Here is a 57671-nt window from a genome sequence, read left to right as displayed (position 1 = left end):
AATGGAGACGATGGTCATCGGCGATGTCTCCAAAACAAAGATAGCTATTTTATACGATGACACTCGTGTTGACCATAACGTTTTAAAAGAATTAAGGGAGAAAATGGGGACGTTAAAGGTTGATATTTTGCAAGCTACCGGAGAACTTGAGAAGTTTATTAGCAGTGATAAATTAAGAATACTCCCCAAGTCCATTATCACCGAAAGACCGGACAGGGTTGTGTTTAATTTGTCTGAAGGAAAAGTAGCGATAATGCTGGATACTACGGGTTATGCGATAGTGTTGCCGTCTATTTTTAATGATTTTTTCACATCCATGGATGATAAAATACAATTTCCTATCGTGGGACGTTTTCTGAAGCTGTTGCGGATTATCGGTGTAGGCATGACACTTTGGCTGCCTGCATTCTATGTAACCCTCACCTCGTATAATCCAGAAATTATTCGGGTGCAGATTGCACTGCTTATTTCGGGTAGTCGTGCAACAGTACCTTATCCATCTTTTGTGGAAGTACTTTTAATGCTCATGATGATGGAGTTTCTGACTGAGGCGAGTTTACGGCTCCCCAAGGCGATTGGTCCAACGGCTACAACTGTAGGAGGTCTGATCTTGGGGCAAGCGGCGACGGCAGCAGGGCTAGTAGGGAATATCATGATTATATTGGTCTCTGCGGTTGCGATATCCAATTTTTTAATTCCGCTGAATATGATGAGCTTGTCGATACGCGTGCTGAAATATATTTTCCTTTTTGCCGCAGCTTTTTTAGGGTTGATTGGTGTAGTGGTCTGTGTAGTGGGCTTTGCCATGTATTTATGCAATCAGCGCAGCTTTGGACAACCCTATTTCCGATTGTTTTTTCTAGATAACCTGGGCAAGAAGAAGGGCGGGGGGCATTGATGGCCAAAAGCCGTTATTTCTACTGTCTTTTTCTGATGAACAGCTTGATCAACATCATTAATTTTGTTCCAAGGGAACTAATAGACAGACGTTTTGGTGGTGCTTTGATGTCCATACTAATCGGAACGATCTTGGGCACTTTGTTTGTCTATATATTTACTGTTCTGATTGCTAAATTCCCCGGCAAGGGGTTTCCGGAAATATTTCACTCTTTGCTTCCTAAGAAGTTAGCCAGAACCTTACTGGTCCTTTTTGCTGGCTTATGGTGTGTGGCCGGGGGAGTTACATTGCTTTCTTTTGTAGATATCACTCTGCGGTTTATCAGCCCGGATTCGAATCCTTATACGGTTGTGATCAGTTTTTTAGTCTTGGTCTGCATCTGCTGTCGCTTCGATTCTCTATCACTCTTGTATGGGCTTGAAATCATTCTCAGCGTAACTTTACCGTTAATTATTTATGGCCTCGTAAAAGCGTTGCTCAATCCGGACTTCAATTGGGATTCTGTTCTGCAGATTACTACATATTTCTGGCATAAGCCGGACCTAATGAGCCTTGCGGCGGCTACCTTTTCGTTCAGTGGTTACTTAAATCTGGCCATATTTAATCGGGTATTTCATGGGCTGAAGCTGAAACATGTCTGGATTTTAGGGGTGGAGGGTCTTTTCGTATTGCTCTTGACTTTTTTAGTTCCCATCGGCTATTTCGGAACCGTTGCTATTGATAGGCATGTATATACATGGTTCTCGACGGCTGACAGTATTCGGATGGAATCCTTTATTATTGAACGGATGCTGTTTATTTTTTATTTTGCCTATTTGAGTTTATCTCTGGTGAGTGTAATCGTTCATTGGCATGGAGGTTTAGAGCTTTTTAAAGGTGCCCTTTCATCTGCAAAAAAACAGTCCCAAAAAACAGAAAGCTGGAAAGAGTGGGGCATCCTAGGCTTGTTTAGCGTGATGGTTCTGTCCTTAATGGGGCTGGATCAATATCAACTTAATATGTTTGGTGCCTGGTTTCTGCAAATTCGCTGGTTTGGTGAGATGTTCATCATCGCTCTACTGTTTTATTGTTATCGCAAAGTTAGGAGGGGGAAGCTATGAGAAGAGTACTTGCTGGAATTGGGATTACCTTACTCCTGCTTCTCCCCGGTTGTGACTTCAAGGAAATTGATTTGCGGATTTTTGTGCTAGCGATCGGCGTTGATGAAGGTACAGAAGAAGGGAATTTTAAGATTAGCTTGAAGCTTGCTATCCCTCAGGGGGATGTCACCAAGATTGATGAGAAGATGCAGATCTTGACGGAGGAGTCTCCAAGCATTTCGGAAGCCCTCCGTAGAATGAAATCCAGAGTGGAAAAGGAGCTTGATTACTCCCATTGTAAATCAATTATTTTGGGGGAAGGGGTTGCCCATAAAGATATTCTCCATGTTATGGACTGGGCTGTGCGACGTAGAGATATCCAGCTTATTGTCAATTTTGCAATAGGGCGTCCGGAAGCACTTCAAGTGCTGAAGGTAAGACCCGAATCGGAGCGGATTCCATCGAATTCTCTTATTCTGGCTATGAGTGGACAAGGCACGGAGTCTCCATTTATTTCTAGTGTGTATTCCTTTCAGCTGATGAGAAATATCTTTGAGGAGGGGATTGATCCAATCCTGCCGATTATCGAGGCTAAAGGGGATAAGGAGTTTTTAATTGATAAAATTGCTCTGCTGAATAACGAGAAAATCAAAATGGTTCTTACGCCCAACGAAACCCGGCTATATAATCTGTTATCACGCCCGAATCTGCGAACCAACTTACCCGCCCATTCCGAAGGCATTATGTATCAATACTACACAGAGAGATCATCTTCAGACTACAAAATCCTGACTCCAGAGCATGGGAAAGCTACTATTCGTTATCGTATTAAGATAAAAGGTATTCTCGAAGAGAGCAGTAGCCCCGATTTGGTGACACATCACATGTTGAAGAAGATCCAGGAAGCCGGGGAAAAGGAATTGGAAGCGGATATCTTAGCATTGCTGACCAAAATTCAAGCCAGTGGCCTAGATCCCTTTGGTTGGGGGCTGCATTATGGAGCAAGGCATTTTAATAACGATACGGAAATGAAAGTGTGGAAGGGGCTCTATTCAGATCTTAAATTTGAGATTAAAGCAGACGTGAATATTAAATATTCAGGGATGATCAAGTAGCTGGGAAAGTAAGGTGTGGATAAAAATGGGATTGACGTTCCCATTCACAAGATTTATACTTGATCTAAAAATAAGTTAGAGGATGATAGTAATGAAAAGTCTAAATTTGACCTCCCAACGTCAAGCCGTTTACGATATCGTCCTTAATTCACATGACCATCCTACTGCTGCGGAAGTAATGAATCGGCTAGTAGAGCAGGGACATAGCTTAGCATACGGTACGGTATATAACTCTCTGCGTTATCTTTCAGATAAACAAATGATTCGTGAGCTTAAGCTTGGTGAAGCTGCTAGCAGATATGACGCACGTATGGATGATCACCAGCATATCATTTGTGAGGTTTGTGGAGCAGTGGATGAGGTTATGAATCAAGTTCCGCGTGAATGGATGAATACAGTGGCCAAGGATACCGGTTATACCATTGGTCATGCTCATGTAGTATTCGGGGGCGTCTGCCCAAACTGTAAGAACAAAAAGAATAATTAGGATAGAGGTGCCGGAGCCTGTGCTGCGGTAATAATATGTATATCCGGAGAGACCGCTTTCATTGAGGCGGCCTTTTTTGTTGCATTTATATGACAATTCTCAAAAAAAATGAGAAAAACAAAGAAAGATAGGAGGAAAATCGGTTCCTAAAACAGATTTTAAATTATATATTAAGTCTGGTAAATGTATCCTTGCCTAAGACTCAGATGAGAGAGAGATGATGACGTCTATGAAAAAAAATGCGGGTATGACTATCCGTACCAAGTTAATTCTTACATACCTAATAATACTGCTGCTGCCCAGTATTATAATAGGCTGGCGAACCTATCAAGCTGCCAGCCAGGAAGTGGAAGATCAACTGGTGAACAATGCTACCGAAAGTGTGTTGGCCGTAAATGAAATCATTAACTCTAATATTCAATCCAAAATAGATGCGATTTCTTATTTTGCCGCGGAGTTTTCATCTGAGGGGATCAACAGTGAGGGATCTGGGGGGACTTCCTCTGCTGTAAAAGCCAGACTGAAGGAATATGTGGCGCTGCATCCGGATGTACTGGACATTTATGTGGGTACAAGCAATGGCAAGGCTATTCATGCTTTAGATGCTAAGCTGCCAGAGGGTTATGATCCAAGGCAGGAAAGCGCCTATATTAATTCTCTGAAGCAAGGAAAAGGGGCAGTGATTTCTCCGGCTTTTCAAACCGTAAATAAAGAAACCGCGATTGCGATATCAACGGTTCTTAAGGGCGGTGATGGGGTGATCACAATGAATCTCAACCTGTCTACTTTAGGGGAGCTGACCTCAATTAAGGTAGGCAAGGAAGGTTATATCCTCATCGTTGATAACAGCAAGAAGTTTCTAGTTCATCCTACAGAGGCTATCGGGCAGGAATCGTCAGATGATTTTGTAAAGAAAATGTTCGAGAAAGAACAAGGGGTCTTCGATTATGTCTTCAAGGATACGTCCAAAAAGATGACCTTTATGGTCAATGAACTGACGGGTTGGAGAATCGGAGGTACGATCAGCATTGATGAGGTTAACTCAGCAACTAGTGGAATTCGCGATACAGCTCTGCTTGTTATTGTAGTTTCCGTTCTGCTTGCGCTGGTTGTGATCTATTTTAATATTCAATCGATTTTGAGACCGCTTTTCCGGCTGCGGAAAGCAACTGCGGTGATAGCCAAAGGTGATCTGTCGGAAGACATGGGTGTTTTCCGTAAAGATGAAATAGGGCTGCTGGCAGAGAATTTTCAATTAATGGTGATCAGCTTGCGCGAGATGATCATTGGCGTGCAGGAGATGACAAGCAATGTATCCTCCTCAGCGGAAGAACTGACGGCTAGTGCGGATCAGACTGCCCAAACGATTGAGCAGGTGACCATAGCGATTCAGGACGTAGCGGCAGGGACGGAGCGACAGGTGGTTAGTGTACGAAAAGGAATGGAGAGCACTGCCGCTACAGCTAGTGAGGTCGAGCAGATTTCCACATATATGGAGCAAGTATCCACAATGATGGACAAGACTTCACTCTCAGCATCAGAAGGTAATGATTCGGTTATCAGCGTGGTGGACAAAATCAATGGTATCCATGAAACGGTCGGAGAGCTGGGCAGTGTAATTGACAAGCTGAATGAAAGAACCAGTCAAATTGAGGGCATTGTTGGTGTCATCACCGGGATTGCCCGCCAGACCAACCTGCTGGCCCTCAATGCTTCCATTGAGGCAGCCAGAGCCGGGGAACAAGGGCGTGGATTTGCGGTGGTTGCTGCCGAGGTGCGTAAGCTGGCAGAGGAATCAGAGAGATCCGCACATTTGATTGCCGAACAGATTACCGCTATTAATAGTGAAATGCTGCTGGTAACTCATACGATGGAAGACACCAGACAGCGCGTATCCGAAGGTATTGAGGCTGTGGATACTTCCGGACGTTCTTTCTCTCGTATCCGAAGAGCAGTAAAGAGTGCCGCGGAGAAGATTGAAGCCATGGGTGGGGTTGTGCAGACTTTATTGGTGGAATCTAATGATATGGAGAAGGCTATTGGGGAAATTCGCGGCATATCGGAAGAGGCGGCTGTGAATACGGAAACTATCGCAACTGCCGCACAAGAGCAGCTTGCTTCTGTAGAGGAGATGGCATCCTCGTCTACCGACCTTAGCCGTCTTGCAGAAGAACTGCAGAAGCTGGCGAGCCGCTTTAAGATAAACGCTTCTGGTAATTAGATTGATTTCTGATAGGAGAACCGTGCTTTTTATCTTCCCTTTTGAACTCCTTTGCAAGTATACTGATAAACAATAATGTTGGGTTAGGCAATGGAGAGAGGAGAGATAATAGGAAATGGCAGAGCAATTAAAAGGGTTCACTGTCGCCTTGGCGGGTCCACGCAAATCGGAAGAAATGGCCAAGCTGGTTCAGAATATGGGGGGAACGGCAGTATGCCGACCTGCTCAAGGGACTGTATTTCTAGATGATGAGGCATTGCAGGAAGGTTTGAATGCATGGATCAATCAGCCTCCTTACTTGGCGATCCTGACTACAGGGATGGGACTTGATGCTCTCTTCGATATGGCTGAGCGAATGGGGATCGAAGAACGTTTCTTAGAAGTACTTTCTGGTTCTATTATTGCCGCACGGGGTTATAAGACAGTGAATGCTTTGAAAAAAAGAGGACTTACGCCGGAGGTTCGTGACGACGACGGAAGTACAATCGGATTGATTCGTGGGCTTCAATCCCTGAATTTGCAGGGGAAAGAAGTCGTTCTTCAGCTGCACGGCGATCCAGCTCCTCATATGCTTGCATGGCTGCAGGAGGCTGGGGCTACTACCCGCCAAGTGCTGCCGTATCGCCATACCCCACCTGAGCCGGGCGAACTGGAAAGATTGCTTCTAGAAATCATATCAGGCAAAATTGATGCCGTGGCTTTTACGAGTGCACCACAGTTTCGTTTCCTCTGTCAATTTGCCCGGGAACAGGGAAAGCTGGAAGAAATGCTGAAGTCTTTTGAGGATAAAGTGCTTGCTGTTTCTGTAGGGCGGATTACCTCTGAGGCGCTTAAAGAAGAGGGCGTACAGCGTATCATTATGCCTGAGCATGAACGGATGGGAAGCATGATTGTAGAGCTAGGCAAATATGTGGCGGCGAATCGCTAAGTCACAAGTTGCGTCAGCTTTACACGAATGACGTTATCACACAGAAGCATTCCCGCCTGTTATCATGGCCGGGGATGCTTTTTTACCCGGAAAAATAAGCCCAAAGAGCAATATACCTGCCATCTGCATGGACATTCGCGGCAGTTTTCCTTAGAATATAGGCAACATGTGACGAATAATAACAACGAATAAGGAGGAGGATCCCATGGACAAGAGAAAATGTCTATTACTTGGTGATTACACCCATCCCCGGTTTCATCCACTTCAAGGAGTGGACCAACAAATTAGTGAGATCTTAAATGATTTATTAACCGTGCAATGTTCAGAAAATAAAAAATTAATGCGCATTGAGCATTTAGCAAGTTATGACCTATGTATTGCTTACAATGAATTGTGGAACGAAACAGTCTCCCCTCAACAAACGGCTGGTTTGCTCAGCTATGTAAGTGGAGGAGGCGGACTCATTGTTCTTCATACGGGAGCTTCGCTGACGAAACGTAACGAGCTTGCACAGCTAATCGGGGGTCGATTTAACGGACACACAGCTTACGAACCCCTGAACTTCAAAGTGCTAGAGCATGACATCACCGAAGGTGTGGAAGATTTCCAATTGGATGAGGAGCCCTATCATTTTGAATTTGACCCGTTCACAGAACGGACTATTCTGCTTCAATATGAATCTGAGGGGCAATGGATTCCAGCTGCATGGTGCCATAGCTATGGTTTAGGACGAGTAGTATTCCTTATGCCTGGTCATCATGAACCCTCCTTCCGTCATCCGGCACTACGTAAACTAATTCTACAGGCGGCTACTTGGGCTGCCCGTATTCCGGTCACTAACTAAGCAATGTTGTGTTTTTTTTGAAATACGTACACAGTGGGGTATACTTTAATCATAAACTCCGTTATGTAATGAAACGGAATCTTTGGGAGGAAAGTGCCATGAGTGATTTGTTTAAAAAAGCGATCTCTTTAGGAGTGGGCCTCACCATTGTCAGTAAGGAAAAAGTAGAGAAGGTTGTTGAAGAACTAGTGAAACGTGGGGAGCTTGCTCCTTCAGAATCTAGGGCTCTCGTCGATCGGTTGATTGAACGTGGTGAGGAAGAACGAGGTATGTTCAAGTCTGCTGTACAAGAGCAAGTACAACGCGTGCTGAAGGAAATGAATGTGCCTGTACAAAACGATATTGCCGAGCTGGAAGGGCGAATTGCAGTATTGGAGCGCCGGTTGGCCGAGCTAGAGGGGATTTCCCATCTAGAGGGAACATCGGCGGAAACGCGTTCGGACTAAATGGCAGTACGCATTAGACATGCCGGACGTTACCGGGCAATCGCCATGGCGCTTATGCGCCATGGTTTTGGCTATATGGTGGAAGAGCTGGGGCTCTATCACTTACTATCCCTTCCACGTCGTCTTGTAACGCAGGAAGCACACACAAGCCTTACGCTTGGGGAGCGGATTCGGCTGGTGCTGGAGGATTTGGGTCCAACCTTTATTAAGCTGGGACAACTCGCCAGTACCCGTTCAGATCTGCTGCCTGATTCTATTATTCAGGAATTGGTAAAACTACAGGATAATGTGCCTCCTTTTCCTGTCGACCGCGTGCGCGCGATCATTGAGCAGGAACTTGATCAGCATATGGATGAAATCTTTAACTCTTTTGAGGATACGCCACTTGCTGCGGCATCCATTGGTCAGGTGCATAGGGCTGTGCTTCACAGTGGACAAGTCGTAGCTGTTAAAGTTCAACGTCCGGGTATTCTGCGAACGATGAGCAGGGATTTGGAAATTCTCAAAGATTTAAGCACGCTTGCTGAAAAGCGGCTCAGCTGGGCGAGGCAATATCAGCTGTGCCGTATGGTAGAGGAGTTCTCGAAATCGCTGCTTGGCGAGCTGGACTATAGCCAAGAGGGGCGTAATGCAGAGAAAATCGATCAGCAGATGGATTATGAGGGAGTGTACATCCCGGATATCTATTGGGACTATACGTCAGCACGAGTGCTGACGATGGAATATGTGGTAGGGACAACGCTGAGTCGTCGCGATGAGTTGCTGAGTAAAGGCGTTAAGCTTAAAGCCATTGCACAGCAACTTGTGGAGATGATGCTTAGACAAATCTTCATTCATGGTTTTTTCCATGCTGATCCTCATCCGGGCAATGTTATACGGATGGGTGATGGAAAGCTGGCTTTGATTGATTTTGGCATGATGGGTCGGCTGAATGAGGAGATGAAGGAGCAGCTGTCTGCACTTATTATCGCCCTAATGCGCAAAAATACGGATGCAATGGTCCGGGCAATTTTGCGTCTTGGAGTCATTCCTGAGGATGCTGATCGAAGTGCGCTGCATGATGATATGGATCGGCTGCGGGATGAATATTATGATGTTCCATTTAGCAAAATGAGTATAGGCAAAGCCCTGAATGATCTGTTCGGCATAGCGCGAAAACACCGTTTAGTGCTGCCGCCGGATTTGACGATGTTAGGGAAGACAATGCTCACGCTGGAGGGAGTCATCAGCAACTTAGATCCAACCATCAGTATTCTGGAGATGGCGGAACCCTTTGGGCGGGAACTTGTGAAGCAGCGCTTTAGCGGCAGTCGATTGCAGCGTAAATTCCTGGGAGGCGTAGCCGACTTAACAGAGAGTCTGCTGGAGCTTCCTGGGCAGGCTAAGCAGTTATCCGCGCTGATCAGTAAGGGGAAGATAAAGGTGGAGATTGTGGCACCTGAGATGCAGAATCTGGAGCGTAAGCTGGACCGGGTAGGTAACCGTTTAGCTTTCAGTATTGTGATGCTCGCGTTTAGCATCATCATGACAGGACTCATTATTGGTACTGCGATGCGTGGACAGCCTTCAGTGTTATGGAATTTCCCTACAGTGGAGGTTGGCAGCGTAGTGGCACTTCTGATGTTCTTGTGGCTGATCTATGCGATTTTTAAATCGGGAAGGTTCTAGCTTAAGGGATTTGAATAATTATTCTTCAGCAGTTTCACACAAATGCCTTTCTATCAAGTACAATATAAAAGATAACTTTCTAAGCTTAACTTTACTTCTATTGTATAAAGTGGAATGGAACGCAAATGGAGTGCCGTCTTAACGTCCGGTGGATCGCTGCTGCCCAGAAACCGAACTTTGACCGCACTCTTTTAACGGGTCAAGGGATACATGGGACGGAAGGATGCCGGTGACGGTGTTCTTCCGCTTTTGTTTGAATATAGCTGAATCTGAAGCATATGCCCCAGAACAGGATAGCCTATGCAGGCTGCCTCATACAGGGCTTTTGAAGACGGAAGTTAAGAAAGAGATGTAATCAAATTAAACCGAGAAAATAGTGAGGTGGAGAATTTGCCGGGATTTAAAGATTTAGGAGTTTCAGAATTACTGTGTACATTGCTTCAAAGTCAAGGCATTGTTAAGCCTACGCCAGTGCAACAGGAAGCAATTCCGCCATTGGTGCAGGGCTTGGACGTAATAGCTAGAGCGAAGACAGGTACAGGGAAGACTTTGGCCTTTTTGCTGCCAATTATGGACAAGATCCATACGGAGCGGGCTTACCCTCAGGCGCTGATTATGGCTCCAACACGTGAGCTGGCTTTGCAGATTACAGAAGAGGCACGCAAGCTGGCGCGTCACACGGATATCAAAATATTGGCGGTTTACGGTGGTCAGGATGTAGAGAAGCAACTGCGTAAGCTGGAAGGCGGCAGACATCTTATCATCGGTACACCGGGCAGACTTTTGGATCATATGCGACGGGAGACGCTGGATCTTAGCGGCGTAAAAATGCTCGTTCTGGACGAAGCCGATCAAATGCTGCACATGGGCTTCTTGGAGGATGTTGAGACAATTATTACGGCTGTCCCTTATCGCCGTCAGACTATGTTGTTCTCCGCGACAATGCCTGATCCGATTAAACGTCTCGCTGCTAATTACATGAAAGAGCCACTGGATATCATCATTAAGAGTGGTTCGCCGATTCCGCTGGATAATATCAAACAGCAAGTTGTGGAATGCTCGGACCGTAATAAAGAAGAAGCGCTCAAAGCCCTCATTGAACGGGATCGTCCTTACTTGGCTATTATTTTCTGCCGGACGAAACGACGGGTATCCAATTTGAACGAAGCGCTGCAAGCAGCCGGTTATGAATGTGACGAGCTGCACGGTGATTTGTCCCAAGGTAAACGTGAAGGCGTGATGAAAAGATTCCGTGATGCGAAGCTGCAGCTGCTTGTAGCGACAGACGTAGCAGCTCGGGGTCTGGATGTTGAAGGTATTACTCACATCTTTAACTATGATATGCCGCTTGATGTGGATAGCTATATTCACCGGATCGGCCGGACTGGCCGTGCTGGAGGCAAAGGGCTTGCAATTACTTTCGTATCTCCACGTGATCAAGAGGGTCTGGATTTGATCGAGCATGGCATCTCGCAGCGGTTGGATCGCCGCCGTTACGAGAAGGATGAATTCGGCGTTGGCGAATTCATCCCTGTGCAAGGCGGCGGACGCCACGGCGGTCGCCAAAGCGGCGGCGCTGAAGCAGCGCGCACGGGCCGCGGGCCGAAGACCGGCGGCTCTGGCCGCGGCGGAGCTCCGCGCGGCGAAGGCGGAGCGCGGCAAGGTGGCCGTGGCCGCGCTAAAGAAGCAGGCGGCTGGGGCGCGCCTGCAGAAGGTCGCCGCGGTCGTTCCGATGCGGCGGCGGGCAAGCGTGGCGGCAGCGGCTATGACGCTGCTGCTCCTAAGGGCGGCGGCAAGGCTGCCGGCGTAGTGCGAGTAGGCGGCGGCTATGGCGCCTTCGCCTCCGCCTCCCGAGGCGAAGCGTCTGCCAGCGGCAACGCGGCAACGCCTAGCGCCGGTTCGCGCGGTGCGAACCGGAAGGGCGGACCAAGCACTGGCTACAGTGAGAACGTAGCTAGAGGTGCGGACGGCGGTGCTTACACTGGAGGCACTCCACGTGGCGGCTTAGGCAGCGGCTACGGTGCAGGCCCGTCTAGAGGCGGCAAAGGTGGTAAAGGCAGCAAAGGTGGATACGCCGGTGCCAAGGGTGGCGCTGCTGGCAAAGGCGGCCGCAACAGCGGCGGCGGATCTTCACGCGGTGGCCGTAGCAATGGATCCGGTGGCTTTAAAAGCGGCGGTCGCGGCACTTCCAGATAAAGTTAGTAGAGTTTTATAGATGAAACTTGTTACCATAGGGTAGTTAGCGCTGAAGCTAATGACCTATGGTAACCTTTATTTTATAGCGTGGAACATATTGATTTTTATTTTTAAATTAGGTTCTTAGTGAAACATTTATGAAAGAAAGCCTGTCTAATAGATAAATAGAATGTTCGGCTTCGAGGAGGAAGAACTTACAGATGTCAAAAAAATTTAAAATTATAATCTTGTTAATTGTCGTTATTGCTGTCGGTTGGGGAATAGGAAAGTACACGTCTCCTTCTGCTTCGGAGAGTAACGGTTCAAATATAAATGTGGGGGATAATCTTCAAGGTGAGCCTGGGGATACGGGGGAAAGTGATGGAGGGGGGATTACAGACCCGGCAGTAGCTGATCCATCGGATACACCAGATCCATCTAACACATCTGAACCTACCCATACAACTGAACCCTCTGAATCAGGCGGTGATAATGCAGGTAGTGTTCCAGATCCTATATCTGCAGAGCCTGATAGTATTACAGTGATGGTAAATAAGCAGTACGGTTTGCCTGATAATTATAAGCCAACGGATCTTGTCTATCCTGATGTCCGATTTACATTCAAAGAGAAAATCGAAAAGCGTATGATGCGCAGCGAAGCCGCTAAAGCCTTGGAGAAGATGTTCGCAGGTGCAGAGGAAGACGGGATTTATTTAGCAGGCGTTTCTGCATACCGCTCACAGGCAACCCAGACGACTTTGTATAACCGTTATGTGGAGAGAGATGGGGAAGAAAAAGCCCGTACTTACAGTGCAGTCCCTGGCTATAGCGAGCATCAGACCGGGCTGGCTATTGATGTCTCGGGAAGTGATGGCAAGTGTGCCGCTGAAAGCTGTTTTGGTGGGACGAAGGAAGCCGAGTGGTTGGCCAAGCATGTAGGGGAATATGGTTTTATCATCAGATATCCTGAAGGTAAGCAAGACATTACCGGATATAAGTACGAGCCTTGGCATATTCGTTATGTAGGTAAGGACATTGCTGCCTATATCAATGAGAAGGATATTACGTTGGAAGAATATTATGACGCAATTCCGGTATCGAAATAACATAGACGCAGAGGGCAGTCCTATGAAATTTGTAGGGCTGCTTTTTCTATGGCAATAAAAAAAGTTCAGAAGTTGCATTCCCTTACAGTTCGGGTAAGATACGTAGTGTAGTCTAAGTACAAGGAAGGAAGGGGAATAAAGATGTCGATCTACAATTTTGCCGGCGTTACACCTTCGGGTAAAGAAGTGCCGTTTGCGGAGTATGAAGGTAAGGTGCTGCTGATTGCTAATACGGCTAGTAAGTGCGGGCTTACGCCACAGTATGGAGATCTTCAGAAACTATACGAACAGTATAGCGATCAAGGACTTGTAGTATTAGGATTCCCCTGCAACCAGTTTGCGGGCCAGGAGCCAGGTACGAGTGAAGAGGCTGAGGAATTCTGTCAGATTAATTATGGAGTTACCTTTCCGGTATTCGCCAAAGTTGATGTTAATGGACCGGATGCCAGCCCGCTTTTCAATTATTTGAAGGAGCAGCAGCCTGGTGCTGGAGACAGCAGCGACATTAGCTGGAATTTCACCAAATTTCTTATTGATCGCAGCGGCAATGTAGTAGCTCGTGTGGAGCCCAAAGAATCGCCGGAAACGATGAAACAACATATTGAGGCACTACTGTAGATCCATTATGGGGTCAGTTGCAGAGTGATCTTCCAAGTATCCCTTCGACTCGGTTTCGACCGATGCTCGCGGGGATTTTCTTTTTTTAAAGGATTAATGGAGATTGCCTTGAATTTTTATTGTGATAAATTATACTTGACGCTTTAAAAAGACGATGTATCCTTTGAAGAGAATATAGCAACTGTGCGAACATGCATAAAAAAGCGGAGTACAGCAGGATAATAACGGCAGGAGGTTTTTATACAAGCATGAAGTTAATTACAGAGGTAGCAGCACAAGCAGGAATCGACGAGCAGCATCTGGAACTATACGGCAAATATAAAAGCAAACTCTCACCTTCCTTATGGGAGGATATGAAAAACAAGCCAGATGGCAAGCTGGTTCTGGTCACTGCGGTGAATCCGACCCCTGCTGGCGAGGGTAAGACCTTAACAACCATCGGGTTGGCGCAGGCAATGAATGCAGCAGGAGTGAAGACCGTGGCTGCTTTACGTGAGCCCTCGCTTGGACCTTGCTTAGGGATGAAGGGCGGTGCAACAGGCGGCGGGAAGTCGCAGATTGTTCCGGCTGATGAGATTAATTTGCACTTTACCGGTGACATTCATGCGGTAACTTCTGCGCATAATTTATTGTCCGCAATGATTGACAATCATATCTTCCAAGGCAATGAGCTGGGACTGGATCCGCAGCGTATCGTTTGGAAACGTGTCATGGATATGAACGACCGCAGCCTGCGCAGTATTGTGACTGGGCTCGGGGACGGAAATGGAGCGGTACGGGAAAGTGGCTTTCAGATTACAACGGCTTCTGAGATTATGGCTGTGTTATGCTTATGCGATAACCTTATTGATCTCAAGAAGCGTTTAAACCGTATTCTGATTGGATATGACCAAGAGGGACAACCGGTAACAGCCGAGCAAATCGGGGCCGTTGAAGCGATGACAGCGCTGCTTAAGGAAGCAGTTAAGCCAAACTTGGTACAGACTCTGGAAGGTACGCCTGTTATTGTGCACGGGGGGCCGTTTGCGAATATCGCTCATGGCTGCAGCAGTGTTATTGGCACTCGTTATGCCCTTAAGCTGGGAGATGTTGTGGTCACCGAAGCAGGCTTCGGAGCGGATCTTGGTGCAGAGAAATTCATGGATATCAAATGCCAACAGGCCGGGTTAACCCCTTCTGCTGCTGTTCTTGTCGTAACTGTTAAGTCCTTAAAATATAACGGTGGTGTGCCTAAAGGCGAGCTTCTAACCGAGAATCGGACGGCGCTGCGCGCGGGATTGGTGAACTTAGAACGTCATGTAGAGAATCTCGGTAAATTTGGAGTCCCTGTTTTAGTTGCCATAAATCATTTTGAAGGGGACAGTGAGGGCGAGATTAATGATGTACTGGAGGCCTGCCGCAATTTAAACGTGCCGGCTGCGATCTCAAAAGTATGGGCGGAAGGTAGTGCAGGTGGACAGGAGCTGGCTTCTGAGCTGAACAAGCTCTTGGACAATAGTGGTCCGAGCCAGTTTGCTCCTCTGTATGAGAAGGATCTCGACATTTCATCCAAAATCAACAAAATTGTCCATGAGATCTACCGCGGGGCAGAAGTGAATTTTTCCCCGGCGGCTAAGCGGAGTCTGGCGGTTATCGAGCGGCTTGGGCTAAATGATCTTCAAGTATGTTTGGCGAAGACGCCTTATTCCTTCTCCGACCAGCCTAGACTCCTCGGAGCACCGGAAGGCTTTACGATTGGTGTCCGAGATATTACCCTTTCGCTTGGTGCAGGTTTTGCGGTAGTTATTACAGGCAATATCGTTACGATGCCAGGTCTGCCAGCTAAGCCAGCCGCTGAGGGACTATGGATGGATGAGGACGGAGAGATTCACGGTTTGGTGTAAAAGTGTTTTAATCAAAGGCTTCTCCTTGTTGGTATTAGAGGGGAGGCCTTTTTTTATGCTTCCTTTGGATTCCTGCAAATGCGGATCATAATGTACCTCCCACGTGGCAAAGCTAACGGAGTCGCATTCGGCAGCAGTGGCGGAAAAAAACTTAAAATTGTGAACAATATGAGGATATAGGTAAAAAAGACTTGTAATGTGATAAATATCACAATATAATCAGTTTATAAAGTGAAATAAATCACAACTAACCCATTGTTGATCAGATTCCATCATTGATCGGTCATGCAAGTCAAATATATAACCCGATTGTCCATTTGAAGGAGGAAGAAATAATGAAAGTAGCTGTCATTGGATGTACCCATGCCGGAACCGCCGCAATTTTGAATACTGCTCAACTTTACCCGGATGCCGAGATTACTGTATATGAGCGTAATGATAATATTTCCTTCTTATCCTGTGGGATTGCCTTGTATGTAGGTGGAGTGGTTAAAGACCCAGAGGGGCTATTCTATTCTTCACCAGAAAAGCTTGCAGAGCTTGGCGTAAAGACCAATATGCGTCATGAAGTAACTGCAGTGGATACGAAGTCCAAAACATTGCGTGTACGCAATCTGGAGACAGGCCACGAGTTCGCTGACACCTACGATAAGCTGATTATGACTACAGGTTCATGGCCGATTGTGCCGAAGCTTGAAGGATTTGAACTCGAGGGGATTTTACTTTCCAAGAACTATGATCATTCCAACACTATTATAGAAAAAGCTAAACAAGCGAATAAAATCACCGTCGTCGGCGCTGGATATATCGGCGTTGAACTGGTGGAAGCTTTTCAAATGAATGGCAAGCAAGTTACACTAATTGATGGTGAAGATCGCATTCTGAGTAAATATCTGGACCAGGAATTTACTGCACCGATCGAACAATCTTTTCAGGATCATGGGATTAAATTGGCACTGAATGAGAAGGTCAGCTCTTTTGCAGGCAAAGACGGTAAGGTAACAAAGGTTATTACAAGCAAAGGTGAGCATGAGACAGATCTGGTCATTCTCTGCATTGGTTTCCGTCCTAATACTGAACTCTTAAAAGGTCAAGTCGATATGCTGCCTAATGGTGCCATTGTAGTCAATAACTATATGCAGACTAGCTGCCCGGATGTATATGCCGCTGGCGACAGCTGTGCCATTCATTACAACCCTACAGGCAAACACGCCTATATCCCACTGGCAACCAATGCCGTGCGGATGGGAACCTTAGTTGCACGCAACTTGGTAACAGAGACCATTCCTTATATGGGTACACAAGGGACTTCGGGCATTAAGATTTATGAAGACAACATCGCTGCAACAGGGCTTACTGAAGAAGGAGCTAAGGCTGAAGGAATGGACGTAAAAACCGCCATGATTATTGATAACTACCGTCCGGAATTTATGCCCACCTTTGAGCAGGTTCAGTTAAAAGTAGTGTTTGATCGCGCCACACGCCGTATTCTCGGGGCTCAAATTATGTCCAAGATGGATCTGACGCAATCGATCAACACAGTGTCTGTATGTATTCAAAATCATATGACAATCGACCAACTAGCCTTTATCGATTTCTTCTTCCAACCGCATTACAACAAACCTTGGAACTTCCTGAATACAGTAGGTCTTCAAGCGCTGCCGACAACAGTACCAAGCAAAGAGGCTGTAACGGTTTAAAAAGGGACGTTGTTCCTGAGTGATTTATCGAAGAATAAGACAGCCTTGTAAAGCTAGAGAAGCAGTGATCCTCCTGTTACGGGAGGATCACTGCTTTTTTTTGTTAGGTGCTGAATAGCTGCTTGGGTAGATGCAATCCAATGGCTTCGGTGATGGTAGTAAGTCAAATGTGCTCGAAAGTTACGACTAGGGTCAACTGAGTCCGATCGTGCTGAGTCACCACCTTCTGCAGAAGCTTCCGGACTCAGGAGCTCTGTATAAGGTCAACTGAGTCCGATCGTGCTGAGTCATCGCCCTCCGCAGAAGCTTTCGGACTCAGAAGCCGCTAATTAGCAAATAATCGCCGTTTGAGCGTGGTTTCGGACTCCAATGCAGCTATTACATAGAATGAGTTACAACTAGTGTGTTTTTCGTGCTAATAGCGACCATGGGGTCCGATAGCGAGCTAAATTTGCTCAAAAGCTCTGTATAAGGTCATCTGAGTCCGATCGTGCGGAGTCACCGCCCACCTCAGAATTTTCCGGACTCAGAAGCCGCTATTTAGCAAATAATCGCCTTTTGAGTGTGATTTCGGACTCCAGTGCAGCTATTACATAGAATGAGGTACAACTAGTGTGTTTTTCGTGCCAATAGCGACTATGGGGTCCTATAGCGAGCCAAATGTGCTCAAAAGCTACATATAAGGTCAACTGAGTCCGATCGTGCTGAGTCACCGCCCTCCGCAGAATTTATCGGACTCATAAGCCGCTATATAGCAATTAATCACCTTTTGAGCGTGGTTTCGGACTCCAATGCAGCTATTACATAGAATGAGTTACAACTAGTGTGTTTTTCGTGCTAATAGCGACCATGGGGTCCGATAGCAAGCCAAATGTGCTCGAAAGTTACGACTAGGGTCAACTGTGTCCGATCGTGCTGAGTCATCGCCCTCCGCAGAATTTATCGGACTCAGAAGCCGCTATATAGCAAATAATCGCCGTTTGAGCGTGGTTTCGGACTCCAACGCAGCTATTACATAGAATGAGGTACAACTAGTGTGTTTTTCGTGCCAATAGTGACTATGGGGTCCGATAGCGAGCCAAATGTGCTCAAAAGCTACGTATAAGGTCAACTGAGTCCGATCGTGCTGAGTCACCGCCCTCCGCAGAATTTATCGGACTCAGAAGCCGCTATATAGCAAATAATCGCCGTTTGAGCGTGGTCTCGGACTCCAGTGCAGCTATTACATAGAATGAGGTGCAACTAGTGTGTTTTTGGTGCCAATAGAGACTATGGGGTCCGATAGCGAGCCAAATGTGCTCAAAAGCTACGTATAAGGTCATCTGAGTCCGATCGTGCTGAGTCACCGCCCTCCGCAGATGCTTTCGGACTCAGAAGCCGCTATTTAGCAAATAATCGCCTTTTGAGTGTGCTTTCGGACTCCAGTGCAGCTATTACATAGAACGAGGTAAAACTAGTGTGTTTTTGGTGCCAATAGCGACTATGGGGTCCGATAGCGAGCCAAATGTGCTCAAAAGCTACGTATAAGGTCAACTGAGTCCGATCGTGCTGAATCATCGCCCTCTGCAGAATTTTTCGGACTCAGAAGCCGCTATATAGCAAATAATCGCCGTTTGAGTGTGATTTCGGACTCCAGTGCAGCTATTACATAGAATGAGGTACAACTAGTGTGTTTTTGGTGCTAATAGCGACTATGGGGTCCGATAGCGAGCCAAATGTGCTCAAAAGCTACGAATAGGGTCAACTGAGTCCGATCGTGCCGAGTCATCGCCCCCCGCAGAAGCTTTCGGACTCAGAAGCCGGTATTTAGCAATTAATCGCCTTTTGAGTGTGATTTCGGACTCCAGTGCAGCTATTACATAGAACGAGGTAAAACTAGTGTGTTTTTCGTGCTAATAGCGACCATGGGGTCCGATGGCAAGCCAAATGTGCTCGAAAGTTGCGATTAGGGTCAACTGAGTCCGATCGTGCTGAATCATCGCCCTCTGCAGAATTTTTCGGACTCAGAAGCAGCTATTTAGCAAATAATCGCCTTTTGAGTGTGATTTCGGACTCCAGTGCAGCTATTACATAGAATGAGGTACAACTAGTGTGTTTTTGGTGCCAATAGCGACTATGGGGTCCGATAGCGAGCCAAATGTGCTTAAAAGCTACGTATAAGGTCAACTGAGTCCGATGTCCGGGTGTGGGCCAAATATGCTCAAAAGCTACGATTAGAGTCATCCGAGTCCGATAGAATGCCGATAGTGAAGTATGACTATAGTGAGGTATGACTACAGTGAGGTATAGCTACTGTGAGATCTAGCTGCATATAAGGACAACTGTGTCCGATAGCTGCTGCGTACGCTCAAATGTAATCCAACGAAACAAGATATGCTGGCTTAGCCGGTCATACACAAACTTCTATTTGTGCTCAGGTCGCAGTAAATTTGACATGTCAGTGAAAACTTTCACTTAGTTTTCTCAAAGTGATAATTATCACGTTAATGTATTTTACGACACGCTACAATGGTCATAAAGGAACAAATTTGAAGTAAATAGATGAAGGGGATAGGAACCATGGCTTATAGCAAACCGCAGCAAATTGCCGAAGTAACTGTAGAGAACGGCATAAAAAAAGCTCATAATCCGCTAAGTACCGTACTTATTCTGGGCTTTTTGGGAGGAGCGTTTATTGCGCTCGGGTTTTTATTAGATATTCGCGTCATTGCTGGCGCACCACAGGAATGGGGTTCCATTGCTAACTTTATCGGAGCCGCAGTCTTCCCCGTTGGGCTGATCATGGTACTCCTTGCAGGTGGAGAACTGCTGACAGGGAATATGATGGCCGTGCCGCTCGCTTTTATGGCTAAGAAGATTTCTTTCTGGGAAGTTGTGAAGAATCTTTTGCTCATTACGATTAGTAATCTGGCAGGGGCATTATTTGTAGCTTATTTCTTCGGTCATGTGGTGGGTTTAACTTCAGAGGGTGTGTATTTAGAAAAATTGGTGGATATGGCTGGTCATAAAATCGATGCAGAATTCTTTCCGGCATTTGTTTCGGGTATCGGCTGTAACTGGCTCGTTGCGCTGGCCGTATGGCTCTCCTATGGAGCAGATAACTTCAGCGGCAAAATCCTTGGTATTTGGTTCCCGACGATGGCCTTTGTTGCGATAGGATTCCAGCACGTTGTAGCTAACATGTTCCTAATTCCAGCAGCTATTTTTGAAGGTTATTATTCATGGGGGCAATACTTCACTAACTTTGTTCCCGTCTGGCTCGGCAATCTAACGGGTGGAGCAATATTTGTCGCAGCTGCCTATTGGATGGCATACTTGCGTAAAGCACCTACGGCTATTCAATCCGTAGATAGCATGTCCGGCAGCAGTGTCAAAAAACACGCTTAAGCTCGTCTTATAGAGCACTCCATAGAACATTCAAGGTCTGCCTTATTGGTGGCGTTAATGTTTTAGGGGTGCTTTTTGTTATGTAGACACAAAAAAATCCGCCGTGATATATCCGCGCTCGGGGGAACGAAATCGGATCACGGCGAATTTTGAAGGGGGAGTGTTTCTAGGCTCTATTACCCCGTCTTTCTAAAAGCGAATCAGTTTCTTCTTGTTTAGTTTGCTTTACGGACGACAGCCACGGCTTTAAAATAAGAATAGATATTAGAACTAGGGAGGACTGCGGACGTGAACCCCAAGGGAGACGGGATATTTCATGCGATATGTGCGTCTTATCCTCTAGATTTCATGCGTACTTTATCACGATAAAACGTCAATGTGTATGCTTGCTCATAGCCCTGTTTTGGGATGATACTGGATGAATTAATGACACATATATAACAGGGGATGTACACTACTTATGAAGTTTTTACAGGCATATCCAAAAGAAGTGAAAATATTTCTAATTGCCAGCCTAATTAACGCAACAGGTAGTGCGCTGATGTGGCCGCTCGTTACGATGTATGTATTTGATGAGCTTGGACGCAGCATGTCAGATGCTGGACTGGTGATTCTTATTCAATCGGTTGGTGGGATCGTGGGTCAACTACTCGGGGGCTCACTCTATCATAAGGTAGGCGTTAACCGGCTGATTGTCGGAGCGCTCGCCATGAATGCTTTGGCACTGTTCACCTTGCCGGCAGCTAGTAACAACTGGACGTTATTTATGGTAGCAATGGGACTGGTAGGATTATTTAATTCCTTATCATTACCTGCCATTCAGGCATTTATCGGCTTTCGTTTCACGAAGCAGCGTGGTGAGCTGTTTAATGTTATTTATGTCGCCAATAATATTGGTGTAGCACTGGGGACGGCATTAAGCGGGTTTTTGGCCGATATTTCCTATATGCTAAGCTTTGTAATGAATGGTGTAACTTCGGCGGTATTTGCGGGTTTCTTTTTTATATATCTGAAGAAAATCGGTGGAGAACCTGCGCATGAGGTAATGGGGCATCAGAAGAATGAACCAGAGAAACAATCCACGTGGAAGCTAATGGGGCATACTCGTATTTATCTTTATATGGGGATCGGTTCTTTGTTCCTGCTTCTCGGTAACTCTATCTGGAATACAGGGGTATCTCCGTTCATTATTTCAGAGGGCTGGCCTAAGAAAACTTATGGTTTTCTCTGGACACTGAACGGTATTTTGATTTTTGCAGCTCAGCCATTGGTAACAATGATTAAGCGCTGGTTCGCGTCTACCTCAACGGCGCAAATGACTGCAAGTGCCCTGTTTTATTTGGGTGGCTATGCGTTTCTTTTGTGGATGCCTAATTATCCTGGCTTAGTGCTCGGAATGGTGCTTGCTACACTGGGAGAAATGCTGATTTCTCCAGCGATGCCATCCTTTATCTCGGATCATGCGGGGCGCAGCGCACCATTTTATTTGGGACTAAGCGGAGGGATAGGTGCAGTCGGGAGAGTCATTGGCCCTTACTTCATGGGCAGACTGTATGATAGCGGTGGTTTGGCACCGACAGCCTGGCTGGCCTGTGCGATGGCGCTGCTGTCTGTAGGATTTTTCGTCATCCATTCTTTAGTCAATCGTAAAGGCCATTCGTTAGAGCGGTCCGTAAGATAACTATACACAGTGGATTCCAACATCTGCTGTGAATTCTATAGAGGTGCAAGGCAAGGGGTGTACATCTTATGAAACAAATCAACAAGGCAAGGTTAACTATTAGACCCTCAGAGATTAAAGACGTGCGAGAACTCATTGATCTGGACCATCTGATTTGGACAGAGGACACTAGCCCGGGACCTATGTTGTGGCGCTCACAAGAGGATTTCTTGCTGAATGCTCCCCCGGGCTCTCAGCTCGTAGCGCTGCAAGATGACAAGCTATGTGGATATGTCGGGTTTGGCTGCCCTAGTAGAATGGAGAGCAACCGGCATGTGTGCGAGGTTAATATTGCTGTTCATCCGAACTATCAACGTTTAGGCATCGGCCGGCAGCTCATGGAAGCCATTAAGGAACATGCTGCGGCGCATGCTATTCGTAAGCTTCGCCTGCGTGTATTATCCTGTAATGAATCAGCGATTTCTTTTTATCGGAAATGCGGTTTTGTGGAAGAGGGACGTCTGCGGGAGGAGTTTTATCTTGGCGGCCGTTATGTGGATGAGATATTTATGAGCTGCATGCTGACAGGAGGAAATGGATATGGAGATCGTCTCGCTTAATGTCGGTCGGCCGGTGACGGTGGATTATCGGGGAAAACCTTTGGAGACCGGAATTTATAAAACGCCTGTAGATGGATCAGTTCAGCTACATACCAATGGATTTGTTGGAGATGGCCAGGCAGATCTTAAACATCATGGAGGTCCTGACAAGGCGGTATGTGCCTATCCCATTGAGCACTATCCTTATTGGGAACAGCAGCTGGGAAAGAAACTGGAGTACTCGGCTTTTGGAGAAAATATCACCACAACGGGTCTACTGGAGACAGAGGTGTGTATTGGCGATGTATATGAAATAGGCACCACTTTGCTTCAGGTTAGCCAACCACGATACCCTTGCTTCAAAATCTCACAAAAGCATGGACCCGCAGATCTACCGGCTCAAGTTCTGGATACAAGGTATAGCGGATTTTACTTACGTGTACTTCGTGAAGGAATGATTTCAACCGGCGATGCAATTGTCAAAAAAGAAAACGGAGACAGCAATGCTTCCGTGGCGCATGTACTGCATTTAATGCAGGTTGGGCTGCAAGAGGAAGCTGCTCTGGCAGAGCTTGTGGAGCTGGAAGCTCTCTCAGCCGTAGTACGGAACAAGTTTCGAAAACAGCTGGGTATGCCAGAGATCTAATCTTGGTCTGCACAATAAAATAAACCTGGGGGCGTATGCCGGCCAGGTTTATTTCTGCTTGCGTGTTTGTATAACTTTCCTTAATCAACTTAGCCGAGCAGCTGCCACTCACTACGCAATAAACCATATACGGCGTGATTCACGTAGCCATCGGGCAGCTTTTCTGCCTGTCTGATCACACCTTCGAGCACAAAACCAAGCCGTTCAGGAATTGCCCGGCTAGTTACGTTGGCGGTTGCGCAGCGAATTTCTACCCGCTGCAGCTCCATTTCCAGCAGGGCGTAGTCTACTAGAACTCGGCAGGCACTGGTCATATAACCTTTGCCTTCATATCCATCACCAAGCCAATAACCAATCCCTACGGAACGGTTATGCCAGTCAATCTGGTGATACCCAATGACGCCAGCGAGCTCGCCGCGGACCCAAAGTCCAGCAGTGAAGGCGCCATTGTCGGTGCCTTGTTTTATAGCATTTTTAATGAAATTAAGGGTGTGATCCTGTTCCGTAACGGCATCAACCCAAGGAAGCCATTGCCTAAGTCGTTCCCGCGAGCGCTCCACTAACGCGAATATGTGCCTAGCATGCTCAGGCATGAGTGGCTTTAAGATAAGCTCTTCGTCGATGACATAATTAAACAAGCGGTTGCCTCCTTTTCGGCACAAGGCCTTATGTATGATTATGGATTTTTTCTTATGATTATCATGCTACTCTATCGCCCGCAGAGAAGTCAAAAGGTCTAAAGATGCTAAAAATTGATCCAGGCCATGTGCCCCCTTTTATTGAACAATCTACAGTTAACGGGTATATTAGTAGGAAACATGTTTATACAAGAAGTAGTGTAACACTACAGAACGAAAGGTTGATAGCTGTGGAGAACCGTACTACCCCCTCCAATTTTATTAAAAATGTTATTACCGAAGACCTCCGTACGGGTAAAGTAAAAGAAGTTGTCACACGCTTTCCGCCGGAGCCGAACGGTTACTTACATATCGGACATGCCAAGGCGATTTGGATTAACTTTACACTGGCGGACGAGTTCGGTGGCAAGACTAACCTAAGATTTGACGACACGAATCCTGCCAAAGAAGATACGGAATATGTGAACTCCATTCAGGAAGATGTAAAGTGGCTGGGCTATGAATGGGAAGAGCTGCGTTTTGCATCGGATTATTTTGAAGAAATGTACAAACGTGCCGAATTATTAATTACTAAAGGCAAAGCTTATGTAGATGACCTCAGCGCGGATGAAATTCGCCAATTGCGGGGAACGCTGACAGAGCCAGGACAGAACAGTCCACATCGTGAGCGCAGTATCGAAGAGAATTTGGATCTGTTCCGTCGTATGCGGGCAGGGGAATTCAAAGATGGTGAGAAGGTTCTTCGTGCCAAGATCGATATGGCTTCACCAAATATTAATCTGCGTGATCCTGTCATCTATCGGATTACTCATGCGCATCACCATAATACAGGGGATAAATGGTGCATCTACCCGATGTACACGTTCGCTCATCCACTTGAGGACGCCATTGAAGGTGTAACTCACTCCCTTTGTTCGCTTGAGTTTGAAGATCAACGCCCATTTTATGATTGGGTCGTAGCGGAATGTGAGATGCCTTCTGTTCCGCATCAATATGAATTCGGCCGTCTGAATCTCGCTCAAACCATGACTAGTAAACGTAAGCTGAAGCTGCTGGTAGACGAAAAACATGTGGATGGCTGGGACGATCCGCGGATGCCAACGATCTCCGGCCTGCGCCGCAGAGGATATACGCCGGAAGCGATTCGTAAATTCGTGTACGAAGCAGGGATCTCCAAGAGTCAGGGTCTAGTGGACCTGCAAATGCTGGAGCACTTTATCCGGGAAGACCTTAAGTTAACTGTGCCTCGCACCATGGCTATACTTCGTCCGCTTAAGGTTGTTATCACCAATTATCCGGAAGGCCAAACAGAATGGCTTGAAGCGGAAAATAATACAGAGAATGAAGAAATGGGTGTACGCCAAATTCCGTTCTCTCGTGAGATTTATGTTGAGCGCGACGACTTTATGGAGAATCCGCCCAATAAATATTTCCGCTTGTTCCCCGGCAATGAAGTACGCCTGAAGCATGCTTATTTCATCAAATGTAATGAAGTCATTAAAGATGAGAATGGCGAGGTTGTTGAACTGCATTGTACGTATGATCCGGAAACAAAGAGTGGCAGTGGATTTACAGGCCGTAAGGTAAAAGGTACTCTGCACTGGGTAGAAGCTAGTCAAGCTGTGCCTGCAGAATTCCGTTTATACGAGCCACTGATTTCTGCTGAAGAAGTAGATGAAGCTGCAGAAGTTGAAGGTCTGGATTCCACGGTAGAGAAAGCGGAGCCTAGCTTCTTGGATCAGCTTAATCCTAAATCCATTGAAATCTTACAAGGTTTTGTGGAACCCGCGCTTAAGGACAGTGTGGCTCAGGATAAATTCCAGTTCTTCCGTCATGGCTATTTTAATGTAGATAGCAAATATTCGGCGCCTGGGCATCTCGTATTCAATCTTATCGTTTCACTGAAGAGTTCATTTCAGCCTCCAAAACAAGGCTAACACTTGATTCGTTCAGGTTCTTTATAAATAAAACAGGCTCAAACGTCCCGTTTAGGTACGTTTGAGCCTGTTTTTTATATTTTCGCTTATAATATTTCGATGTGAGAGAGTTCTTCCTCATCCTCTGTAGGGGGCCGGTAGCCTCCACGGTTTACAAAGAGCCACATGAAAGTAAAGCCTAGCGTTCCAAACAGTGTCAAGAAGACACCCGCTTGATACATGCTCTGTGCCCCTAGATTTTGATACATCCACCCGCCGAGAACTCCTCCAACAATACCGGCTATACCGCTCCAAGTCAGTGTGTAGAGCGCTTGTCCTGAAGCACGGTAAGGTCTTGGAATAAGAAGCATGGTCAGTTGAGTGCCTACATAGAAGAAACCACCAAATGTTATGCAGTGTAAAATTTGAATGAGCACTACTTGGAGGGCTGTAGTCGCGTCCGCCATGAACCACCATCGTAGTACGAATAAAGCGCTAACCAGCGCAAGCCAGCCGAGCAGAACAGATATTTTACGTTTAAGGAATCGGTCGCAGAGAACAAATACACCCACTTCCAAAATAGAGGAGAGGAATACTGCGAGACCAATCATTCCCTTGGAGCCGCCTAGGTCCGTAATATACAAAGACATGAATGTAGTGTTCATGGTGTTCGGTATGGAAACTAGGATACCAAACAATATGAAACACAAGAAAAAGGGATTATAAATTAGTTTGCTGAAGCCTCTATACGGCATAGGAGCCATGCCAATGGTATGGTTAAGTTTCGGTAATGCAAGAATGGATAACATTGATGCACATAGTAAGCCTGCAAACAGATAGGACAAGATAGATACACCAGCCCAATCAAGGACCAATCCGGCGGCAATTGCAATTAGTGCCCACCCCAATGAACCCCAAAGCCGAAAAGAACGGAAGCGATAGTTAGTTCCGTCAATATAGCTGAGAATCATCGTATTGCTCTGAGCAAATAACGGTCCTTGGAAGAAATAGAACAAAAGAATGGAGATGTAGATCATCTCATATGTATTTGCCCGAAACATAAGCTGGGATAACACTAACGTTCCGATTAACATAAGCAAAACGATTCTCCGGATATTCTGGTATCGGTCAGTCCAGATTGCCCAGAATGGATTTGCAAAGATGGATACTAGCGCACCCATAGAAAATACGGCACCGATCTCTAATTTGTTCATCCCTACATCCAGCAGGTATAGTTGAAAGAAGCTGGAGAAGAGGACCATGGTTCCGTATACAAAAAAATTGAACCATTTTAAAGACGTGAAAGAAGATGGATAGTTAACGCCTTTCCGCAAATGCGTCACTCCTTTCCCACTAGATGTCTTGCATGGATATACTGACCAATATTAGGCCCTTCTATCACTGTAACACGTGTTGAAAAGGGATACAAACTTCCTTTTTTACTTTTTTACATTTTTTTAACGTTTATTTAAATTTGATCCGCTAAGTGACAAAAAACGCATATAACAAGTTTGCAGGTGGTAGAAATGTTAAGAGTTCGCTCCTCCTTATTAGGAATATGCCTGAGGATTATCCTATCTACGTTTGTATAAAAGAGAATCAATGGGTTTAACTTCAGTTTACAATTCAGGGCTAGGATGGGGTTAGGCGAAACAGAGAAGATACATTCTTCTCGCAGATTCACCAAGAAAAGGGGAGTTTTTGCATGAAAAAATCCGAAGCTAAGGGGAAAACGGCGCTGAAGCCATTCCTCACATTATTAAAAGAAACCAAGCCTTCATACGGCTTATTGGCAATAGCCATTGCACTAAGCATGATCTCGACATTGGTTAGTCTGGTGATCCCAATGTTCACCAAAAATCTGGTGGATGGCTTTTCTTTGGCTTCTGTCAGCAAGCTGCAAATTGCAGGCATAGCGGGTGCTTTTATCGCGCAGACGATCGCCGGGGGAATCTCTATCTATCTGCTGAATTACGTGGGCCAGAAGATGGTTGCAGGTCTTCGTGACCGGTTATGGCGTAAATTTTTAGTATTGCCAGTAGCTTATTACAATGATAATCGGACAGGAGAAAGCGTCAGCCGGATGACAAATGATACAGGGATCATCAAAACGCTGATCTCTGAACATCTGGCCAGCTTATTTACCGGAGTGATTTCCATTGTGGGCTCCATTGCTGTGCTTTTATTTTTGAACTGGAAGATGACGCTTGTTCTGTTCACCGTTCTTCCACTATCTGCGTTGATTTTGGTGCCGCTTGGACGGCAGATGTACAAAATCTCCAAAGGCATGCAGGACGAAACAGCTTCTTTTACCGCCACACTTAGTGGTGTATTGTCAGAGATCCGTCTGGTGAAATCCTCGGGTGCAGAGAAAAAAGAGTACGAAGCAGGCAAAACCGGAATTATGAACCTGCTCTCCTTTGGCATTCGTGAAGGCAAAATCAGCGCTATGATCAGCCCACTGGTCTCTTTTGTCTTTATGATGTTACTTGTGGTCATTATCGGTTATGGCGGAATGCAGGTATCTTCCGGGGCTTTGACAGCTGGAGAGCTGGTAGCCTTTATCCTGTATCTTATTCAGATTATTATGCCGCTTACTCAATTGACTACGTTCTTTACACAGATTCAGAAAGCTAAAGGGGCATCAGAGCGCATTATTGAAACCCTGGCAGCAGAAGAGGAGGTATATGAGGGCCAGGAAGAGGCGAACGGTGCAGAGGGTCCTATCTCTGTAGAAGATCTAAGCTTTGGATATAAAAATGGTGAGAATGTGCTAACCGATGTAAGCTTCCGGATGCTTCCGGGTCAGGTGACGGCTATTGTTGGACCGAGCGGGGGAGGCAAGACTACATTATTTTCACTGCTCGAACGATTCTATGAGCCTCAGAAAGGTATGGTTAAGCTAGGCGATAAACCAGTGTCAACCTTCTCATTACGCTCATGGCGGAAACTGATCGGGTACGTCTCACAGGAAAGCCCATTGTTGGCAGGTACGATTGCTGAGAATTTAACCTATGGATTGGATCGAGACGTTAGCATGGAGGAGATGCGCGCAGCAGCAGCAATGGCTTATGCAGATGGCTTTATCGATGAGCTTCCTGAAGGATATAATACGGATGTCGGTGAGAGAGGTGTGAAGCTCTCGGGTGGACAGCGGCAACGGATTGCTATTGCTAGAGCGCTGCTGCGGAATCCAAAGATTCTTATGCTTGATGAGGCGACCTCCAGTCTGGATAGCCAATCAGAGGCCGTAGTGCAGAAGGCACTGTCCAATTTGATGAAGGGCCGGACTACGATTGTAATTGCGCACCGTTTGGCTACTGTTGTAAATGCTGAGCAGATTATTTTTATGGAAAAGGGCCAGATTACCGGGATGGGAAGACATGAAGAACTGCTGGAAAACCATGAGCTATATCGTGAATTTGCCACCCAGCAGCTGCAGATGAATAACCTTGAGATTCAAGACAATAAAGAGGAGGCTCCAGTGATACATGACAAAAATACTAGTAGCGGACGACGATCCGCACATCCGCGAATTGGTAGAAGTATTTCTGAGAGCTGAGGGGATGGATGACATCTATGGAGCTTCTGATGGACTGGAGGCTCTTCAGATTCTGGAGAGCCATAACATAGACTTAGCCATTATTGATGTGATGATGCCCAATTTGGATGGCTGGGAGCTGTGCCGGAAGATGCGCCAAACCTATGATTTTCCGATATTGATGCTGACGGCTAAGGGAGAGACCTCACAAATTGTGAAGGGCTTTGAGCTGGGAAGTGATGACTATCTCGTCAAACCCTTTGAGCCAGTGGTGCTTATTGCGCGAGTAAAGGCGCTGCTCAAACGTTACCAAATCTCTGCTGCACAAAGTGTGGGGATTGGCCGGCTGCGAATGAATCGTAAAACCTACGAGGTATCCTCAGCGTATGGAGAAGTCACTTTGCCACTTAAGGAATTTGAGCTGTTATTTAAGCTGGGCAGCTATCCGGGGCAGACATTGACTAGAGACAGGCTGATCGAAGAGATATGGGGTTATGATTTTGAAGGGAATGAGCGGACGCTCGATGTGCATATCAACCGTTTGCGCGAACGGTTCGCTCCTGATAAATACGGGTTTGTTATTCGTACCATCCGCGGATTAGGCTATCGGCTGGAGGCAGAGGCATGAACCGGTTTAAGGAGCTTCTTAAGCGGATTGGGATGACTTTTATTTACTTCGGTGGTGTTGGGATTAGCTGGAGTGCAGCTTATTTCTTGATGAACTGGATATATGGCAGGGTTGGACGCCCCTCTTCGGAGTATTTGACCCAGTTAATCGGCGTGATGGTCGGAATTGTGATTTTGTTTTTGATGGCATTGGTAACCTCCAAGTTATTCCGGGGCTGGGAACGTGTTTTTTATAAATCAATTATCGAAGGTTTAGGGCGGATTGCTAAGGGTGATTTCAATGTGGTACTTGATAATACAAAGGACTACGGTGATTTCGGTGAGATTGTAGAGAGTATCAACGTAATGGCCAGCGAACTGAGCCAGATGGAGACCATGCGTCAGGATTTTATCTCTAATGTATCGCATGAAATTCAATCTCCGCTAACCTCTATTCGGGGGTTTGCTCTTGCGCTGCAGGATGAAACTCTGAGTGTGAAGAGCAGGAGGCACTACCTTAATATTATAGTGGCTGAGAGTACCCGCGTATCTGGGCTCAGTGATAATTTATTGAAGCTGTCCGCGCTTGAATCGGGCAATTTTCCGTTTGAAAATCAGATTTACCGCCTGGATAAGCAGCTTAGAGATACGATTCTGGCTTCTGAACCACAGTGGTTGGAGAAAAAGATAGAGGTAGAGGCTGAACTGGACGAAGTGAATGTATCTGCTGTAAAAGATTTAATGAGTCAGGTCTGGACTAATCTGCTGCATAACAGTATCAAGTTTACTCCGCAGAACGGCTGCATCCATATTAGCCTTCGCATGGTGGATGAGCAGGTAGAGGTGGAGATTCAAGATAGCGGGATTGGCATCTCGGAGGAAGATCTGCCTCGGATCTTTGAGCGTTTCTATAAGGCAGATAAAGCTAGAACCGCAAGTGGTGGCGGTAGTGGACTGGGTCTGTCACTGGTTAAAAAAATCGTTGAGCTGCATGAAGGTAAGGTAACTGTAAATAGTCGTCCGGGGGAAGGGACAGCGTTCAAGGTGAGCTTGTCAGTACGAATGAAATAAACTTGCTGTATTTGAAAAACAGCTGAAGCCGGTATTCTGGGTGGATTCGAAGATAACACTTTCCGTCCTGAGAAAAAGGCTACAAGAGCCGAGGCGGCGGCGACTATTTATAAGCTGCTCGAAGCTCTGTCTCTCTAATAGTGATTGAATAGCTTATCGCTAAGCTTTAAGCACAACGCCGCTTTCCCAGATCGTTCAGTGGGAAAGCTGCGTTTTTTGTATTTATGCAATTAAAAGAGGAACTATAATACCGGGATGGACGGTTTATCCACCAATTTGAGACATGCGCCGAGCTGTCGGCGTGTGGCTCTGTGCTTTTTTCTCCAGAGCTAAGGCCATTTCATGGTTATGGGGTTTGTTGCCCAGCGCTTTCCGGAATAAGGCCTGCACAGCAGCAGGATCGCTTATTAAAGGACGGACATTGTATTCATCTGCCCAATACAGGCAAGCTTTGATGTGCCCATCTGCGGTAAGTCTCAGGCGGTTGCAATTATCGCAGAAGTGCTCGCTCACCGGATGAATCAGGCCGAATGTACCAGGGGCTCCGACAACCCGCCGATTCTGGGAAGGGCCATTCCCGGAGGGCATTTCTGCCGCTTCCGTTTCCCAACCTGCCTCAGTACAAGCTTCTACAACCCTTTCCAGAGGCAGATAAGTCTGGCGCCAAGCATCAGTAGCACTGCCAATTGGCATGTATTCTATAAAACGTACATTTAGAGGACTCTCCAGCGTAAGGGAGATGAAGTCTTTGATCTCGTCGTCATTAATTCCTTTCATCAATACAACGTTAAGCTTTATCGGTTGAAGTCCGGCGGCTTGTGCGGCCTCGATCCCCTTTAATACCTTGGCGACTTCGCCGCCACGAGTAATCATAGAAAATCGATCCTGCCGTAAGGAGTCTAGGCTGATGTTTACCCGTGATAGACCGGCCTCTTTTAACAGCGCTGCTTTGGCTGGCAGCATTAACCCATTTGTAGTCAGTGAAATATCTTCTATACCTGGGATCGCAGATATCATAGCAACAAGCTTTTCCAGATCTTTGCGGACAAGAGGTTCTCCACCAGTTAGTCGTACTTTACGTAATCCAAGAGGGGCTAGCGACTTAACGACTGCGGTAATTTCCTCGTAACTCAGAATCTCGTCCTGCGGTTGGAATTGCATCCCTTCCGCTGGCATACAATAGATGCAACGCAGGTTGCAGCGGTCGGTAACCGAAATGCGGATGTAATCGTGTAAACGTCCAAAAGGGTCCGTCAGCGGCTCCATGGCGTTGCTCCCTTCCTTTAAATCTGGCTGATAAATTTCTTATACTTTCTCGTATACATGAATAACGTCCCTAATAGGACAGAACGCTAAGATGTTTATACTTGTTTAGAATTTTAAAGATCGCTTGGATTCACGTCAATGAGCAAAGTTCTGGACGACAGGGTTTCATTACATAAAACTGGACAAACTAGATGAGAAGATAACGCATATTGAACAACGGAAAGTGTGACAAAAGTACGACAAATAAAGTTTTTAGACATAGAATGCTCACGGAAAGCGCTTTTAATATCCGATATAATCTAGGTGCGGATTAGTTTTAACGTTCACTTTTGCGAAAACAGATAGGATACCGGAAACCGCACGTCGGTAATGTGACGGAGAGTGACCGGGAAACCATTGAGGAGGATTTGCAAAATGAGTACACATACTGTTCCATCGCTCACCGTTCCGGAGGCTTTTAGCCGTTGGTTGGAAAGTCGGGGATTAATATATCAGCTTTTAGTGGATTTTTTGGGTAGAAAACCATCACTCTCTCTAGTAGCTCAATGGAGCCGCAATCGCCAGATGAGTGTAGCGGCAGAGATGACGGAAGGCGGTCGGGAGCTGAAGCGCTATTTGAGTCAGGAACCGAACAAGCTGCCAATGATATGCGAGAAAGAGAGCAAAGAATATAAACGGCTTATGCAAGAACAGTCCGTTAGTTCTTTTAAACTGCGCGAAGCAGCGATTTTAGGTCGCTCGGAGGATTTCTGTAACGTGCTTGCGGATGTGTACACCTCTGCTGGAATTGTATTCAATAAGTGTAATGGTGAAGCCGATGATCATATTGCTATTGAGCTCGAATTTATGGCAGTCATGCATGAGCGTATGCTTTACAATAGCTTTTCAATAAGAAGTGCTATGGAGCTGCTTGATATTCAGGAGTCCTTTTTGGAAAAGCATCTACTGCAATGGACACCGCAGTTCTGTCAGAAACTGAATGCAGCAACGGATAGTCCGCTATATCTAGGTCTCTCACATATGCTTGAGGAGTTTCTGCCACTTGATCTGCAAATGCTTCGTTCCTGGAGAGCTTCATTGGAGAGCAGTGCAGCTACAAGTATTTAATATTAGAAAGCCCGGCCTATCCATTAGGTCGGGTTTTTGCGTGCTGTTCAAGTGGAAAAGAAGCGTTGTGTGAAGCACTAAATGATGATTAAATGAAGCACCAACTGAAGCATTAATTGAAGTACCAATCGAAGCGCAGTCTTGTTGCCCAACTGAAGCACCGATAGACTAATTGGGGAATTTCTCCCTAAAATATTAGAGTTTCTCGTCATCAGACTAAAAATGAGGGAAAACCTCCCTAAAGTATAGCTGTTTCGGTGGTAATTAAAGAAATCCCCCTTATTATCAGGGAGGAAATCCCTAATTTCGTTCATTTAGAGCGAATATTGGCTTTTTTCAGGGAGTTTTTCCCTAATTAGTTTAAGATCCACTCCGCACATCGCCCAAACACAGAACGCAGTAAACACAAATGTACGCCGTCCAAACGACCCACGCAGATCACCCGCTGTATACCGCACATCGCAAACGTTCACGGTACATTAGCCTCCACCACGCACAAACGCACATCATCCACCGTTCTCTAATCAGCACCCTAATGGCGTTCAACATTGGCACAGCACACAGTCTATTGGCTAAAGCAAGAATCCGCTGTGCAGCCTTTTACTAAAAAAAGAAGCTGCCTCATAAGTAGAATTCACTACTTTGGAGACAGCCACTCGTGTGAGCCTATTTACTTGTTCACATCATAGTTCTAATCAATTACCTTTTTGCTGCGGAATTTCATCAGGAATTCATACACGACTGGCACTACTACAAGTGTCAGAAGCGTGGAACTGACCAAACCACCGATTACGGTCACGCCGAGGCCCTTGGAGATAATTCCTGCACTGTTTTCAAGTCCAGTAACCAATGGCAGCAATGCACCGATCGTTGCAAGTGCAGTCATCAGGATTGGACGTAAACGTGTGCCACCTGCTTCAAGCAAGGCTTGACGCGTAGTGAGTCCTTCTTTTTCCTTATGAATAACGCGGTCGATAAGGACAATCGCATTCGTTACTACGATACCAATCAACATCAGCGCACCCATGAGCGAGGACACGTTTAAGGTTTCTCCAGCGATCAGAAGGGCAACGAGTACCCCGATCACTGTGAAAGGAAGTGAGAACAGGATAGCGAATGGTGCTAATCCACCGCCAAATGTAACCACAAGCACGAAGTATACGATGGCAATAGCAGCCGCCATAGCAATTCCTAATTGACCAAACGTATCATTGATCTGCTCGGTTACACCGCCGAAGGTAACAGTTACACCATCAGGCAATTCCATAGCGTCTATTTTTTCTTTCACGCTGTTCGAAGCGCTATTCACGTCACTCGAAATAATTTCGGCAGTAACATCTACCTTCATTTTACCGTCCATACGAGTAATCGAGTCAGGGGAGGAGCCATTTTCAATTTTAGCGACTTGCCCGATTGGCACGGAGATGCCTAGTGGGGAAGTCAAAGTAGCCTCTTCCATTTCTTTAATACTCTTGTACGTTTCTTTATCTGTTTCGATATAGACTTTGTAGTTCTTGCCGTCCAATTCTACTTCTGTGAGCACTGGACGTGTGCCTGCTGGACTCAGCTTCATCGCAATTTGTCCGGCTGTAAGTCCAAGGGAGCTAAGCTTCTGTTGATCCGCTACAATCGTATATTGATCGTAAGCTTCCTTGAGACTTGTTTCTGCGTCTTTGAAATTAGTGGTGTCAGCCTGTACGATTGAGGCAATCTCATCCGCGACTGGCTTCAGCTGATCCAGTTCATCTCCGAATACATTCACGGTCAGAGTGCTTCCACCCATGCCTCCACTCATCAGAGCGGACATGTCACCCCATACACCATCTGGCACTTCTGCGGTCAAACCTTCAATAAGCTTCTCTTTAACAGCTTCAAAATCAGGAGTGTCACTATCATAAACGATGAAAAATAGTCCTGAATTGCTGGATCCACCCATACCCATCGGGCTTCCGCCGCCAATGGAATATTGCATTTTGTCTATATGCTTCTGCGCTAAAATGTATTTTTCAGCTTTCAGACCTTGCTCTTGAACTTCCTCAATCCGTTGTCCAGCCTTTGGTGAATAAGTAAGCATTACGGTTTTATCCTCTTGGGATGGCATAAAGCTTACCCCAATAGGTTTGATTAAGAACAAGCTGCCTGCAAGGAGAAGAACGGCAACTCCAAAAGTAACGAGCTTATGAGAAAGACACCAGTTCAGAATCTTTTGATAACCAGCAGAAAGTTTGTCTGGTTTCTCGCTGTGAGTTTTTTTACCTTTCAATCCATTACGGAACAACGAGTGAGCCATTGCAGGAACTAGGGTAATCGCAACTACTAATGAAGCGAGCAGGGCGAAGACCATGGTCAGAGCGAAAGGCAAGAACAGCTCACCAACCATACCACTAACCAAAGCAAGTGGTAAGAACACCGCGATGGTTACAATTGTAGAGGACATGATAGGCACGAACATTTCACGTGTGGCCGCACTGATTAATTCTCTACCCTTCAGTTTCTCACCAGATAAGGAGAGCCGTCGATATATGTTCTCTATGACTACAATCGAGTCATCGACTACCCGCCCAATCGCGACCGTCATCGCTCCCAGTGTCATCATATTAAGCGTAATGTCCATCTGCCGCAGACACAGCACTGCGATCAGCAGGGATAATGGAATAGAGATGATAGAAATAATCGTCGAACGAATATTCCGCAGGAACACCAAAATGATAATTACTGCGAATAAGGCACCAAATACCGCTTTGGACAACATCGTATTTACGGAGTCCTCAATGGGCTTACCTTGGTCAAGTAGAACAGTAAGGTCAATGCCTTTATATTGTGCTTTTAATTCTTCAGTTTTGTCTTTAACGCCATTTACAACATCAACAGTGTTGGCATCATTGGCTTTGACAATCTGAATACCGATCGATTCTTTACCATTTGTACGGGAGATGGATTCGGAATTGCCCACAACCTCAATCGTGGCCAGCTCTCCGAGCTTCACGGTTGGAAGTCCCATACTTGCAGCTCCGCCAGGAGCAGCATTTCCAGCACCAGCACCAGCAGCTCCGTTAGCAGCACCAGCATCAACGCCGGCAGCTCCAGTAGCTCCAGCACCAGCAGCGTTAGCGCCAGTTGGCATTACCGGAATGGTCACATTTTTAAGATCCTCAACGGTAGTGATGTTGCCATCCACGACAACTGCCTTTTGAGCCTTGTCCATCTCGAATAGTCCGAGTGGAACACGGAGGGAAGAGCCTTGAATGATACCTTTAACGGTATCTTCGGTCAGTCCATATTGATTGAGCTTATCTTGATTGAATTTGAGTGATACTTCTTTGACGTATTGACCAGAGATTTGGATAGAAGCGACACCCTCAACATCCTCCAGGGCCGGGCGAATATCGTTCTCAGCAATACGGGTCAGTTCCTCAAGATCCTGGGTATCCCCGTTAGAAAGACTGAGGGAGACAACAGGCATTGAGCTAAGACTAAAGCGGGAAATGGAAGGCTTCTGCACATTGTCTGGCAATGAGACTTCATTTAGTGATTCGCGCACTGCTGCTGTAGCATTATCCAGATTTGTTCCATAATCGAATTCAATTTGGATACTGGAGGCATTCTCCAGAGAAGTGGAGGTGATCGTCTTTACACCATCCACATTGCGGAGCTTTTGCTCCAACGGTTTGCTGACATCATTAACGACGCCTTCTGGTGCGGCCCCCGGATAAATGGTTGTTACGCTAAGATAGGGTATACTAATATTAGGCAAGGTTTCTTGCTTCATCGTCAGTCCGCTATATAAACCGGCAAACACAATAATTATCGTCAGAAGCCAAATGGCAAATTTGTTCCTGAGCGAGAAATTAATTAAGCTTTTCATAAGTTTCGTTTCTGCTCCTCTCGGCCCTCTTCTTTACGAAATAGGGCGCCATTATAAAAAATCATAATACTCACTATCCATGACTTTCTCTCTACCGAACTCTTCTTAGAGTCAATTAACGAAATACACATGAATTGTGCGGAATTGAGGCAATTAGCTTCCTCAGCTCTTCCAATTCTGCTGTGAGCTCAGAGCAGGATTGGAGGTTGGACAGCATCCCCTGAATGATTGCTTTTCGCGGGTGAGGGATAAGCACTTCACCTTCCAGAATGTTGAGCGATTCCAGCAGATCGGCTGCTTCTTCGGATGCTATACTATCTAGTTTACTGATCGCAGTCTTCATTTCTTTAATGAGCTGTAATGGATTTTTTCGTTTGTTCTCCTCATTCTCCGCCATCCAGTTTGCTAAAGTAGCAGAGTTGATTAGTGGAGCCTGTTTACTAGTAAGCAAGCCAGACACGATCATATCCATTAAATTCATTAGATGATCTGCCATATCGGCAATAGGTACCTGCGTATCCTTACGAAAAATAACCGCAATATAAGATTTGATGAGACCATGTCCGATCATACATAAATCTCCGGTATAGGGAACGACGTCTTTTCCGTAGAGCAACTCCATTTTTACCTGGAACCATCTTAAGAAGGAAGCGTTGTTTCTACGCAGCCAGTCCGGGACTTCAGTATCAAATCCTTTGCCCGCAACCTCCTGAATTTGACGCTGCAAGAACTCGCGTAATTCGTACACATGACTTAGCAGAATTTCTATCTGATTCCTAAGCTTCTCACGTGGTGTTCGTCGGGTTTCTTGTTCTTCACGTAACAAGGGATCCCGAATCATCCGATAACAATAAAGGAAGATACTGCGCTCCAGTTCTTCTTTTGATTTAAATACCAGATATAAACTGCCCTTCGAAATCCCGCATAATTCAGCTATCTCTTGCATGGATGTGGACGAGGAGCCTTTTACAGCGAATAACTGCATAGCAATCTTAATAATCTGCTCCTGCTTATCAACAGTTTTATCATTCATTAAAGGATTAACCTCCTTTCTGACTACCCGGTTCTATAATTGACTAGTTGGTCAGAATAATTATATTCTATACAACCAGGCATTACAAATATCGGAACAGAAGGGTTACAGTTTTGTCGTAAATAGACTTTAAACAGTAATTTGCTAGGAAGAAATGTGTTCTTCATGTAATATATAAAATGTGTCAATTTCGTGTTGCTTGTATGAATAAGAAGGTAGGTAGAGTATGAGAAGAGGACTTCAATCTATAATTATCATTGGGGCATTCATAGCATTTTATTATTTTGGTTTCGGCATTTTTGGGAGTACTGCGGGAACGATTATTAGTATCTTCTCCACTCTGACAGTCATTTCGATTAGCTTGGCTATTTTTATGGAGAACCGTAATCCTTCTACAACAATGTCATGGATCTTATTGCTTGCGTTGATCCCGGTGCTGGGACTGGTCTTCTATTTTCTATTTGGGCAAAATGTGTTCAAACGCCGTAAATATGATAAAAAGGCACAAAGAGACCTTATGGCCTACGAAAGAATTGAGAATGACGCTTTACGTACGCACCAAGATTGGTCAGTCTTTGATCCCTCGCGCCAAAAACTGCTGCTGTTATCCAAAACTTTAGCACGTACTCCTATTTCCTTTGCATCAGAAACACGTATCCTCACTAATGGTGAAGAGACGTTTGGTACGTTATTGTTGGAGCTCCGTCAAGCTAAACATCACATTCATATGGAGTATTACATCTTCCGGGCGGACCACATTGGAACACGCATTAAACAAATTCTGATCGATAAAGCTCGCGCCGGTGTTGCAGTCAGATTTATGTATGATGCCGTTGGCAGTTTTCAGCTTTCCAAAACTTTTTTGAAGGAAATGAGTGATGCCGGGGTTCAGGTGGCTTCGTACGGAAATTCAACCTCCTTTTTTTCCAGCCGTGTGAATTACCGGAATCACCGTAAGATTGTTGTGATCGACGGCGATGTGGGATTCATGGGGGGGCTCAATGTAGGCGATGAATATTTAAGCCGCAGTAAGACTTATGGGTTTTGGCGTGACACACATATGTTGGTTAGAGGCGAAGCGGTACGGACGATGCAAATTATTTTCCTGCAAGATTGGATGCACACTACGGGCGAAAAAATACTGGAGCAAGACTATCTCACTCCGCAGCTTCGCTTTATGACAGGTGATGGTGCCGTACAGATTATTGCTAGTGGGCCGGATAACGAACGTCGTGCGCTCAAAAACATTTTCTTCTCCATGATCACTTCTGCCGAGAAATCGGTGTGGATTGCCAGTCCATATTTTATTCCTGATGAGGACATCTTAACTGCACTGCGTGTAGCTGCTGTTTCTGGTTTAGATGTGCGATTGTTATTCCCGGCTAAGCCGGATAAATGGATTCCGTTTCTGGCTTCACACTCTTATTTTCCGGCGTTGCTGGAAGCTGGTGTGAAGATTTATGAATATGAAAAGGGATTTATCCACTCGAAGCTGCTTATCGTTGATGGTGAAATAGCGACCATTGGCACGGCCAATATGGATATGCGCAGCTTCCACCTTAACTTTGAAGTGAATGCACTACTGATTCAGACGGAGAGCGTTGCTCGTATTGTTGCTGATTTTGAACGGGATTTATTATCTACCAGCTTAATTGAGCATGAGGAATTTATGAATAAGCGTATGGTGATCCGTATACTGGAATCTGCTGCTCGGCTTATGTCACCGTTACTATAACCCAAAAACCACCGCAGAGGGTGTTATCCCTCATCTGCGGTGGTTTTTGCTTTAAAAAGTGGTTAAACCCAAGGTGGTCTGCAACCGGAACAGAATGTACTTGAACCAAGTTACTTCCCCCTGATAAGCTTCAAGAGGCAGAGTATACTCATGGTCCTCGTTATTCCACAGTCGATTGAAGTAGGTTTCCATCTCGGTATAAAGAGGCTGATCTTGTTTTACAGATACCCACAGATTATTCTCCAGGTTGTAGTCATCCAGATTGCGTGTCGTAAAATTGGTGGAACCGCCAAGAATGATGGAACTTCCAGTCTGTTTGGCAATGAAGAGCAACTTTGGATGATATTGCTCTTTGGTCGTATTGTACCAGCGAATAGAGATCTCTCCGTTTGTACGCTTGTTCAAGTTCATGGCAACTGGACGGTTAGGAATGCCGATTTTATCACGGCCGAAGGCGTTCTGATTGGGGTCCAGTATCAATTTTACCGTAGCCCCTCGTTGGGTAGCCTCTACCAATTCATCGAGAATGGCATCATCGGCAAGGTAGAACATACCCATCCAAATGGTGTCACCCTTCTGCGCAGATTGGAGGGCTTGCCGTGCATATTTATATACCTTTCCTTCCGTTAAATAGCGGACCTCCATAGATTCTTCAGAGTGCTGATCCTTCTCCTTGGTGAAGTCTGGCTCATAAGTGAGTAGTGGCCCTGCATCCGAAAGATTGGCCGCGGCTTGTTCCGTCTGGAGAATATCAGCAATAATTGGGCCTTGTACTTCCAGAGCGATATTGGAATGATAGGCGCTGGCATCATGGATATTTCCTGAGGAGACTAGAGCGGTATTCTCACTAACAACTACCTTACGGTGGTTAGCCTTCACATTAAGTAGCTTCAAATAAGAACGTGCGGTAATATCCGGTCCTCCGCTGGCCATAAGATTGGGAATCCGGCCTTCGCCCGACTGTCCGAACCATTGAATAAAGGTACGCCAGACAGCGGAATAAGCAGGCGTAGAATCGCGTAGAGCATTTACATCGGTCAAAATCACTTTAATCCCCGCAGCCTTCAATTCTTCCAGAAGATGATTGGGTGCAGAGTTGTAATTGGTATTAACCTCATCTGTAATGAAGACGATCTCCATCTCAGGATAAGTTGTTTTTTGTAAAATAAGCTTGTCCGTCAACATTCGGCTGACCGGAGGAAATGACTGATCTTTATGGGTATAATCATTGAAAAGAAAGAGGTCAATCACCAAAAATTCTTTGGACTCCTCGATAATTTGTAGAATCCTCGAAAGAATCTGACTCTCTTGAGTGTCCGTGGCTGTACCGTCCGAATAGGTCAGGTCGTGCCAGAAGGATACATGATTCGTTTTGTATATAGGGCTTTCATAGGAAATGCCGCTGGGTAAAGGTTTGTGCGTCTGGTAAGTCATTACGCCGATTAGCCAGAGGATTAGAATGAAGACAGTCCATAACGCCATTCTGCGGCGGCGTGAACCGGAACGTTTCTTCGTAGTTAAACCGGGAGCGTAGTTTATTTCTTTAGGTTTATAGGGGTGAACGGGTTGCTGACGATCTGAATTCATGGAAGTTCCTCCTGAAATTATTGCAGAGCACTTCCTTGTGATTGTTATGCTCCGGTGTATTACCAACCTATTAACACCTAGTGGAGCGAAATGAAGCAGCCCAAATATCCTTAACAGTAATGAAATAACATTCGGCTAGCTATAATGAGTTTGAGCAATTAGTACGATGTTTATGAAATTAATGATTACGAAACCGGAGAATTGTAATCGCTAACCTCATATTGTAAATTCATCTGTAGGGATATGTTATAATAAATCGAGTTTGGAAATAGGAGGAACGCAGCATGAATCATACGCCAGAAGAGGCCGTGCCATATGATGCGACTAGGCAGTCTGGCGCAGATCATGGCAAGGACCTACCGGCTGCAGAGGCTTCTGACAAAAGATCTTTATTGCCTACATCGAAGACAGGCGAACGCAAAATTGAACATGTACGGCTTTGCCTAAATGAAGAAGTAGGTGGCGTCGGTGTGACTACAGGGTTTGAACATTACAGATTTCAGCATAATGCTCTGCCAGAGCTGAATTTCGACGATATATCATTGCAGACTACGTTTTTGGATCGTAAGCTGCGTACACCGCTGCTCATCAGCTCGATGACAGGTGGCAGTGCAGCTACAGGAGCGATTAATGCCCGGTTAGCCGCAGCTGCGCAGCGTCGTGGTTGGGCGCTGGGTGTAGGTTCGGTTCGGGCGGCAGTGGAGCGTTCTGAGCTTACGGCAACCTTTTATGTGCGGGATCAAGCGCCTGATATTCCGGTTATCGCCAATATTGGTGCTGTACAGCTGTCCTATGGTTTTGGGATTGAGGAATGTCGCCGGGCTGTGGACATCGCAGGTGCTGATTTTCTTGTACTGCATCTGAATGGCCTGCAAGAGGTCTTTCAACCGGAAGGGAACACTGGTTTTGCCTCTTTGCTATCGCAGATAGAGAAGGTATGCCGGGCACTTGAGGTCCCTGTAGGTGTGAAAGAAGTAGGCTGGGGCATTGATGGAGATGCAGCTGCACGTCTTTATGATGCAGGAGCGGCTTTTATTGATGTTGCGGGTGCAGGCGGGACATCTTGGAGTCAGGTGGAGAAGTTCCGCAGTGTAGATCCTATACGGCGGGCAGCGGCGGAGGCTTTCGCAGATTGGGGCACTCCAACAGCTGATTGTATCACAGAGGTGCGCGCAGTTTCTCCGCAGGGCGCTTTGATTGGCAGCGGCGGACTGAAACATGGCGTGGATGCAGCGAAAGCATTGGCACTTGGAGCTGATCTGGCAGGCTTTGGCCGCAATCTGTTAGGGCCGGCTGTCGATTCTGAAGAGGCGCTGGATGCTGCATTAGCACAGGTAGAACTGGAGCTAAAAATAGCAATGTTTGGTATTGGCGCTCCAGATTTAGCAACTTTACGTGGAACTTCCCGTTTAATACGTAAATAGGATGGTAAATATTGAAGCGAGGAAGTGAGTAAGATTATGATTAAACTGATCCATATGGATGAGTCGGCCTTTCAATTTTTCTTAGGTCAAGCTACCCGGGATTATGCGGAAGATAAGATCAGCGCCGGTGCTTGGGATCCAGAGATCGCGATGAAGCTGTCTGAGGAAGCTATAACGCGCTCTTTGCCAAAAGGGCTGCACACAGATGGTGCTTATCTATATTCTATAGTAGAAATAAGCAGTGATGAACAGGTGGGTTATATCTGGTTTAACGTAAGTGAAGGCCGTGGTGGCCGCGAGGCTTTCATTTATGATTTTTATGTTTTTGAACCGTTCCAGAGTAAGGGTTATGGCAAGCAGGCTATGATCGCACTCGATGAAGAAGCCCGGGAGATGAATGTTACCAAAATCGGGTTGCACGTCTTCGGCCAGAACAATCGCGCATTTGAGCTATACAAAAAAATGGGGTATATCGTAACTGACATCACGATGTCTAAAGATCTATAGTCCATAAGTGTGAGGACCTCGAAAGAGGTCTTTTTTTGTTTTTGTACTGAATTATTATGTAAATAATTGTGATAAATATATTTGATTTAGGATGATTAGGAAAATATGATTAAAAATAAATTCCTGAAAATAGATTGAGTCATAAAGAGAGAAAAGGGGGGATTAAGGTGAGGCCAAGGACTGTATCGTGGGTGGTTGTTTCCGCAGTAGTATTACTATTACTGGTTAGCTGCAACAGTGGCGATTTACCAGGAAAGAAGAAATCTGAGTCTGAGCAAGTCCAGGCAAGTCCGGTTGCACCGCTAGCCTCTCCAGCTGTAGTTGAAGAACAATCGAAAGTAACGTTGCCTTCATTGACAGTGGAAAAAAGGCTAGAGGATTTTGATTATATGTGGAAGATTATTGAGGAGAACTATCCTTTCCTAGAGGTGAATAAACGTCTCAATGGAGAGGATTGGCTTGCTAAAAAAGAGGAATACCGCAATAAAATAGCAGCCGTGAAATCGGATGATGAGTTTTTGAGACGAATGAGATTTGTCCTTAGCAGATTAAACAATGGGCATACGAATTTTATATCCAAGGAGGAATATCCTTGGTACCTACATACCTATGTTCAGGCAGGTTTTGGTTATGAACCTTGGATCGACGTGGTTCAACAGCCTAACGTATTGGCCCGTTACAACCAGAAACCTTTAACGGAGCAGCAAAACTCTAATGATATCAATAACGATATGCATAATGGTGGAGATGGAGTAGGAGATGTAACAAAAAAGACTTCTGGGAATGTAAAAAAAGTCATTATAGAGCCCGATCGAATCGCTTATCTCGGTATGCAAAGCTTTGACGGGAGTCTCATGGAGATGGACAGCTCCGAGATCCATGATTTTTTAATAGAGGTAAAGGACTATAAGACATTAATATTAGATATCCGCGGAAATGGGGGAGGAAACAGTAATTATTGGAGAATTCATATTGTTCCTCTGTTGATTAATAAACCTATCGAATATAATACATACTTCCTTTATACAAGAGGCAAATATGCGGAGACTTTTATGCAGGCACGTCAGATCACAGCCGGGCAACAACCTATTTCCGGCATCAAAGATGAGCAACTGCCTAATCTGCCATCTGAGGCTTTAAAGATGTTCAAGACATATAGAAAAATAAATGATGTAGTAACTCCTAATAAATCTGTTGGATTTGAAGGGAAAATCTATTTGCTGGTTGATAGCTCTGTGTATTCATCAGCGGAAGGTCTTGCAGCCTTTGCAAAAGGCACCGGGTTTGCAACGGTTGTAGGCGGCAGGACAGGTGGGGATGGACTAGGGATAGATCCGCTTGTTGTTGCATTGCCAAATAGCGGTTATGTATTCAGGTTTTCCTTTGAAATGGGTCTGAATTCTGATGGAAGTTGTAATGAAGAGGTAAAGACTGTGCCTGATGTGGAGGTTGATCCAGATAAATCTAAGCCATTACTGGACCAGCCGGCGATAAAAAAGGTATTAGAGCTTGCGCGTTCGGACACATCTGCTTGACATCCGGTGTTGCTGGCGAATATGTTCTAATATATAATGGTTTAGATCGTATAGCTTATTCGGATGATCAATTTAGCTGAAAATAGGAGTTGTCATATAAATGGCTTTGAAAGCTGGAATCGTCGGACTTCCTAACGTAGGAAAATCCACATTGTTTAATGCGATAACGCAAGCGGGAGCAGAATCCGCTAACTACCCTTTTTGTACCATTGACCCTAACGTTGGTGTTGTTGAAGTTCCAGATGAACGTCTTGATAAACTGACTGAGCTGGTACAGCCGAACAAGACCGTACCTACTGCTTTTGAATTTGTTGATATTGCTGGTCTCGTGCGTGGTGCGAGTAAAGGAGAAGGACTAGGCAACAAGTTCCTGGCCCATATCCGTGAAGTAGATGCTATCGTGCATGTGGTTCGTTGTTTTGAAGATGAGAACGTTACCCACGTTGATGGAAAAGTAAATCCGATCAGCGACATCCAGACCATTAATCTGGAGCTGATTCTTGCTGATATTGAGAGCATTGAGAAGCGGATTGAGCGTTCCCGTAAGAATATCAAAGGCGGCGACAAGAAATACGCTCAAGAAGTTGAACTGCTAGAACGCGTCAAAGAAGTGCTCTACGAAGATAAACCTGCACGCAGTATAGAATTGTCTGATGACGAGAAGCTTATTATCCGCGATCTTCATCTGTTAACATTGAAGCCAGTGCTGTATGCGGCGAATGTAAGTGAAGATGAAGTGGCAAGTGCTGAGGACAATCCTTATGTACAGCAAGTTCGTGATTTCGCAGCTACTGAAGGTGCAGAAGTGGTTCCGATCAGTGCTAAGGTGGAAGCAGAAATTGCTGAGCTTGAAGGCGAAGATAAAGCTATGTTCCTGGAAGAGCTGGGACTGGAAGAATCCGGCCTTAACCGGTTGATTAAAGCGGCTTATAAACTGCTTGGCTTGTATACGTATTTCACAGCAGGCGTTCAGGAAGTTCGGGCGTGGACGATTCGCCGCGGCACCAAGGCACCTGGAGCTGCCGGTGTGATTCATACAGATTTCGAACGCGGATTTATCCGTGCTGAAGTAGTGGCTTACGCGGATCTTGTGGCAGCTGGTTCCATGAACGGTGCGAAGGAACGTGGTCAACTACGTCTTGAAGGTAAAGAATATTTGGTGCAAGACGGCGACGTAATGCATTTCCGTTTTAACGTTTAAGAAGTTTTAAATGTACGAATGATAAAGGGGTCATCTCGAGCAGTGGGAGTTTCTATTGCTGGGATGATCCTTTTTAAAAATATAAGCTTTTTATTAAGGTATTGTGCGTACGGAACTGTAGCCATTTCACAATATCTTTGGTATAATATAAAGTCGTATATCTATTTTTATGACAGTACAAATTTGATGTTATATTTGCGAATTTGAAATTGAATCAGGAGAGGTGAATTCCCTTGTTGGACCGATTGCAATCCCTGGCGGACCGCTATGAGAAGCTCAGTGAACTGCTTTGTGATCCGGATGTTGCAAACGACAGTAAGAAACTGAGGGACTATTCCAAAGAACAATCAGACCTACAGCCCGCATTTGAGGCGTATACTGAATATAAGAGTGTAATGGAAGAGCTTGAAGCTGCTAAGCAGATGCAAGGCGAAAAGCTTGATGATGAGATGAAAGAAATGGTCAAGATGGAAATTGATGACCTTTCCAAACGTCAAGTGGAGCTGGAAGAGAGAATCCGCGTATTGCTGCTGCCTAAAGACCCGAATGATGATAAGAACGTAATCGTTGAAATTCGTGGTGCAGCGGGTGGAGATGAAGCAGCATTGTTCGCTTCAGACCTTTACCGGATGTACACTCGTTATGCTGATGCACAAGGATGGCGCGTTGAGTTAATGGATGTTAACGCGAGTGATCTTGGTGGATTCAAAGAGGTAATCTTCCTTATTAACGGCCGTGGTGCATACAGTAAGCTGAAATACGAAAGTGGTGCGCATCGCGTACAACGTATCCCAGCGACCGAATCCGGAGGTCGTATTCATACCTCTACTTCTACGGTGTCTGTGATGCCGGAAGCTGAGGCTTTTGAGATCGAGATCCATGATAAAGATATTCGTGTGGATACCTTCTGTTCAAGTGGTGCAGGCGGACAGTCTGTAAATACGACCAAGTCTGCAGTACGTGTAACCCATGTACCTACTGGCATCGTTGCTACCTGTCAGGACGGTAAGTCACAGAACTCCAATAAAGAAAAAGCGCTGCAAGTGCTTCGTGCCCGTATCTCTGATATGAAACGGCAGGAAGAAGAAGCGAAGTATGCTGGTGAACGGAAGAGCAAAGTAGGTACGGGTGACCGTAGTGAGCGCATTCGGACGTATAACTTCCCACAGAGCCGGGTTACAGACCATCGTATTGGCCTGACACTGCACCGTTTGGAGCAGGTTATGAACGGAGAAATCACTGAAATTATCTCAGCTCTTTCAATCGCTGAACAAGCTGACTTGATGGATAATATGGATAATGGAGAATAATGCTTTGAACGATGGCGTATATGTCATGTCGGAAGTCAAAAGCATCCGGGAAGCCTTTGCGGAGGCTTCTTCTTTTTTGAGCCGGAGCGGCTGCAATGAACCGCAGCGCAGTGCACAATTACTGCTGGAGCATGTGCTTGGAGTGTCTGGCGCAGCTTATTACATGGCGCTGGCAGATCCTTTTCCAGCTGCGGTTAAGGAAGCATTTGAGGCGGGAGTTACCCGCCGGGGCGCTGGTGAGCCGGTGCAGTATATCATCGGCGAGCAAGAATTCTACGGGCGGCCTTTTGAGGTGACGCCTGACGTGCTTATTCCACGGCCGGAGACGGAGCTGCTTGTCGAGGCGATTTTACGTTACGGCGCGGAGCTTTGGCCGGACGGCGTTGTAACGCCGGGCGAAGCGGCGCTGGATAGCGCGGGCGGCGCTGCGGCCCGCAACGGAGGCGGCGCGGGGGACGTGCGCGCCGCAAGACCGCTGGCCGCCGTCGATATCGGCGTCGGCAGCGGTGCGATCTCCGTCACGTTGGCGGCGGAAGCGCCGGCGTGGCGGGTCTGCGCCGGCGATATTTCGCCGGCGGCTCTGGCTGTGGCCGAGCGCAACGCTTTGCGCAATGGCACAGCTGTGGATTTTCGGCTCGGCGATCTGCTCGAGCCGTTCGCGGGGATGGAGACGGATATTCTCGTCTCCAACCCGCCATACATCCCCGGCGAGGATATCGCCGGGCTGCAGCGTGAGGTGCGCGACCATGAGCCGCGCACTGCGCTGGATGGCGGAGCGGACGGGCTGGACCCGTACCGCCGCATGATGGAGCAGCTGACGCTGCTCCCGGCACCGCCGCGCCTGATCGGCTTTGAGCTTGGCTTCGGTCAAGCTGAGCAAGTCGCTGCACTCCTTGCGGCAGCGGGCCATTGGACCGAGATTATCACCATTAATGATCTGGCTGGAATCCCGCGTCATGTGCTAGGCATAACGAGATAATATTGCCTGCTATGCAGAGGGTTCATTTTGTCCGGAGTAGAGAAATTGTATTTTCAATCCGACTTCCTTTACAATAGAATTTAGCAGGATTTCTTAGGGGATCATAAAGAAAGCCCGGATATAGAGTAGGGAGGCAGAGCGTGCTTCAGAAGATTAAAAAGATTGATGGTGCTATTGTAGTCGTTCTGTTATTACTCATGGTGGTCAGCATCTTCGCCATATATAGCGTTACTCATGGAAGAGAGAAGCTGGACGGACATCATATTCGTATGATGATGTATTATGCTATTGGTTTTGTAGCTTTTATTGGAATGACCTTTTTGGATTACAGAATATTAGTGAAATATGCGATATATATTTATTTGTTTGGGATAGGGATGCTGGTGCTCGTCAGCTTTTTGGGCGAGACCAAAAATAATGCGCAAGGCTGGTTGACCCTGCCGGGGGGCCTGAGTCTGCAGCCTGCAGAGCTGTTCAAGCTGATATTAATTCTTTTTCTGGCAGCCATGCTTGTCCGCAAGAATAAGAGTAAGCTTCTGTTCTGGCGGGATGTTGTGCCGCTCGGCCTTCTGACCTTGTTTCCGTTCCTTATTGTCCTTACCCAAAATGACCTTGGGAATGCCTTGTCTTACGTTGTGATTCTTGCGGGTCTGTTGTGGATTGGCAATATTAAATACACGCATGCATTAATCGGGCTGGTCATCGTGGCTAGTTCTGCGATTGCGGGAATTATGAGTTATATCCATTATCATGATGAAATTAAAACCTTTCTTACGGATATTGGACGATCTCACTGGATTGAACGTTTTGATCCTTGGCTTGTTCCAGACAAGGCGACAGCCAAAGCCCTTTATCATACTAAAAACGCCAAGCTGGCGATTGCATCAGGTGGAATGAGCGGCGAAGGCTACATGAACGGCAGCTCCGTTCAGACGGATCGGGTGCCATATACGTATTCAGATTCTATCTTTGTGCAGATTGCTGAAGAGTTTGGGTTTGTAGGTTCTGCGTTTGTGTTGCTGCTGTACTTTATTTTGATTCACCGGATGATTCTGATTGCGCTGGAGTCTAGGGATAGAGCTGGCCCTTTCCTGATTGTCGGCGTTGTCGCGATGATGTTGTATCAGATTTTTGAGAATATCGGCGCATTTATCGGCTTGATGCCATTGACTGGTATTACGTTACCTTTCATCAGCTTCGGGGGTACATCCCTGCTTATCAACATGGCCAGCATCGGGCTGGTAATGAGTGTGCGCCTGCACGGGCAAGAAGTGGAAGAGGATTTTCCTAAACCTACTCCTTATGCAGCTGCCAAACAGGTGTAACCACGAAATAAAGTAGAACCGTCAGGTCCTTATTGTTTAATAGGGGTGCTGGCGGTTCTTTTTGATGGAGGACGGCTTCGTCGGATTGGTGTAATACGTAATACGGACCGTTTCAGGTAAGCAAGCTGGAAGCAATTCGTATTCGTATTCGTATTTGTATTTATATTCGTATTTGTATTTGTATCGTATTCGTATTTGTATCCTGACTCGGACTCAGATGCCCTTATATTCGAATATTAACTACTTATTGGATAGTATCGGACCGCAAAGACGTTATTTGATCAAAAAGACTGGATTTACTGCAAAATGGCAAGTAATAACGACTCTGGAGTCCGCAAAAGTTCCCGTGGAGCAATAAATTCATAAATAAAGTCTACGGAGTCCGATAGGTTTGGATCATAGAATAAAATTACGTCAGAGTGTAATTTTAATAGAAAGATATTTTATAGATTGGCTACATAAATTTGGAATTATATTCACGAATGTTCTACAATAGAAAGGAACGACTTTCCCTGAGAGAGGAGAGTTGAAACCTTAACAGAGTAAGGGGCTTGCAGATGCTTCAAAAGTTCAAAAGGATTGATAAGGTAATCGTTACTGTTCTGATTATGCTGATGGTGATTAGTATTTTTTCAATATACAGTGTAACCAATGGAAGAATAACGCCTCCGATGAAATTGGATGGATTTCATTTACAAATGCTTAAATACTATATTTTAGGTTTTGTAGTTTTTATTGTGCTCGCTTTTGTGGACTTTAAGATATTTGTTAAACATGCACTTTATATTTATCTCTTGGGCTTAGTCTTGTTAGTGTCGGTTAGTTTTATTGGTAAAGTAGAGAACGGTGCTCAATTGGGACTTGAGATCGGTGGACTTAGGTTTCAGCCTGCCGAGCTGTTTAAATTGGTATTGATTCTTTTTTTATCATCGATCTTAATTCGAAAACAAGGGTCTACCTTAACCTTCTGGAAAGGGATTGTTCCTCTCACCATTCTTACGTTCATTCCATTTGGTATAGTGATTATGCAAAATGATTTGGGGAATGCCCTTAGCTACATCGTAATATTAATTGGACTTTTATGGATTGGGAATATCAAACTGTCGCATGCGCTCATCGGTTTGCTTATAGTGGGTGGGATCGGCCTTGCTGGGATTTTGAGCTACATAAACTATCATGATGAGGCAGTCAATTTTTTTGAAGGCATTGGTAAGGATCATTTAGTGGAGCGGTTTGACCCTTGGCTGGTACCTGATTTAGCGACAGATAAGGCAAGCTATCACACGAAAAATGCCAAATTAGCTATAGCCTCCGGGGGAATGAGTGGAGAGGGATATATGCAGGGCAGCTCTGTGCAGAATAATCGTGTCCCATATACCTATTCGGATGCGATATTCGTGCAGATTGCCGAGGAGTTTGGATTTGTGGGATCTGCGCTGCTTCTCTTGCTCTTTTTTATTTTGCTGCATCGGATGATATTGATTGCTCTCGAGAGTAAGGAGCGTAGCGGTCCATTTCTAATCATTGGAATTACGGCTATGCTGTTGTATCAAATTCTTGAGAATGTTGGAGCTTTTATCGGCCTGATGCCGTTGACAGGAATAACACTTCCGTTTATCAGTTATGGAGGCACGTCTCTTCTGATTAATATGGCCAGCATGGGGGTCGTGATGAGCGTGCATCTTTATGGGCAGGATGTAGAGGAAGATTTGCAGCTGCATAAGGAGCTGGCATTGAAGTTATAAATTTAATAGATTCATAGGTTTGCAGTCTCTTATCTCCGGGCATACTACTAGCATGAGAGTTAAGAGGAGAGGGGCTGCAACAAATGAACGATAATCTTATGGATAAAAGAGATTCCTTACGTGTAACTTTTAAGTATACTGCCATTTTAATTTGTTTTTTTATGGTCCTCATGATGGCTTGGGAAGGTCAAAAAACCGATGCTGCAGTAGCTGAAGTATCTATTCCCCAAGAATCTATCCGGTTACGTATTCTAGCTAATTCTGACGGAGCGCAAGATCAGCTGGTGAAACGGCAAATTCGCGATAAAATTGTGGAGCAAATGAACCAGTGGGTATCTGCTCTTGAGGATCCGCAGAGCTTGGAGCAGGCACGTGCTCTGATTAGAAATCATCTGCCGGAGCTTAACGCGTTGGTTGGATCAGAGCTGGAGAAACGGGGCATTGAATATTCCTATAAAGTGGAGCTGGGCGTAGTCCCTTTTCCAACCAAATTATACGGTGGTACCGTCTATCCTGCTGGGGAGTATGAAGCTGTACGGGTCACACTTGGTGCGGGCAAGGGACAAAATTGGTGGTGTGTACTGTTTCCTCCGCTTTGCTTTATCGACGCAGGCTCTGGAGATGCGGCAGCACCTGCTGCTGACAAAGGTACAAAAACAGTGTCCGCTGCTGGTGCGGATAACAGTGCTAAGGTGAAATCAGCAGCTGCAAAAACAGTGCAGGCTGATTCCTCGGCAGGAAGTGCTTCATCAGGAGAAACTGCTGCTGAGCCAGAGGTACGGTTCTTCGTCTGGGAGCTGCTGCAAAACCTTTGGAACTGGATCAGTGGATTATGGTCGTAAGACCCTAGATATGTTACTATTTTATAAGCAGATCTATCACGGCTCCCTACTGGGGCCGTTTTTTGCTAAGATAAATTATATCTTCTAGAAAGCCTGTGATGAGAATGAATGAACACAATAATCCTTTATTCGCCGTTCAGCGGCGGAGTGGAAATAGAGATGAGACTGTATACTGGAAGTTGAATTCTGTTGAGGGAACGAACTCTGAGGTAATTCAGCCGAATGAAGCTGACAAGCTGGCGATAGCGGAGGCAGCAACAATGCTTCGCGAAGGCGGAACCGTGGCTTTTACAACCGAAACCGTCTACGGGCTAGGAGCGGATGCCCGAAATACGTCGGCAGTTGAGGCTGTTTTTGCAGCAAAAGGACGGCCCTCTGACAATCCGTTAATTGTACATATTGCGGATACGGTAGCTTTGGACGAGCTTGTTGCAGAGGTGCATCCTAAGGCGGCCGCGCTGATGGCAGCTTATTGGCCTGGTCCGCTGACAGTTGTGCTTCCTGTTCGTGAAGGTGTACTGTCGCCTTGTGTGACGGCGGGTTTGGATACGGTTGGTGTGCGGATGCCGGATCATCCGGTAGCTCTGGCGCTGATAAGTGCCGCAGGTTGTCCGGTTGCGGCGCCCAGTGCTAATCGTTCGGGTCGCCCGAGCCCGACATTAGCTTCGCATGTGATGGAAGATTTGGCTGGATACATTGATGGCGTCCTTGATGGTGGTGCTGCTGGAGTTGGACTAGAGTCAACAGTCGTGCAGGTACAGCCTGACGGAAAAGTTGCTGTGCTGCGCCCCGGCGGGATTACTTCGGAGCAATTGGCTGCAGTGGTGGGAGCAGAAGCTGTAAGCTCAGAGTCCGGTAATGCTGAGACAACTGCTGCCGCAACCGCAACCGCTACTGTCTTGGCTGATTCGGGGACGACAAACTCTGTTATTGATTTCAGTACTGCTGAGCCAATCACAGCTAAAGCAACTACCGCGCAATCTTCAGCGGATTGCCTGAATGTTAACAATCGTGAGCCTTTCGAAAGGGCTACCGCATCTATTGAGCAGCATGGTGCGGATGCTGCTGGCGGCATTTCTGCGCCGCGCGCGCCGGGCATGAAGTACACGCACTACGCGCCGCGCGGCTGGCTTGCTGTAGTGCGCGGCTCTTCCCCGCAACGCGTGGCGGACGAAGCCGCTAGTCAACTTCAGGCGGCGCAGCTAAACGGCGAGGTCACGGGCTTGCTCATCTTTGAGGAGCATAAGGCCCTTTATCCCGCCGACCCTGCCGCCTGTGTTCTTTCCCTCGGCTCGTTATCCTCGCCGGAGGAAGGGGCTCGCTCCCTATATGCCGCCTTGCGGCGCTTCGATGAAGCGGGAGCGACTTACATCTTAGCCGAGGCTTGCCCGTATACCGGCCTCGGCGCTGCAATCATGAACCGGCTTATGAAAGCCGCCGGCGGATCTGTCATCGACGCCGGATAACCACGGCATTGCTTTTTCGTATATGACTCCCATATGAAGTCATGAATACCCCCTTGTCCGCATATCGTTGTTGTACAAGATATTTCGGACTTGGGGGGTTAAGCATGGGCTTAGGAGATGTATATACCGAATGGGGGCAGATTGTTACCATTACTATAATGGCGGTTGCATTAGGGATGGATGCTTTTTCGCTCGGTGTAGGGATCGGGATGAAAGGTATTCGTCTGCTGCATGTTCTGCAAATGAGTCTGCTCATTGCTGTTTTTCATATGCTGATGCCTCTCCTGGGTTTATTGACAGGAAGTTATGTCGGACACCTGTTAGGTCAAGTAACGACTTATGCTGCTGGAGGTCTTCTAGTTCTTTTGGGCGGGCATATGGTGTACAACTCCTTTCGTCCGGATACAGGAAGCTCACGAGCTATGGATCATCGAACCTTGTGGGGGATGATTCTTCTTTCGCTCAGTGTCAGTATTGACTCTTTCTCCGTGGGTGTATCACTGGGGATGTTTGTGAATGGAGTACTTTTGACCATCTTAGCCTTCGGTGCTTGCGGGGGACTAATGTCGATTCTAGGGTTGCTAATTGGACGGCATGTCAGTCGTGGTCTCGGGGATTATGGAGAAGCGCTAGGCGGTGCAATACTTCTTGGGTTTGGCTTGCTATTCATCTTTTGATACAATAACGGCATTAGAATATTTAATTTCATGGGGGTGCAAAACATGCTGCATATTTTATTCGTCTGCACCGGGAATACATGCCGAAGTCCTATGGCTGAGGGGCTTTTACGAAAGCTCGCGAAGGAACGTGGAATCGACCTGGAAGTGCGGTCTGCAGGTGTATCCGCCATTTCCGGTACTTCTATATCAAGACATGCTGCGGCTATACTGCAGGAAGAAGGAATTCATGATTCAATGGAGTCGTCACAATTGACAGGTCAAGCTGTCGCTTGGGCCGACCTTGTGCTGACCTTGACGGGTGGGCATAAGCAGCATTTATTGCAGTATTTTCCGGATGCTGTAACGAAAACCTATACATTGAAGGAATACGTGCATGATGAAGATGCGGTGACGGAAGATATCAAGGAATTGGACAGCCTCTACGCAGATGCGGAGTTGAGCTTAGCTCTTGGTGGTGAACCGAATGCAACGGATCTGCAGCGGATGATTGAGATTCGCCAGCGTATTCCGAGCTTCGATATTTCTGATCCATTTGGTGGCACGCGTGAGGACTATGAGCTAACTGCTGCTGAGATTCGCACTGCGCTATTCAGTTTGCTGGATAAGCTGGAAACCTTCCGCCATTTGTAAATGGTTGATTTTCAGTTCACTTTGCTTTAAGATGAAGTTACAAATAATCGGTTCCGATGTAACTGGCGACAAATGTGGATCAAACCACGATGGAGCATCGGAATAAACGGCCGGTCGCCTGGGCAAAAGAGCAAATCCGCAGCTACCTGCGGACTGCTCTTTTTTGTTTAAAATAAGCTTGTTTGAAGTTTGAGGAGGTAGAGTGATGGACGAAGTTGTGGAGCTATCATTAACTGAAGCCACCGTCACTGTGTTAAGGGAGTTGGCGGAGGCTGGTAACCTTGGGTCAGGCAAAATTGTTGTCGTCGGAGTGAGCACAAGTGAAGTTGCTGGTGTCCGGATTGGAACTGGTGGTGCACTTGAAGTTGCAGAACAACTGCTTGAAGGTGTTCATTTAGTAGCAGCGGAAAAAGGATTTCATCCGGTGTATCAGTGCTGCGAGCATTTAAATCGTGCACTTGTCATGGAACGCTCTCTGCTAGAGTCACTTGGTCTGAAGGAAGTATCAGCTGTACCTATACGAGGTGCTGGAGGTTCGATGGCTACGGCTGCTTATCACGCTATGAAAGATCCTGTTTTGGCGGAAACGATAGAAGCTCATGCTGGTTTAGATATTGGCGAGACACTGATAGGAATGCATTTACGGCGGGTAGCCGTTCCTTTCCGTCCGACTCTACGATACATTGGTGCAGCCAGAGTGAATGCGGCATGGACCAGACCCCCACTAATTGGCGGTGAACGTGCGGTATATCGTGCTCCAGAACAAAGTGGTTCACAGTTTTGTGATTAACGAACTTTAGTTTTTATATTTTTTGCAGAAACGTAGACCTAAGTCTCTTTATGGCGGGCAAATCGTTTCTACTTAAATACAACATATCTACACACACTAGGGAGGAAATAAGAACATGGAACAATTGCGTAAGAGTGACCCGGCAGTACTGGAAGCGATGGAACTGGAACTGAAACGTCAGCGTGCCAACATTGAGCTTATTGCCTCAGAGAATATCGTTAGCGAAGCCGTAATGGAAGCTATGGGCTCCGTGCTTACGAACAAATATGCAGAAGGTTATCCAGGCAAACGTTATTATGGTGGCTGTGAAGATGTAGATATCGTTGAGAACCTTGCTCGTGATCGTGCAAAAGAATTGTTTGGCGCAGATCATGTCAACGTACAACCACATTCCGGCGCTCAAGCAAATATGGCAGTTTATCTGGCTGCGCTTAAGCCTGGCGACACTGTTCTTGGAATGAATTTGGCTCACGGCGGTCATTTGACACACGGTAGCCCAGTTAATGCTTCAGGATTGCTTTATAACTTCGTTGCTTATGGAGTACAAGAAGATACTTTCCTAATTGATTATGATGAAGTACGTAAAGCAGCCTTCAAACACCGTCCAAAAATGATTGTAGCTGGTGCTAGTGCCTATCCGCGTATTATTGATTTCGAAAAACTTGGCGCTATCGCCAATGATGTGGGTGCGCTATTTATGGTAGATATGGCCCATATCGCAGGATTGGTTGCTGCTGGTCTTCATCCGAGCCCGGTTCCTCATGCTCATTTCGTTACAACTACTACGCATAAGACTTTGCGCGGTCCCCGCGGAGGTATGATTATGTGCAGACAGCCATGGGCAGCTGCTATTGATAAAGCGGTATTCCCTGGTTCCCAAGGTGGACCTCTGATGCATGTAATTGCTTCAAAAGCAGTCGCATTTGGTGAAGCATTGCAGCCATCCTTTAAGACTTATGCTCAAAATGTAGTGAAGAACGCTAATGTTCTTGCAGAAACGTTGATCAGCGAAGGGGTTAACATTGTATCTGGAGGTACAGATAACCACTTGATGCTGCTGGATACCCGTAATCTGAACATTACCGGAAAAGATGCGGAAAAAGTACTAGATTCCATCGGGATTACTGTGAATAAAAACGCAATTCCATTTGATCCTACAAGTCCTTTCGTAACAAGCGGTATTCGTATTGGTACACCTGCAGTCACATCTCGTGGTATGGACGAGCAGGCGATGGTCACTATTGGACGTATCATTGCTAATGTTCTAAAGAATCCGAAGGATGAGGCAAACTTGGCAGAATCTGCCCGTCAAGTGGCTGAGTTGACTGACCAATACCCTCTTTATCCAGAGTTGAAATACTAAATCTTTGCTTCTAATAAGAAATGATTCTGCCTCCATCCATACCCTCTTC

44 protein-coding genes and 1 riboswitch (1 of these 45 cut by a window edge) are annotated in these 57671 nt (G+C 46.1%); of the genes, 38 read left to right on the top strand and 6 right to left on the bottom strand.

Annotated elements, in window-relative coordinates; genetic code table 11:
* The 18 genes from MHI25_RS29280 to MHI25_RS29195 form a co-directional block, all read left to right on the top strand.
* Window positions 1-898 carry the 3' portion of a spore germination protein gene (locus MHI25_RS29280; protein ID WP_339170298.1) on the top strand. 461 nt of this gene lie to the left of the window's left edge, so the window shows 898 of its 1359 coding nt (coding positions 462-1359); the start codon falls outside the window, past its left edge; its stop codon occupies window positions 896-898.
* Window positions 898-1998 carry a GerAB/ArcD/ProY family transporter gene (locus tag MHI25_RS29275; RefSeq protein WP_339170296.1) on the top strand — a complete coding sequence of 367 codons (1101 nt, stop codon included), beginning with the start codon at window positions 898-900 and terminating at the stop codon, window positions 1996-1998. Before MHI25_RS29280 ends, MHI25_RS29275 begins: the two co-directional genes overlap by 1 nt.
* On the top strand, window positions 1995-3092 hold the full coding sequence (locus MHI25_RS29270; RefSeq protein WP_340394712.1) for a Ger(x)C family spore germination protein: 1098 nt from the start codon (window positions 1995-1997) through the stop codon (window positions 3090-3092). The genes MHI25_RS29275 and MHI25_RS29270 overlap by 4 nt, the downstream gene beginning before the upstream one ends.
* Window positions 3093-3183: 91 nt before the next feature.
* On the top strand, window positions 3184-3579 hold the full coding sequence (locus tag MHI25_RS29265; RefSeq protein ID WP_076123979.1) for a transcriptional repressor: 396 nt from the start codon (window positions 3184-3186) through the stop codon (window positions 3577-3579).
* 220 nt (window positions 3580-3799) lie between these two features.
* On the top strand, window positions 3800-5800 hold the full coding sequence (locus MHI25_RS29260; RefSeq protein WP_340394711.1) for a methyl-accepting chemotaxis protein: 2001 nt from the start codon (window positions 3800-3802) through the stop codon (window positions 5798-5800).
* A gap of 115 nt (window positions 5801-5915) precedes the next feature.
* Window positions 5916-6728 carry a uroporphyrinogen-III synthase gene (locus tag MHI25_RS29255; RefSeq protein WP_339170288.1) on the top strand — a complete coding sequence of 271 codons (813 nt, stop codon included), beginning with the start codon at window positions 5916-5918 and terminating at the stop codon, window positions 6726-6728.
* A 205-nt stretch (window positions 6729-6933) separates the two neighbouring features.
* Window positions 6934-7572 carry a ThuA domain-containing protein gene (locus MHI25_RS29250; protein WP_076123974.1) on the top strand — a complete coding sequence of 213 codons (639 nt, stop codon included), beginning with the start codon at window positions 6934-6936 and terminating at the stop codon, window positions 7570-7572.
* A 98-nt stretch (window positions 7573-7670) separates the two neighbouring features.
* A complete protein-coding gene (locus MHI25_RS29245) occupies window positions 7671-8018 on the top strand; it encodes a phasin family protein (RefSeq protein WP_036681962.1) in 348 nt (115 codons plus the stop codon).
* Window positions 8019-9686, top strand: coding sequence for an AarF/UbiB family protein (locus MHI25_RS29240; protein ID WP_340394710.1), 1668 nt, complete (start codon window positions 8019-8021; stop codon window positions 9684-9686).
* A 390-nt stretch (window positions 9687-10076) separates the two neighbouring features.
* On the top strand, window positions 10077-11882 hold the full coding sequence (locus MHI25_RS29235) for a DEAD/DEAH box helicase (protein ID WP_340394709.1): 1806 nt from the start codon (window positions 10077-10079) through the stop codon (window positions 11880-11882).
* A 200-nt stretch (window positions 11883-12082) separates the two neighbouring features.
* The gene (locus MHI25_RS29230) at window positions 12083-12967 is read left to right on the top strand and encodes a M15 family metallopeptidase (RefSeq protein WP_340394708.1); all 885 of its coding nucleotides are present in this window, start codon (window positions 12083-12085) and stop codon (window positions 12965-12967) included.
* A 141-nt stretch (window positions 12968-13108) separates the two neighbouring features.
* A complete protein-coding gene (locus MHI25_RS29225) occupies window positions 13109-13585 on the top strand; it encodes a glutathione peroxidase (RefSeq protein WP_339813016.1) in 477 nt (158 codons plus the stop codon).
* A 248-nt stretch (window positions 13586-13833) separates the two neighbouring features.
* Window positions 13834-15468, top strand: coding sequence for a formate--tetrahydrofolate ligase (locus MHI25_RS29220; protein WP_076301455.1), 1635 nt, complete (start codon window positions 13834-13836; stop codon window positions 15466-15468).
* Window positions 15469-15803: 335 nt separating this feature from the next.
* Entirely contained in the window at window positions 15804-17168 is a 1365-nt protein-coding gene (locus MHI25_RS29215; RefSeq protein ID WP_340394707.1) for an FAD-dependent oxidoreductase, read from the top strand.
* A gap of 2559 nt (window positions 17169-19727) precedes the next feature.
* Window positions 19728-20555 (top strand): formate/nitrite transporter family protein, encoded by an 828-nt coding sequence (locus MHI25_RS29210; protein WP_036681949.1) that lies wholly within the window; start codon window positions 19728-19730, stop codon window positions 20553-20555.
* A 460-nt stretch (window positions 20556-21015) separates the two neighbouring features.
* Window positions 21016-22236 carry an MFS transporter gene (locus MHI25_RS29205; RefSeq protein ID WP_036681946.1) on the top strand — a complete coding sequence of 407 codons (1221 nt, stop codon included), beginning with the start codon at window positions 21016-21018 and terminating at the stop codon, window positions 22234-22236.
* Window positions 22237-22304: 68 nt separating this feature from the next.
* A complete protein-coding gene (locus MHI25_RS29200) occupies window positions 22305-22835 on the top strand; it encodes a GNAT family N-acetyltransferase (protein WP_038573668.1) in 531 nt (176 codons plus the stop codon).
* Window positions 22816-23460, top strand: coding sequence for an MOSC domain-containing protein (locus tag MHI25_RS29195; RefSeq protein ID WP_081387159.1), 645 nt, complete (start codon window positions 22816-22818; stop codon window positions 23458-23460). Before MHI25_RS29200 ends, MHI25_RS29195 begins: the two co-directional genes overlap by 20 nt.
* Before the next feature lie 89 nt (window positions 23461-23549).
* On the opposite strand, the gene MHI25_RS29190 is transcribed toward MHI25_RS29195, so the two are convergent.
* Window positions 23550-24098, bottom strand: coding sequence for a GNAT family protein (locus MHI25_RS29190; protein ID WP_036681941.1), 549 nt, complete (start codon window positions 24096-24098; stop codon window positions 23550-23552).
* 230 nt (window positions 24099-24328) lie between these two features.
* Between MHI25_RS29190 and MHI25_RS29185 the strand changes: the two genes are divergently transcribed.
* Window positions 24329-26035: a glutamine--tRNA ligase/YqeY domain fusion protein gene (locus MHI25_RS29185; RefSeq protein ID WP_038574952.1), complete on the top strand. Its 1707-nt coding sequence runs from the start codon at window positions 24329-24331 to the stop codon at window positions 26033-26035.
* A gap of 86 nt (window positions 26036-26121) precedes the next feature.
* Here the strand turns inward: MHI25_RS29185 and MHI25_RS29180 are convergent, their stop codons facing one another.
* The gene (locus MHI25_RS29180; RefSeq protein WP_305953522.1) at window positions 26122-27357 is read right to left on the bottom strand and encodes an MFS transporter; all 1236 of its coding nucleotides are present in this window, start codon (window positions 27355-27357) and stop codon (window positions 26122-26124) included.
* A gap of 362 nt (window positions 27358-27719) precedes the next feature.
* Between MHI25_RS29180 and MHI25_RS29175 the strand changes: the two genes are divergently transcribed.
* Genes MHI25_RS29175 through MHI25_RS29165 form a run of 3 tightly spaced genes read left to right on the top strand, consistent with a single transcriptional unit; the run spans window position 27720 to window position 31232 of the window.
* Complete coding sequence (locus tag MHI25_RS29175) at window positions 27720-29576, top strand: ABC transporter ATP-binding protein (protein ID WP_076192341.1); 1857 nt, start codon at window positions 27720-27722, stop codon at window positions 29574-29576.
* Window positions 29506-30183 carry a response regulator transcription factor gene (locus MHI25_RS29170; protein ID WP_076123953.1) on the top strand — a complete coding sequence of 226 codons (678 nt, stop codon included), beginning with the start codon at window positions 29506-29508 and terminating at the stop codon, window positions 30181-30183. Before MHI25_RS29175 ends, MHI25_RS29170 begins: the two co-directional genes overlap by 71 nt.
* Window positions 30180-31232 carry a HAMP domain-containing sensor histidine kinase gene (locus MHI25_RS29165; RefSeq protein WP_340394706.1) on the top strand — a complete coding sequence of 351 codons (1053 nt, stop codon included), beginning with the start codon at window positions 30180-30182 and terminating at the stop codon, window positions 31230-31232. The genes MHI25_RS29170 and MHI25_RS29165 overlap by 4 nt, the downstream gene beginning before the upstream one ends.
* 264 nt (window positions 31233-31496) lie before the next feature.
* On the opposite strand, the gene moaA is transcribed toward MHI25_RS29165, so the two are convergent.
* Window positions 31497-32498, bottom strand: a complete 1002-nt coding sequence (gene moaA, locus MHI25_RS29160) for a GTP 3',8-cyclase MoaA (RefSeq protein ID WP_340394705.1) — start codon at window positions 32496-32498, stop codon at window positions 31497-31499.
* 414 nt (window positions 32499-32912) lie between these two features.
* On the opposite strand from moaA, the gene MHI25_RS29155 reads away from it, so the two are divergent.
* Entirely contained in the window at window positions 32913-33605 is a 693-nt protein-coding gene (locus tag MHI25_RS29155; RefSeq protein WP_076123947.1) for a molecular chaperone TorD family protein, read from the top strand.
* A 691-nt stretch (window positions 33606-34296) separates the two neighbouring features.
* On the opposite strand, the gene MHI25_RS29150 is transcribed toward MHI25_RS29155, so the two are convergent.
* Window positions 34297-37470 (bottom strand): efflux RND transporter permease subunit, encoded by a 3174-nt coding sequence (locus MHI25_RS29150; protein WP_076301451.1) that lies wholly within the window; start codon window positions 37468-37470, stop codon window positions 34297-34299.
* 115 nt (window positions 37471-37585) lie between these two features.
* Window positions 37586-38503 (bottom strand): TetR/AcrR family transcriptional regulator, encoded by a 918-nt coding sequence (locus MHI25_RS29145; protein ID WP_076276923.1) that lies wholly within the window; start codon window positions 38501-38503, stop codon window positions 37586-37588.
* 226 nt (window positions 38504-38729) lie between these two features.
* Here MHI25_RS29145 and cls point away from each other — a divergent pair, with 226 nt between their 5' ends.
* Window positions 38730-40238, top strand: a complete 1509-nt coding sequence (cls, locus tag MHI25_RS29140) for a cardiolipin synthase (protein ID WP_340394704.1) — start codon at window positions 38730-38732, stop codon at window positions 40236-40238.
* Window positions 40239-40289: 51 nt separating this feature from the next.
* On the opposite strand, the gene MHI25_RS29135 is transcribed toward cls, so the two are convergent.
* On the bottom strand, window positions 40290-41825 hold the full coding sequence (locus MHI25_RS29135) for a phospholipase D family protein (protein ID WP_340394703.1): 1536 nt from the start codon (window positions 41823-41825) through the stop codon (window positions 40290-40292).
* 284 nt (window positions 41826-42109) lie between these two features.
* On the opposite strand from MHI25_RS29135, the gene fni reads away from it, so the two are divergent.
* The 14 genes from fni (at window position 42110) to glyA (ending at window position 57622) form a co-directional block, all read left to right on the top strand.
* On the top strand, window positions 42110-43249 hold the full coding sequence (fni, locus tag MHI25_RS29130) for a type 2 isopentenyl-diphosphate Delta-isomerase (RefSeq protein WP_081391782.1): 1140 nt from the start codon (window positions 42110-42112) through the stop codon (window positions 43247-43249).
* Between the two features lie 36 nt (window positions 43250-43285).
* On the top strand, window positions 43286-43756 hold the full coding sequence (locus MHI25_RS29125) for a GNAT family N-acetyltransferase (RefSeq protein WP_232061473.1): 471 nt from the start codon (window positions 43286-43288) through the stop codon (window positions 43754-43756).
* Between the two features lie 167 nt (window positions 43757-43923).
* A complete protein-coding gene (locus MHI25_RS29120; RefSeq protein WP_139329814.1) occupies window positions 43924-45291 on the top strand; it encodes a S41 family peptidase in 1368 nt (455 codons plus the stop codon).
* A 100-nt stretch (window positions 45292-45391) separates the two neighbouring features.
* Complete coding sequence (gene ychF / locus MHI25_RS29115) at window positions 45392-46492, top strand: redox-regulated ATPase YchF (RefSeq protein ID WP_036681604.1); 1101 nt, start codon at window positions 45392-45394, stop codon at window positions 46490-46492.
* Window positions 46493-46725: 233 nt separating this feature from the next.
* Complete coding sequence (prfA, locus tag MHI25_RS29110) at window positions 46726-47802, top strand: peptide chain release factor 1 (RefSeq protein WP_036681601.1); 1077 nt, start codon at window positions 46726-46728, stop codon at window positions 47800-47802.
* A gap of 25 nt (window positions 47803-47827) precedes the next feature.
* Window positions 47828-48781 (top strand): peptide chain release factor N(5)-glutamine methyltransferase, encoded by a 954-nt coding sequence (gene prmC / locus MHI25_RS29105; RefSeq protein WP_340395716.1) that lies wholly within the window; start codon window positions 47828-47830, stop codon window positions 48779-48781.
* A gap of 140 nt (window positions 48782-48921) precedes the next feature.
* Window positions 48922-50106: an FtsW/RodA/SpoVE family cell cycle protein gene (locus tag MHI25_RS29100; RefSeq protein ID WP_076123938.1), complete on the top strand. Its 1185-nt coding sequence runs from the start codon at window positions 48922-48924 to the stop codon at window positions 50104-50106.
* A gap of 557 nt (window positions 50107-50663) precedes the next feature.
* On the top strand, window positions 50664-51851 hold the full coding sequence (locus tag MHI25_RS29095) for an FtsW/RodA/SpoVE family cell cycle protein (RefSeq protein ID WP_340394702.1): 1188 nt from the start codon (window positions 50664-50666) through the stop codon (window positions 51849-51851).
* 83 nt (window positions 51852-51934) lie between these two features.
* Window positions 51935-52693, top strand: coding sequence for a stage II sporulation protein R (gene spoIIR, locus MHI25_RS29090; RefSeq protein WP_340394701.1), 759 nt, complete (start codon window positions 51935-51937; stop codon window positions 52691-52693).
* A gap of 104 nt (window positions 52694-52797) precedes the next feature.
* Window positions 52798-54159 (top strand): L-threonylcarbamoyladenylate synthase, encoded by a 1362-nt coding sequence (locus tag MHI25_RS29085; protein WP_076303646.1) that lies wholly within the window; start codon window positions 52798-52800, stop codon window positions 54157-54159.
* A gap of 104 nt (window positions 54160-54263) precedes the next feature.
* Window positions 54264-54836 carry a manganese efflux pump MntP family protein gene (locus MHI25_RS29080; RefSeq protein ID WP_038573646.1) on the top strand — a complete coding sequence of 191 codons (573 nt, stop codon included), beginning with the start codon at window positions 54264-54266 and terminating at the stop codon, window positions 54834-54836.
* 45 nt (window positions 54837-54881) lie between these two features.
* The gene (locus MHI25_RS29075; protein WP_036681588.1) at window positions 54882-55469 is read left to right on the top strand and encodes a low molecular weight protein arginine phosphatase; all 588 of its coding nucleotides are present in this window, start codon (window positions 54882-54884) and stop codon (window positions 55467-55469) included.
* A 48-nt stretch (window positions 55470-55517) separates the two neighbouring features.
* Window positions 55518-55600: riboswitch (ZMP/ZTP riboswitch) on the top strand.
* Between the two features lie 74 nt (window positions 55601-55674).
* Window positions 55675-56259, top strand: a complete 585-nt coding sequence (locus tag MHI25_RS29070) for a TIGR01440 family protein (RefSeq protein WP_076192358.1) — start codon at window positions 55675-55677, stop codon at window positions 56257-56259.
* Between the two features lie 115 nt (window positions 56260-56374).
* Entirely contained in the window at window positions 56375-57622 is a 1248-nt protein-coding gene (gene glyA, locus MHI25_RS29065; protein WP_038573642.1) for a serine hydroxymethyltransferase, read from the top strand.
* Window positions 57623-57671: the final 49 nt, after the last annotated feature.

It is taken from the genome of Paenibacillus sp. FSL E2-0177 (assembly GCF_037992975.1).
Lineage (GTDB): Bacteria > Bacillota > Bacilli > Paenibacillales > Paenibacillaceae > Paenibacillus_AQ > Paenibacillus_AQ odorifer.
The sequence above is the reverse complement of the archived record's forward strand: the minus strand, read 5'-3'. Positions and strand labels throughout refer to the sequence as shown.

Excerpts from the sequence above, each read along its gene's own strand:
- MHI25_RS29275 (WP_339170296.1), top strand. The coding sequence starts at position 898 with ATGGCCAAAAGCCGTTATTTCTACTGTCTTTTTCTGATGAACAGCTTG.
- MHI25_RS29270 (WP_340394712.1), top strand. The coding sequence starts at position 1,995 with ATGAGAAGAGTACTTGCTGGAATTGGGATTACCTTACTCCTGCTTCTC.
- MHI25_RS29265 (WP_076123979.1), top strand. The coding sequence starts at position 3,184 with ATGAAAAGTCTAAATTTGACCTCCCAACGTCAAGCCGTTTACGATATC.
- MHI25_RS29260 (WP_340394711.1), top strand. The coding sequence starts at position 3,800 with ATGACGTCTATGAAAAAAAATGCGGGTATGACTATCCGTACCAAGTTA.
- MHI25_RS29255 (WP_339170288.1), top strand. The coding sequence starts at position 5,916 with ATGGCAGAGCAATTAAAAGGGTTCACTGTCGCCTTGGCGGGTCCACGC.
- MHI25_RS29250 (WP_076123974.1), top strand. The coding sequence starts at position 6,934 with ATGGACAAGAGAAAATGTCTATTACTTGGTGATTACACCCATCCCCGG.
- MHI25_RS29245 (WP_036681962.1), top strand. The coding sequence starts at position 7,671 with ATGAGTGATTTGTTTAAAAAAGCGATCTCTTTAGGAGTGGGCCTCACC.
- MHI25_RS29240 (WP_340394710.1), top strand. The coding sequence starts at position 8,019 with ATGGCAGTACGCATTAGACATGCCGGACGTTACCGGGCAATCGCCATG.
- MHI25_RS29230 (WP_340394708.1), top strand. The coding sequence starts at position 12,083 with ATGTCAAAAAAATTTAAAATTATAATCTTGTTAATTGTCGTTATTGCT.
- MHI25_RS29225 (WP_339813016.1), top strand. The coding sequence starts at position 13,109 with ATGTCGATCTACAATTTTGCCGGCGTTACACCTTCGGGTAAAGAAGTG.
- MHI25_RS29220 (WP_076301455.1), top strand. The coding sequence starts at position 13,834 with ATGAAGTTAATTACAGAGGTAGCAGCACAAGCAGGAATCGACGAGCAG.
- MHI25_RS29215 (WP_340394707.1), top strand. The coding sequence starts at position 15,804 with ATGAAAGTAGCTGTCATTGGATGTACCCATGCCGGAACCGCCGCAATT.
- MHI25_RS29210 (WP_036681949.1), top strand. The coding sequence starts at position 19,728 with ATGGCTTATAGCAAACCGCAGCAAATTGCCGAAGTAACTGTAGAGAAC.
- MHI25_RS29205 (WP_036681946.1), top strand. The coding sequence starts at position 21,016 with ATGAAGTTTTTACAGGCATATCCAAAAGAAGTGAAAATATTTCTAATT.
- MHI25_RS29200 (WP_038573668.1), top strand. The coding sequence starts at position 22,305 with ATGAAACAAATCAACAAGGCAAGGTTAACTATTAGACCCTCAGAGATT.
- MHI25_RS29195 (WP_081387159.1), top strand. The coding sequence starts at position 22,816 with ATGGAGATCGTCTCGCTTAATGTCGGTCGGCCGGTGACGGTGGATTAT.
- MHI25_RS29175 (WP_076192341.1), top strand. The coding sequence starts at position 27,720 with ATGAAAAAATCCGAAGCTAAGGGGAAAACGGCGCTGAAGCCATTCCTC.
- MHI25_RS29170 (WP_076123953.1), top strand. The coding sequence starts at position 29,506 with ATGACAAAAATACTAGTAGCGGACGACGATCCGCACATCCGCGAATTG.
- MHI25_RS29165 (WP_340394706.1), top strand. The coding sequence starts at position 30,180 with ATGAACCGGTTTAAGGAGCTTCTTAAGCGGATTGGGATGACTTTTATT.
- moaA (WP_340394705.1), bottom strand. The coding sequence starts at position 32,498 with ATGGAGCCGCTGACGGACCCTTTTGGACGTTTACACGATTACATCCGC.
- MHI25_RS29155 (WP_076123947.1), top strand. The coding sequence starts at position 32,913 with ATGAGTACACATACTGTTCCATCGCTCACCGTTCCGGAGGCTTTTAGC.
- MHI25_RS29150 (WP_076301451.1), bottom strand. The coding sequence starts at position 37,470 with ATGAAAAGCTTAATTAATTTCTCGCTCAGGAACAAATTTGCCATTTGG.
- MHI25_RS29145 (WP_076276923.1), bottom strand. The coding sequence starts at position 38,503 with ATGAATGATAAAACTGTTGATAAGCAGGAGCAGATTATTAAGATTGCT.
- cls (WP_340394704.1), top strand. The coding sequence starts at position 38,730 with ATGAGAAGAGGACTTCAATCTATAATTATCATTGGGGCATTCATAGCA.
- MHI25_RS29135 (WP_340394703.1), bottom strand. The coding sequence starts at position 41,825 with ATGAATTCAGATCGTCAGCAACCCGTTCACCCCTATAAACCTAAAGAA.
- fni (WP_081391782.1), top strand. The coding sequence starts at position 42,110 with ATGAATCATACGCCAGAAGAGGCCGTGCCATATGATGCGACTAGGCAG.
- MHI25_RS29125 (WP_232061473.1), top strand. The coding sequence starts at position 43,286 with ATGATTAAACTGATCCATATGGATGAGTCGGCCTTTCAATTTTTCTTA.
- ychF (WP_036681604.1), top strand. The coding sequence starts at position 45,392 with ATGGCTTTGAAAGCTGGAATCGTCGGACTTCCTAACGTAGGAAAATCC.
- prmC (WP_340395716.1), top strand. The coding sequence starts at position 47,828 with ATGTCGGAAGTCAAAAGCATCCGGGAAGCCTTTGCGGAGGCTTCTTCT.
- MHI25_RS29095 (WP_340394702.1), top strand. The coding sequence starts at position 50,664 with ATGCTTCAAAAGTTCAAAAGGATTGATAAGGTAATCGTTACTGTTCTG.
- spoIIR (WP_340394701.1), top strand. The coding sequence starts at position 51,935 with ATGAACGATAATCTTATGGATAAAAGAGATTCCTTACGTGTAACTTTT.
- MHI25_RS29085 (WP_076303646.1), top strand. The coding sequence starts at position 52,798 with ATGAATGAACACAATAATCCTTTATTCGCCGTTCAGCGGCGGAGTGGA.
- MHI25_RS29080 (WP_038573646.1), top strand. The coding sequence starts at position 54,264 with ATGGGCTTAGGAGATGTATATACCGAATGGGGGCAGATTGTTACCATT.
- MHI25_RS29075 (WP_036681588.1), top strand. The coding sequence starts at position 54,882 with ATGCTGCATATTTTATTCGTCTGCACCGGGAATACATGCCGAAGTCCT.
- MHI25_RS29070 (WP_076192358.1), top strand. The coding sequence starts at position 55,675 with ATGGACGAAGTTGTGGAGCTATCATTAACTGAAGCCACCGTCACTGTG.
- glyA (WP_038573642.1), top strand. The coding sequence starts at position 56,375 with ATGGAACAATTGCGTAAGAGTGACCCGGCAGTACTGGAAGCGATGGAA.